The sequence below is a fragment of the Mesorhizobium sp. M0870 genome, from assembly GCF_040319775.1.
Taxonomy (GTDB): domain Bacteria; phylum Pseudomonadota; class Alphaproteobacteria; order Rhizobiales; family Rhizobiaceae; genus Mesorhizobium.
This window is the reverse complement of the sequence record NZ_JAMYOI010000011.1, coordinates 110879-166018: the sequence shown is the minus strand read 5'-3', so window position 1 is coordinate 166018 and position 55140 is coordinate 110879. Positions and strand designations below refer to the sequence as shown.

The following is a 55140-nucleotide window of genomic DNA, read 5'->3' as shown; positions in this document are numbered from 1 at the left end:
TGGATCTGGTAGAGCATTTCCGAGCGGTCGGCGCGCATGTCGGCCAGATCGCGGCTGGAAAAGCTGTCGATTTCGGCGACAAGGCGGTTGTAGTGCTTGCGCTTGGCAATGCTGTTGCGAGCGCGGGTCATGAGACTGTCGAGGATCATAGCAAGGTTCCTTTTTGGCGCCGCGTTTCGGCGGCGGTTTCTTCCTCCCTTGATCGATACGAAGCATGACATAGTAATGGTGCATTGCAAAAAGAAGATGTTGCAATGCACCATTGCGCTGAACGCATAGCCGGTTAATGCGGCGCTAAAGCGCGTCGCGTTTGAACGGATTCAGGCGACGCGCTTCAGGTCTTTGTTTTTATGCATGTCGTTCTCCCAAAACCGGGGCCACTTTTGGGCGACATGCATTAACGTCATGCGCAGAGCCGGCAAGCGATCTTTTGCATCACACTGTGCGTACCCACATTGCCTTCTGTCCCTCCGGCTGTCTTGATCCGGTGTCATTGATGCCGGGAGGAAAAGCATGGCGGCTGCGGACTATTATGAAATTCTCGATCCGCGCTTCGCGCGCCTGTTCAACGGCAACGCGCAGGTCGAGAAGCTGTTCACCGGATGCCAGTGGGCGGAGGGGCCGGCCTGGTTCGCCGCCGGCCGCTATGTCGTCTGGTCCGACATCCCCAACAACCGCATGCTGCGCTATGACGAGACCGACGGCAATGTCAGCGTCTTCCGGCAGCCGTCCGGCAATTCGAACGGCAACAGCGTCGACCGGCAGGGCCGGCTGATCACCTGCGAGCATTCGGGCCGCCGCGTCAGCCGCACCGAGTTCGACGGCTCGGTCACCACGATCGCGGCCAAATGGAAGGGCAAGCGGCTGAATTCGCCCAACGACGCGGTGGTGAAATCCGACGGTTCTATCTGGTTCACCGATCCGAGCTACGGCATCGATACGGATTATGAGGGCGACAGGGCCGAGAGCGAAATCGGCGCCTGCCATGTCTACCGGGTCGATCCCGGCACCGGCGAGGTCGAAGCCGTCATCACCGACATGGTCCGGCCCAACGGCCTGGCCTTCTCGCTAGACGAGAGCCAGCTTTATGTCGTCGACACCGGCCGCACGCATGGCGCGCAGAATCCGGCGCATATGCGGGTGTTCAATGTCGGCAAGGGCGGCAAGAAGGTTTCGGGCGAGAAAGTCTTCGCCGACTGCACGGCCGGCCTGTTCGACGGCTTCAGGCTCGACGAGGACGGCCGCATCTGGACCAGTGCCGCCGACGGCATCCATTGCTACGATCCGGACGGCACGCTGATCGGCAAGGTCAAGGTACCGGAAGTCACCGCCAACTGCGTGTTCGGCGGCAACAAGCTGAATTGCCTCTACATCGCCGGCACCACGTCGCTCTACATGGTGCGGCTCATGGTCAACGGCGCCAAGACATACTGAGACTGGAGCACTGGCGGCCGTTCGACGGTTTCATCGAAGCGGGTCGCGAGCACGAACATCCCGGGAGGAAAAAATGCCATTCGTCAACATCCGCATCGTCAAGGAAGTGATATCAGCCGATCCGGCGGGCAAGAAGGCGGACATCGCCAAAAAGGTCACGGCGGCCATCATGGACGCCACCGGGCTGAGCAACGACGATGTCTGGGTGGTTTTCGAGGAGGTCAATGCGCGTGATTGGTATGTTGGGAAGACGGATGTGGAGACGCTGCGAAAGGGTTGATTTCGAAGGCATGGCGAAGCCCCTTTCCTTCGTCATCCTAGGGCGAAGCAGTCGCGAAGCGACGTCGCGGAGACCCTAGGATCCATGCCGCGACTTTCGAGCAGGGCACAACGGTGCAATACTGTCTTTGGCGGTCCGTGTAGTATCCAACGTTAGGCTGCCCTTCTTGGACCGATGCATTCTCGGCAAAGGTCGCGGCATGGATCCTAGGGTCTGCGCCGCGTCGCTTCGCTCCTTGCTTCGCCCTAGGATGACGAATGCGTGGTGGGTCGGCACTCAACGGGCGCGGATAAAGTCCGCGAAAGCATTCAGCGCATCGCGCATCGCCAGCCGGTTCGCCGGCTCCGCCAGGATGCTCTCGACCTCCGGCTGCTTCTTCCCCAACAGCACAATCTCCAGCATATCCTCGCACAACGCGAATGACATAGTGCGCATGATCTCGGCCAGTGCGGCGCGAGCGAACAGCGAGCGCGGCGAGGCGTGCACCAGCATGGCGGGCTTGGCGACGGCGGCGTCGCGCGAGACCAGCCAGTCGAGGGCGTTCTTCAGCCCGCCCGGCACGCCATGGGCATATTCCGGACAGGAGACGATCACGCCGTCGGCTCGGGTGACGGCATCGATCAGCTTGGAGGCTTCGAGCGGCGTCCGCTCGCCCTCATCATCGGGATTGAAGATGGGCAGACGGCCAAGCCCGTCATGGACGGTGACGCGGCAGCCGGACGGCGCTTCGCGGGCCAGTGCGGCGATCAGCGCCGAATTGGTGGAAGCCGCGCGCAGGCTGCCGGAAATGGCAAGGATGTTCAGCAAGGTATGGAATCGGTCCAGACGCGAATCGCGTCCGGAAACCTACCACATCGTCTTCTTGTATTCCTCGTCGAGCCAGCGGTCGGTCGCCTCGGCGGAATCGGCAACCGCCAGCTGATCGCGCATGATCTGGCCGAGCGTCGGCAGCGTCGCACGGTCGTACCAGGTTTCCGGCTTCCACAGGTCCGAGCGCATGAAGGCTTTTGCGCAGTGCATGTAGGCGGCCTTGACGCTGACCACGACGACGCTTTGCGGCTCCCTGCCGTCGACGGCGAGGCGTTCGCGCAAATTTGCGTCGACGGTGATGCGGGCATCGCCGTTGACGCGCAGCGTCTCGTTCATGCCGGGAATGAGGAAGAGCAGCCCGACAGAGGGATTGAGGAGAATGTTTTCCAACGTGTCGAGCCGGTTGTTGCCGGGCCGATCGGGAATGGCGATGGTGGTGTCGTCGAGAACGGTGGCAAAGCCCGGCTTGTCGCCCTTCGGCGTCACGTCGGCATTGCCGGCACCGTCGGACGAGCCGATCAGCACGAACGGGCTCTTGCCGATGAAGGAGCGGCAATGGCCGTCAAGTTTTTTCAGCTCCTTGCGGATAGAACCGTCGGTCGGCCGTGGCGTCTTGTAGATCGTCCTCAACTGGTCGCGCGTGGTGATGAATTCCATGTCCCTCTCCCCAGAACGGTTCATTGTTTCACGAACGCAGAACCGCTTTTTCTACTTTCCGGTTCTCTCTTCTTTGCCGGCCTTGTCCTCGAGTGAATGACGCAGGATCAGCGGCATCTGGCTGAAGGTGAACAGAAGCGTGATCGGCATGATGCCCCAGACCTTGAAAGTAACCCAGGCGTCGGTGGAAAAATTGCGCCACACCACCTCATTGACGATGGCCAGGAACAGGAAGAACAGGCCCCAGCGGAAGGTCAGTTTCCGCCAGCCTTCGGCGTCGAGGCTGAAGGCCGAATCGAAGACATAGCCAAGCAGCGACTTGCCGAAGTAGAGCCCGCCGAGCAGCACGCCGCCGAACAGCGTGTTGACGATGGTCGGCTTCATCTTGATGAAGATGTCGTCCTGCAGATAGAGCGTCAGCGCGCCGAAGATGAAGACGACGACGCCCGACACCATCGGCATGATCGGCAAGGTGCGGGTGAGCAGCCACGAGGCGATCAGGGCGATTGCCGTGGCGGCCATGAACAGCCCGGTGGCGACGAAAATCGGCCCGCCGAACTCGGCCAGAACAGGGAATTTCTGCACCAGCCATCCGCCGCGCGCATTGGCGAAGAAGAACACCATCAACGGACCCAGCTCCAGCACTAGCTTGAGCAGCGGATTGACGCCTTCCTTCTTCTGCTTCTGCGGGTCCGACGGATCGCGTTCGAGAATGGGTGCGTTCATGGAATCTCTTTCTTGCGCATGATCTGATCCAAAAAGTCTGCAACTTTTTGGGACATGCTTGTTAAGCTACTCCAGCGATCGCCCTGGCGAATTCGCTTGCCGAGAAAGGTTCGAGGTCGTCGACCTGTTCGCCGACGCCGATGAAATAGACCGGCAATTTGTGCTTCGCCGCGATCGCCACCAGAATACCGCCGCGCGCCGTGCCGTCCAGCTTGGTCATCACCAGGCCGTTGACGCCGGCGATATTGCGGAAGATCTCGACCTGGTTGAGCGCGTTCTGGCCGGTGGTGGCGTCGACCGTCTGCAGCACGGTGTGCGGTGCTTCGGGATCGAGCTTGCCAAGCACGCGGACGATCTTTTCGAGCTCGGCCATCAGTTCGGTCTTGTTCTGCAGGCGGCCGGCGGTATCGATGATCAGCACGTCTGAGCCGGCTTCCCTGGCCTTCTCGAAGGCGTCATATGCCAGCCCCGCGGCATCGGCGCCGATCTTGGACGCGATGACCGGCGATTTCGTCCGCTCGCCCCAGATCTTCAACTGTTCGATCGCCGCGGCGCGAAAGGTGTCGCCAGCGGCGAGCATCACCGACAGGCCGCCATCGGTGAGCTTGGCGGCGAGCTTGCCGATGGTGGTGGTCTTGCCGGTGCCGTTGACGCCGACCACCAGGATGACATGCGGCTTGTGCGACAGGTCGAGCTCCAGCGGCATGGCGACATGGGTCAGCACTTTTTCCACCTCGGCCGCCATGATGGCGCGGACCTCGGTGTCGGAGACGTCCTTGCCGTAGCGGCTGGCGGCCAGCGCGTCGGTAACGCGCAAGGCCGTCTCCATGCCGAGATCGGCGCGGATCAGCACATCCTCCAGGTCCTGCAGCGTCTCCTCGTCCAGCTTGCGTTTGGTGAAGACGCCGGCAATGTTGCCGGTGAGTTCCTTGGACGAACGGGCAAGCCCGTCCTTCATGCGCTGGAACCAGGAGCGCCTCGGTGCCGGTTCCGGTGCCTTCTGCGGCTCGGCCTTCTGCTCGACCTTTTTGGTGACGGTCACCTTGCCGGGGGCGGCTTTCGGCTCCGGCGCGGGTTGTGGAAGAGACTGCGGCTCGGGCGCGATTTCCGCAATGACCGGCTGCGATTCGATAGGCGCAGGCTGGCGAATGGGACGTGCGATTTCGGCGGCGGGTGCTTCGGGCGTCGGCGCTGAAACTTCTTCCTTCTCTCCGTCGCTATACGGGGAGAAGGTGCCGGCAGGCGGATGAGGGGCGGCGCTGGCGTCTGAAGACGGCTGAAGAGGGGACGGCGCCGGTGTCGGCACCTCTATCGGGGCTGGGGTCTCTGCCGGAACCTCGGCAGGCGTAGGCACTTCGACCGGGGCCGGCTCCGGCTGTTTCTCCGGGCGTGACGGGACGATCTCCGGCTCGGCCGGCGCCGGAGCAGGGACTTCTTGCGGCTGCGGTTCGGGAGCAGGCTCCGGAACGGCGGAAGGTGTTGGTATCTCCTCGGGCGCCGGCGGCTCGGCTGGCGTCTCGGGCGCTGGTTCTTCTTGTGGCTCGGGCTCCGGCAGAGGTTCCGGCTCGGAGGGAACAGCCGGCTCCGGTGCTGGCGGGATGGTTGGCTCCGGCTCGGGCACCGGTTCCTCGACAGGCGCCGGTTGCGGCGCAGGAATTACCTCCGGCTCGACTACCGGCGCCGGCGTCGTTTCCGCCTCGGGCCGCGACTCGTCGCGCTTCAAGAACTCCGGGACGGCCTGTTCGGCCGCCGGCTTCAGCGCATCGAGCGCTTCCCATCTGATCGGCGGCAGCGGGGCGGTCTCGTCGACCCGCTCCTCGACCACCTCCTTCTTGCCGAACGAAAATATCTTCTTGAAAAAACCAGCCATGCTTTGCGTTTCTCAGGCGGCGCGGGCGGCATGCGGCGCCGCGATCAGCCGGATACCATCGTGGCCTGAGATACCGGCCTCGACGATCTCACCCGGTGCGCCCGTGCCGAGTGCGGCAAGCGTAAAACCCTCGGTGCGGCCAAGGCCGTCGCGCTCGATCAGGATCGACTGACGCGTACCGGTGAGCGACGACAGATGCCTGACATAGGCAGCTTCACCGGCGGCACGCAGCCGGGCAGCGCGCTGCTTGACCACCTCGCGGCGCAGCTGCGGCATGAGCGCGGCGGGCGTGCCTTCGCGTGGGCTGAAGGGGAAGACGTGGAGATGGGTCAGGCCACACTCCTCGACAATTTTCTCCGAGTTCTCGAACATTTCGTCGGTCTCGGTCGGGAAGCCGGCGATGATGTCGGCGCCAAAGACGATACCGGGGCGCAGCTTGCGCACATCCTCGCAGAAGCGGATCGACTGATCGCGTAGGTGCCTTCGCTTCATCCGCTTCAGGATCATGTCGTCGCCCGATTGCAGCGACAGATGCAGATGCGGCATCAACCTGGGCTCGGTGGCGATGGCATCGAGCAGATCGTCGTCGGCCTCGATCGAATCGATGGAGGACAGCCGCAGGCGCTTCACGTCCGGCACCTGTTTCAGGATTGTTTTCACCAGCCTGCCGAGCTTCGGCGCGCCCGGCAGATCGGCGCCGAATGATGTCATGTCGACGCCGGTCAGAACGATCTCGGCATAGCCGTTGCCGGCGAGCCGCTTGACCTGCTCGACCACGGCGCCCATCGGCACCGAGCGCGAATTGCCGCGGCCGTAGGGAATGATGCAGAAGGTGCAGCGGTGGTCGCAGCCATTCTGCACCTGGACGAAGGCGCGTGCCCGGCCCTCGATGGCGTCGACCATGTGGCCTGCGGTCTCACGCACCGAAAAGATATCGTTGACGCGTGCCTTTTCGGTGTCGTTGACGCCGAAATCCGGCAGTGCGCGATAGGAGTTGGCCTTCAGCTTCTCTTCATTGCCGAGCACGAGATCGACCTCGTCCATGGCGGCGAATTTTTCAGGCTCGGTCTGCGCGGCGCAGCCGGTGACGATGATGCGCGCCTGCGGGTTGTCGCGGCGCGCCTTGCGGATCGCCTGCTTGGCCTGGCGCACTGCTTCGCCTGTCACGGCGCAGGTGTTGAAGATCATGGCGCCACCTTCCAGCGCGCCCAGACCGGCACTTTCAGCCTCGCGCCGCATCACCTGCGATTCATAGGTGTTGAGCCGACAGCCGAAGGTGACGACATCGATGCCCTGGGACATCGGGCTCTTGGGCAGAGCGGACATCAGGCCGCGCTTTCGGTGTCGCGGGCCCATGTCCCGTTCGACGGGTCGAAGCTGCCGGAAAATTCCCATTCGGCGGCGCCCGTCAGGACCACGTGGTCATCGTCGCGCCATTCGACATGCAGCATGCCGCCGCCGGGGGTCAACAGACTGACGCTGCGGCCGGTCCGGTTGGTGCGGGCAGCGGCCACGACGGCGGCGCAGGCGGCCGAGCCGCAGGCCTTGGTCAGTCCGGCGCCGCGCTCCCAGGTGCGGATGATCATCGTTTCGGGCGAAGTAACCTGAGCGATGGTGATGTTGGCGCGCTCGGGGAACATCGGGTGGTTCTCGAGCAGCGGGCCGAAGCGGTCGAGCTCATAGGACCAGACGTCATTGTCGACCCAGAAGATGGCGTGCGGATTGCCCATCGAGACGACCGAGGGTGAATGCAGCACCGGCGCGTCGATCGGGCCGATCTGCAGCTCGATCATCCGGGTGTCGCGGAACTCCTCGGCCAGCGGGATATCCTGCCAGCCGAAGCGCGGCGTGCCCATATCGACCGAGATCGAACCGTCGGCGTGCTCGCGCGCGTTGAGGATACCGGCAACGGTTTCGAAGGTGAAGATCTTCTGGCCGGTCTCGGCGGCGAGCGCCTGGACGACGCAGCGCATGCCATTGCCGCAGGCCTGGGCGCTGGTTCCATCGGAATTCAAGATGTCGATGAAAAAGGCGGTGCCCGGCGTCCTGGCGTCATGGATCGCCATGATCTGGTCGAAGCTGGTCGCGGCATCGGCATTCAGCGCAATCGCCGCCGCCGCCGTCACCCGGTCGGCACGGCCACGCATATCGGCAACGATGATCTCATTGCCGATGCCGTTCATCTTGGCGAAAGGGGCAGTGCTGGCCATTGCTCCGAAAAATTCCGTGTCCGTTTGGCGCTATATGGCGGAAACGGGCAGGAATTACCAGTGCGCAGCCGCTTGGTCACGGCGAAAGCGCCGGACTTACGTGACGGCGAAAATGCCCAGCACCATCAGCAGGAAAATGATCAGAACGATGCCGATAAGGATGCGCGCACCGGTGGCGGCGGCACCTGCCAGCGCCGGCATGCCGAGCAGACTCGCCGCCGCGGCGACGATCAGGAGAATGACGATCCATTTGAGCATGGCAATGCCTCGCAAACCGGCAGATTTTTCAACCACATGAAAACGCGGTTGCCGCGTTGGGGTTCCGTCGAAACCGGATCAGGGCGCTATGTGCTCCGGCACATCCCAGACCTCGCCCGGCCGCAAGGCGCGAAAACGCTCGCGTGGGATGCCTTGATCGTCGAGCGCCTCGGTCAATTTACGCGCCGGCTCGTCGATCGGTTCGTCGGTGAGTTGGAATGTGCCCCAGTGACAGCCAGCGGCATGGGCGGCATTGCATAGCGTCATGCCTTGCACCGCTTCCCAGGGATTCTGGTGCTGCGACGCCATGAACCAGCGCGGCTCATAGGCGCCGATCGGCAGGATGGCGAAGCGGAAGCCGCCATGTTTCTCGGCCATCAGCCGGTAGTTGACGCCATTGTGAAAGCCGGTATCGCCGGCGAAATAGAGCTTGCTGTCAGGCGTTTCGACGACGAAGCCGGCCCACAGCGCCATGCGCCGGTCGCGGGCGCCACGCGCCGACCAGTGATGCACCGGCTCGACATGGACGGCGGCGCCATTGCCGATCTCGACCCTGTCGCCCCAGTCATGCGCCGACAGTCGCATGCCGGGCACGGCGGCTTCGATGATGGCGTCGTTGCCGAGCGGGGTGAGCACCAGCGGGTCGTGGCCGGCCTTCAGCCGCTTCAACGTGGCGAGGTCGAGATGGTCATAGTGGTTGTGGCTGACCAGAACGAGGTCGATCGGCGGCAGGTCGGCAAAGGCGATGCCTGGCGCATTGATGCGTTTTGGTCCGGCGAAGGAAAGCGGTGACGCGCGCAGCGACCACACCGGATCGGTAAGAATGTTCAGACCGGCCGTCTGGACCAGCAAGGTGGAATGACCAACCATGGTCACTTCCAGCGCGGCGCCCTCGACCCGAGCCGTCGGTTTCGCCTGCGGAAAGGGGCTTGCATCGCTCGCCGGCCATTTCGAGCGCTGGCCATTCAACTGCCATTTCAGCAGGTCGGCGAAACGGCCGGGTGGCTGGCCGTCGGGATTGAAGAACAATGCGCCGTCGAAATGGTCGCTGGGCGGGCCGCTGTAATAGCGATTGGCGGCAGTCTTTCTCGCGGCCAATTTGCGGCTCCAGCAGGGTTTCGTTTTCCAGACATAGGCGCTAAGGCGGTTCGCGCAAGCGTCCACCGACGAAGTGTTGACCGGAATTCCCAAGCGACGCGCGACAAGCGGTCAGCCGTCCCCATTGCGATAAAATTGCAACACTTCTGGCTGCAAACTGTATTTTAACCATATCGGGTTGAAATTTCGCCACCTTCTCCATCTTGGTGGGGGTGAGATTGTGCGGACGGCTTCCCCCCAGCCGGATCCGACGGAGGTTGGAATGACTTTTTCGAAAACCGGTCTGGTGGCCGTATCGCTGGCGGCGCTCGTTGCGGGCGGCTGTTCGACCTCACGTTTTTCCTCGATGGATGACCAGCAGCCGGCACCGCTGGAGGCCGCGCCCGCCGGCAAGGTGACGGCGAACCAATTGCCGCCGCCGGCATCGCCGGGCACCACCGACCCGTCGCAATTCCCGACCGCTCCGGCGAACACGCAGGTCGCCGCGCTGCCTTCGGACGGCTCGGCGCCGGCCGGCGCTTCGGACGTGACCGCCGCCAGCGTCGCCGGTGTCTGGAATGCCAGCGTTGCGGGCCAGAGCTGCAAGGTGGCGACACCGCAGACCAAATTCGGCGCCGGATTCCGCGCCGGTCCGCTGCATTGCCCGGCGCCGATGGACGGCATCAAGTCGTGGAACGTCGCCGGCAAACAGCTGACGCTCTATGACGAGAGCGGCGGTGCGCTGGCGCGGCTCTATTCCTCGGGCGGCTCGAAATTCGACGGCCAGACTTCCAACGGCCAGCCGATTTCACTTACGAGATAGTTTTGTTTTACGCAATTCCGGTTCCCGGAATCGCTCCAGAACGACGTGACCGATGCATCTGCGTGACGGCCTCCAGACCCATGCGACCGTCAGGCAGCGCTACGACCATCTGGTGGAAACCGGTACGATCGACCGCGATCCGGCGCAGGAACGGATCGTTGCGGCGCTCGACCGGCTGACCGATGAGATCTCGGCCAAGCGGCTGGCGCATAAGTCGAGCGCGCTGGGCTGGCTGTTCGCCCGCAAGCGCGAGACGCATGAGGCCGTCAAAGGCCTCTACATCCATGGCGGCGTCGGACGCGGCAAGACCATGCTGATGGACATGTTCTTCGACTTGCTGCCGGTGCGGCGCAAGCGCCGCGTCCACTTCAACGACTTCATGGCCGACGTGCAGGACCGTATCCAGAAGCACCGGCAGGCGCGCAAGAATGGCGACGTCAGGGAAGACGATCCGATCCCGCCGGTGGCCAAGGCCCTTGCCGAGCAAGCCTGGGTGCTGTGCTTCGACGAGTTCTCGGTTACCGACATTGCCGACGCGATGATCCTGTCCAGGTTGTTTTCGGCGCTGTTTGCCAGCGGCGTGGTGCTGGTCGCCACCTCGAATGTGGCGCCGGAAAACCTCTACCGCGACGGGCTGAACCGCCAGCTTTTCCTGCCCTTCATCGGCATACTGGAGCGGCACACACAGGTGCTGGCGCTCGATGCCGACAAGGACTACCGGCTGGACAAGCTCGCCCGGACACCGGTCTATGTCACGCCGGCCGACGCGGCGGCGGACCAGCTACTCGACGAGGTCTGGCAAGCCATGACGCGGGGCGCGCCGACCGCCGAGACATCGATTGCCCTCAAAGGGCGGCAGGTGATCGTGCCGCGTGCGGCGGGCGATGCGGCGCGGTTCTCCTTCGCCGATCTCTGCGAGAAGCCGCTTGGCGCGCGTGATTTCCTGGCGATCGCCGGGCGCTTCTCAACCATTTTCATCGACCACGTCCCGGTGCTCGGCGAAGGCAAGCGCAACGAGGCCAAGCGCTTCATCCTGCTGATCGACACGCTCTACGACCATCGTATGCGGCTGGTGGCGAGCGCCGAAGCGCCGCCGCAAGCACTTTATGCAGCCAAGCGCGGCGTCGAAGTCTTCGAGTTCGAGCGCACCGCATCGCGGCTGATCGAGATGCAAAGCCGCGACTGGCTGGAGGATTGGGCGGAGCGGCAGAAAGGAAAGCCGGCGGTGTCGGAAGCGTCGCAGGCGCAGGCCTAAAGAAAGCAATTGGCAGCTTAGGCGCCCCGCTCATTCCTGCTTCGTTGAAGATTGGCGAAATCGCGTGGCAATCGATCTCCCCCCTCGAGGGGGGAGATGGCCGGCAGGCCAGAGGGGGTTGGTTCGACCGGGCGCGGCACAGATGGCGCCAGCGCTTCACGCGCGGCGACCCCCTCTGTCGCCTTCGGTGACATCTCCCCCCTTGCGGGCAGGGCTATCGCACATGGATTCTTGCGAAGAAGAACCCCCACCCTAACCCTCCCCACAAGGGGGGGGACGCTGCCGCGTGCCTTTAATTCTTCTTGGCGCCGAAAAGACAGGCGATGCTCCTGGGCCAGCGCCAACGGAAGTCTCCCTCTCCCTTGTGGGGAGGGGTTAGGCGTGGGGGTCCGTGCCGGGCAGACATCTCAGGAATTCCATATGCGATAGCCCTGCCCTCAAGGGGGAGATTTGGCGACCACCATCACAAGGGCGTCATCGCCTGCATCCAGCCTTACGATTTCCATCTTCGTCGGCCATTTCTTCCCAAGTCGGCTTACAAACTTTGACGTTTACGTAAATCCCAAATGATCTAACCGATTGAAAATACTGACACCAAAATAATCGTTTGAATTTTTTGCGTGCCGGGGCTATTGGGTGCGGCGAAAATTCGCGGTTCCCCGCAGCATTCCGGCCTCTTCTTCGACGCCGCCATCAAATCACCAGAGATTTGAGACGTCGTCACCGACAAAGGGAAAACATCCTCACATGGCACGCAACAAGATAGCGCTTATCGGCTCTGGCATGATCGGCGGCACGCTCGCTCACATGATCGGCCTCAAGGACCTCGGCGACGTGGTGCTGTTCGATATTGCCGAAGGTATCCCGCAGGGCAAGGGGCTCGATATCGCGCAGTCGTCGCCTGTCGATGGCTTCGACTCCAGGCTCACCGGCATCAACGACTATGCCGGCATCGAAGGGGCCGACGTCTGCATCGTCACCGCCGGCGTGCCGCGCAAGCCCGGCATGAGCCGCGACGACCTTTTGGGCATCAACCTCAAGGTCATGGAACAGGTCGGCGCCGGGCTGAAGAAGTACGCGCCGAAGGCCTTCGTCATCTGCATCACAAACCCGCTCGACGCCATGGTCTGGGCGCTGCAGAAGTTCTCAGGCCTGCCCAACAGCCATGTCGTCGGCATGGCCGGCGTGCTTGACAGCGCGCGCTTCCGCTATTTCCTGGCAGAGGAATTCAAGGTCTCGGTCGAGGACGTCACCGCCTTCGTGCTCGGCGGCCACGGCGATTCCATGGTGCCGATGATCCGCTATTCGACGGTATCGGGCATTCCGCTGCCCGACCTCATCAAGATGGGCTGGACCTCGAAGGAGAAGCTCGACCAGATCGTGCAGCGCACCCGCGACGGCGGCGCCGAGATCGTCGGCCTGCTCAAGACCGGTTCGGCCTATTACGCGCCGGCCGCTTCGGCGATCTCGATGGCCGAAGCCTATCTCAAGGACAAGAAGCGCGTGCTGCCCTGCGCGGCGTATCTCTCCGGCCAGTATGGCGTCAAGAACACCTATGTCGGCGTTCCCGTGGTGATCGGCGCCGGCGGCGTCGAGCGCATCATCGAGATCGAACTCAACAAGAGCGAGCAGAAGATGTTCGACTCCTCTGTGGCGACGGTGCAGGGCCTGACCGAGGCCTGCGTCAAGATCGCGCCGCAACTCGCCTCCAAATGAATCTCCAGTAAGTGAACCCCCAGTCGATCCGGAGACCATCCAGATGAACATCCATGAGTATCAGGGCAAGGCGCTGCTGAAGAGCTTTGGCGCGCCGGTGGCCGAAGGCGTGCCGGTGTTCAAGGCGAGCGAAGCGGAAGCCGCCGCCAAGGCGCTGCCGGGCCCGCTCTATGTGGTGAAGAGCCAGATCCATGCCGGCGGACGCGGCAAGGGCAAATTCAGCGAGCTCGGCCCGGACGCCAAGGGCGGCGTGCGGCTGGCGAAATCGGTGGCCGACGTCATCGCCAACGCCAACGAGATGCTGGGCAACACGCTGGTGACCAAGCAGACCGGTCCGGCCGGCAAGCAGGTCAACCGCCTCTACATCGAAGACGGCGCCGACATCGAGCGCGAGCTCTATCTGTCGATCCTGGTCGACCGTTCGGTCGGCCGCATCGCCTTCGTCGTCTCGACCGAGGGCGGCATGGACATCGAAGCGGTCGCCCATGACACGCCCGAAAAGATCATCACCGTCGCCATCGATCCGGAAAAAGGCGTCACGGCAGCCGACCTGAAGGCGCTCAACGGCGCGCTCAAGCTCGACGGCGATGCGGCCAAGGACGGCGATACGCTGTTCCCGATCCTCTACAAGGCCTTCGTCGAGAAGGACATGAGCCTGCTCGAGGTCAACCCGCTGATCGTCATGAAGAACGGCCGGCTGCGCGTGCTCGACGCGAAAGTGTCGTTCGACAACAACGCGCTGTTCCGCCACCCCGACGTGCTCGAACTGCGCGACACAACCGAAGAGGACGAAAAGGAAATCGAGGCGTCGAAATACGACCTCGCCTATGTCGCGCTCGACGGCAATATCGGCTGCATGGTCAACGGCGCCGGCCTCGCCATGGCGACGATGGACATCATCAAGCTCTATGGCGCCGAGCCGGCCAACTTCCTCGATGTCGGCGGTGGCGCGTCCAAGGAGAAGGTGACGGCGGCGTTCAAGATCATCACCAGGGATCCGGCGGTCAAGGGTATCCTGATCAACATCTTCGGCGGCATCATGAAGTGCGACATCATTGCCGAGGGCGTCATTGCCGCGGTCAAGGAAGTCGGGCTGGAAGTGCCGCTGGTGGTGCGCCTGGAAGGCACCAATGCCGAGCTCGGCAAGAAGATCATCAACGACAGCGGCCTCAACGTGGTGTCGGCCGATGATCTCGACGACGCAGCCAAGAAGATCGTGGCGGCGGTGAAGGGCTGAGCGGATGCCTCCGCGCAAGATAAACCTCGTCGAGGCGGCGGATCGGACCATCACCAAGGTCTTCGATCCGCATATCGCCGGCGACGTCAACGACAGCCAGGCGAAGGTCGCCAAGTTCGGCGAGATGTTCGACTGGCATGCGCATGACAATGAGGACGAAGCCTTCCTCGTGCTGCGCGGGCGTATCGCCATCGATTTCCGCGACGGTCCGGTCGAGCTCGGCGAGGGCGATTTCATCGTCGTACCGCGCGGCGTCGAACACCGGCCGCGCTCGCTGACCGCGGAACCCGTGGTGCTGATGTTCGAGCCGGCAACGACGCTCAACACCGGCAATGCCAAAAGCGACCTCACCGTCGCCGACCTGAAGCGGCTGTAACGAACTTGCGGCTGCCACACAGTTACACATATACTGTGTGAAGTAGGCGCAGGAGAAAAGAGAAATGAAGAACATCACTCTGGCAGTCGAAGACGAGGTCTTGGAGCAGGTCAAGCTGACGGCCGCCGAACAGCGAACGACCGTCAACGCCATGGTGCGGGAGTTTTTCTCGGCAGTGGCCGCCAAGCGGTACGCCAAGGACGAGGCACGGCAGGCCCTTCTGCGGCTCGCCCGCGAGGCGGCAGGCGACATGGGTGGCAAGAAATGGAACCGGGAAGCTCTCTATGATCGCTGACTGCTTCCTCGACACGAACATTCTCGTCTATGCCGCCATCGGACACAAGGCCGAGCGCGCGAAGTATGAGCGCGCCGTGGAGTTGATCGCCAAGGAAGACTATTCGACCTCCGCACAGGTGCTGCAGGAGTTCTATGTCAACGTGACCAAGCGAGCTGAGGTCACACTGGCGCCGGCGAAGGCGGCCGAATGGGTCGCCGCGATCTCCATGAAGCCCTGCCAGGATCTGGATAGCGCCGTTGTAATGCGGGGCATCGCGAACGCGCAACGCTACCAGATTTCATATTGGGATGGCGCCATCATCGCCGCCGCCGAGCGCCTTGGCGTCAAGATACTCTACACCGAAGACCTCAACCACGGGCAGTCTTATGGCTCCGTGGTCGCCATGAATCCCTTCCGCAATCACTGATCAGGTCGCAAAAAATGTCCATTCTCGTCGACAAGAACACCAAGGTGCTGGTGCAGGGCCTGACCGGCAAGACCGGCACGTTCCACACCGAACAGGCGCTGGCTTATCACGGCACGAAAATGATCGGCGGCATCCACCCGAAGAAGGGTGGCGAGACGTGGACCGGCGCGAAGGGCGAGAGCCTGCCGATCTTCGCCACCGTCGCCGAGGGCCGGGAAAAGACCGGCGCCAACGCCTCCGTCGTCTATGTGCCGCCGGCGGGTGCCGCCGAGGCCATCCTGGAAGCGATTGAGGCCGAGATCCCGCTGATCATCTGCATCACCGAAGGTATCCCGGTGATGGACATGATCAAGGTCAAGGCGCGGCTCGACCGCTCGACGTCGCGGCTGATCGGGCCGAACTGCCCGGGCGTGCTGACGCCCAACGAATGCAAGATCGGCATCATGCCCGGAAACATCTTCCGCAAGGGCTCGGTCGGCGTTGTTTCGCGGTCGGGAACGCTTACCTATGAGGCAGTGTTCCAGACCACCAATGTCGGCCTCGGCCAGACCACCGCCGTTGGCATTGGCGGCGACCCCGTCAAGGGCACCGAATTCATCGACGTGCTCGAAATGTTCCTCGCCGATGACGAGACCAAGTCGATCATCATGATCGGCGAGATCGGCGGTTCCGCCGAGGAAGACGCCGCGCAGTTCCTCAAGGACGAAGCCAAGCGTGGCCGAAGCAAGCCGATGGCCGGTTTCATCGCCGGGCGCACGGCGCCGGCCGGCCGCACCATGGGCCATGCGGGCGCGGTCATCTCCGGCGGCAAGGGCGGGGCGGAAGACAAGATCGCGGCGATGGAATCGGCTGGGATAAAAGTATCGCCCTCGCCGGCGCGGCTAGGCACGACGCTGGTCGAGGCGATCAAGGGTTAAGGCAGTAAGGGAGTAGGGCAGTATGGCAGTAGGGGAATAGGAAGAACGGGACGAGCGGCGGCAACCGCCTGCTTTCCCTACTGCCTTACTCCCCTACTGCCCTACTCCCCTCCAAAAACAGGAGACGGAGCCAGGCTCCGCGGACAAAAATGGCAAGACAAGATCAGGCCAACGACCAATTTTCGCTCACCTCATTCCTCTATGGCGGCAACGCCGATTACATCGACGCGCTCTACGCCGCCTATGAGGACGATCCAGCTTCGGTCAATCCCGAATGGCAGGAGTTCTTCGCCGGGCTGAAGGACGATTCCGGCGATGTGCGCAGGAACGCCAAGGGCGCCTCATGGGCCAAGCCCTCCTGGCCGCTGCAGGCGAATGGCGAACTGGTGTCGGCGCTCGACGGCAATTGGGGCATCCTCGAGAAGACGATCGAAAAGAAGGTCAAGGACAAGGCGGTCACCAACGGCGTCGTCCTGTCCGATGCCGACGTGCACCAGGCGACGCGCGATTCGGTGCGCGCCATCATGATGATCCGCGCCTACCGCATGCGCGGCCATCTGCACGCCAATCTCGATCCGCTCGGCATCGCCAAGCCGCTCGAGGATTACAACGAGCTGTCGCCGGAGAACTATGGCTTCACCGAAGCCGACTATGACCGGCCGATCTTCCTCGACAATGTGCTCGGGCTTGAATTCGGCACCATCCGGCAGATGCTGGAAATCCTGACCCGAACCTATTGCTCGACGCTCGGCGTCGAGTTCATGCATATTTCGGACCCCGAGGAAAAGGCCTGGATCCAGGCCCGCATCGAGGGCGCCGACAAGGAGATCACCTTCACCGCCACCGGCAAGAAGGCGATCCTGCAGAAGCTGGTCGAGGCCGAAGGCTTCGAGCAGTTCATCGACGTCAAGTACAAGGGCACCAAGCGCTTCGGCCTCGATGGCAGTGAAGCGCTGATCCCGGCGCTGGAGCAGATCGTCAAGCGCGGCGGCCAGCTCGGCATGAAGGAGATCGTGCTCGGCATGGCGCATCGCGGCCGGCTGAACGTGCTCTCCCAGGTGATGGCCAAGCCGCACCGCGCCATCTTCCACGAGTTCAAGGGCGGCTCGGCCGCACCCGACGAGGTCGAGGGCTCGGGCGACGTCAAGTACCATCTCGGCGCCTCGTCGGACCGCGAGTTCGACGGCAACAAGGTGCATCTGTCCCTGACTGCCAATCCCTCGCATCTGGAAATCGTCGATCCGGTGGTGATGGGCAAGGCGCGCGCCAAGCAGGATTACCTGTTCGGCCGCAGCCGCGAGGAGATCGTGCCGCTGGAAGAGCGCGCCAAGGTGCTGCCGCTCTTGCTGCATGGCGATGCCGCCTTCGCCGGTCAGGGCGTGATCGCCGAGATCCTCGGCCTGTCCGGCCTGCGCGGCCACCGCGTCGCCGGCACGCTGCACTTCATCATCAACAACCAGATCGGTTTCACCACCAACCCGCGCTTCTCGCGCTCGTCGCCCTATCCATCAGACGTGGCCAAGATGATCGAGGCGCCGATCTTCCACGTCAATGGCGACGACCCGGAAGCCGTGGTGCACGCCACCAAGGTGGCGATCGAATTCCGCATGAAGTTCTTCAAGCCTGTTGTGGTCGATATGTTCTGCTATCGCCGCTTCGGCCACAATGAGGGCGACGAGCCGGCCTTCACCCAGCCGATCATGTATCGCAACATCCGCACCCACAAGACGACGGTCCAGATCTATGGCGACCGGCTGATCGCCGAGGGCCATATTAGCCAGGCCGAGCTCGACCAGCTCAAGGCCGACTGGCGGGCGCATCTGGAATCGGAATGGGAAGTCGGCCAGCACTACAAGCCCAACAAGGCCGATTGGCTGGACGGCGCCTGGTCGGGCCTGCGCACCGCCGACAACCAGGACGAACAGCGGCGCGGCAAGACCGCCGTGCCGGTGAAGACGCTGAAGGAAATCGGCAAGAAGCTGACCGAGGTGCCGAAGGATTTCGAGGCGCACAAGACGATCATCCGCTTCCTCGAAAACCGACGTCAGGCGATCGAGTCGGGCGAAGGCATCGACTGGTCGACGGCCGAGGCGCTGGCCTTCGGCGCCATCCTGCTCGACGGCAATCCAATCCGCCTGTCGGGGCAGGATTCCGAACGCGGCACCTTCTCGCAGCGCCATTCCGTGCTCTACGACCAGCGCGACGAGACCCGCTACATCCCGCTCAACAATCTGTCGGCGGCTCAAGCCGGCTACGAAGTCATCAACTCGATGCTGTCGGAAGAGGCGGTGCTGGGCTTCGAATATGGCTACAGCCTGGCCGAGCCGAAGGCGCTGACCTTGTGGGAAGCGCAGTTCGGCGACTTCGCCAACGGTGCCCAGGTGGTGTTCGACCAGTTCATCTCCAGCGGAGAGCGCAAGTGGCTCAGAATGTCGGGCCTCGTCTGCCTGTTGCCGCATGGCTATGAAGGCCAGGGTCCGGAACACTCTTCGGCCCGGCTCGAACGCTTCCTGCAGCTTTGCGCCGAAGACAACATGCAAGTGGCCAACTGCACGACGCCGGCCAACTACTTCCACATATTGCGCCGGCAGCTGAAGCGCGACTTCCGCAAGCCGCTGATCCTGATGACGCCGAAATCGCTGCTGCGCCACAAGCGGGCGGTGTCGACGCTGCCGGAAATTTCGGGCGAAAGCTCGTTCCACCGGCTGCTTTGGGACGACGCGCAACTGCTTTCCGGGCAGGCGATCAAGCTCACCAAGGATTCGAAGATCCGCCGCGTCGTGCTGTGCTCGGGCAAGGTCTATTACGACCTCTATGAGGAGCGCGAGAAGCGCGGCATCAACGACATCTATCTGCTGCGCGTCGAACAGCTCTATCCGTTCCCGGCCAAGGCGCTGATTACGGAACTGTCGCGTTTCCGCAATGCCGAGATGGTCTGGTGCCAGGAGGAGCCCAAGAACATGGGCGCCTGGTCGTTCATCGACCCGTATCTGGAATGGGTGCTGGCGCATATCGACGCCAAGCATCAGCGGGTGCGCTACACCGGCCGTCCTGCCGCCGCCTCGCCGGCGACCGGACTGATGTCAAAGCATCTCGCCCAGCTCGCCGCCTTGCTCGAAGACGCGCTTGGTGAATAGAGAATATCTGGGCGAACAACAGAACCGAAAGAAAACGGACAGGCACAATGGCTACCGAAATCCGCGTTCCCACTCTCGGCGAATCCGTCACTGAAGCGACCGTCGGCAAATGGTTCAAGAAGGTTGGCGATACAATCGCCGCCGATGAACCGCTGGTCGAGCTCGAGACCGACAAGGTGACGGTGGAGGTGCCTGCCGCCGCCGCCGGCACTCTGGGTGAGATCACCGTCAAGGAAGGTGAGACGGTCGGTGTCGGCGCGCTGCTGGGTTCGATTTCGGCAGGCGGCGCGGCCGCCGCGCCGGCAACCAAGCCGCAGGCGGTGTCGCAGGCCTCGTCGCCGGATGCGGCATCGACCGGCAAGCAGGCCGCGGCCGAGACCGCCAAGATCGCCGGCGACGCCGGCCCGGTCGAGCCGCGCACCATGCCACCGGCACCGGCCGCGGCGAAACTGATCGCCGAAAGCAATCTCTCGGTCGACCAGATCTCCGGTTCGGGAAAGCGTGGCCAGGTGCTGAAAGGCGACGTGCTCGACGCCATCTCCAAAGGCGCGCCGTCACAGCCGGCAGAGACGCCGAAGGCGGCACCTGCACCGGTTGCCGTGCGCGCGCCATCCTCCGGCGACGACGCCTCGCGCGAGGAGCGCGTGCGCATGACCAAGCTGCGCCAGACCATCGCGCGCCGCCTCAAGGAAGCGCAGTCGACCGCCGCCATGCTGACCACCTTCAACGAGGTCGACATGTCAGCGGTGATGGCGCTGCGCACCAAATACAAGGACGTGTTCGAGAAGAAGCACGGCGTGAAGCTCGGCTTCATGGGCTTCTTCACCAAGGCGGTGACCCACGCGCTGAAGGAAATCCCTTCGGTCAATGCCGAGATCGACGGCACCGACATCATCTTCAAGAACTATGCCCATATCGGCGTCGCCGTCGGCACCGAAAAGGGCCTCGTCGTCCCGGTCGTGCGCAATGCCGACCAGATGTCGATCGCCGAGATCGAGAAGGACATCGGCCGGCTGGGCATCGCCGCGCGCGACGGCAAGCTGTCGGTCGCCGATATGCAGGGCGGCACGTTCACGATTTCCAATGGTGGCGTTTACGGGTCGCTGATGTCGACGCCGATCCTCAACGCGCCGCAGTCGGGCATTCTTGGCATGCACAAGATCCAGGAGCGGCCTGTCGTGGTCGGCGGCCAGATCGTGATCCGGCCGATGATGTATCTGGCGCTCAGCTACGATCACCGCATCGTCGACGGCAAGGAAGCGGTGACCTTCCTCGTGCGCGTCAAGGAAAGCCTGGAAGATCCGGAACGGCTGGTACTCGATCTCTAGGGTCTGGTGCTGATCCGGCTGTTGGCATGCGTGCCGGAGGAAGGGATGCGCGGCAGAATGACGACCCGTTCCCTTAGCCTTTCCAAGGTGCTTCCGATCGCATCGATCGCGGCCGGCATGGTGCTGGCCGCCGCAAGTGCCCGCGCCGCATGTCCGATCGAGCTAGCCGTCTATGGCGACGCGCAGGGCGGCGCAGAGATCGATTTTACCCCGACCGGCACCTCGGCGACCGTCACCAACTCGTTCCGGATGATCCTCGACAACAATGTGGTGCTCAACGGCATCGTTATGTGGAACGAAGGCGTGTCGCGGCCGAACGGCGCGCTGATGTACAAATGCCCCGAAGGCGACGTCACCGGCGAGGAGCTTGCTGCCTGCACGCCCTGGCATGGCGTCATCTACACGTCGGATGACAAGGGCAACATCGGACTGCTGCCGGCCGAAGGGGTCGAAGCGCCGAAGACGCTGATCCTGCCGGACCTCGGGCCGGCGTTGCGCCAATCCTCGGCCTTTGGCGGCAGCGGGTTTTCGAAAGTGCCGTGGGATGTGTTTGTCTTGAAGGGATGCCAGGAATGAGCGAGGCGAAAAAGGCGCTGCTGGTCACCGGCGGCAGCCGCGGCATTGGCGCCGCGGTCTGCCGGCTAGGATCGAAAGCCGGCTACCGCGTGGCGGTCAACTATGCCTCGAACCAGGCTGCCGCTGACGCAGTGGTCGCCGAGATCAAGGCCGGCGGCGGCGAGGCCTTAGCCGTCAAGGGCGATGTCGGCAGCGAGGCCGATATCGTGGCCATGTTCGAGGCCGTCGACCGCGCCTATGGCCGGCTCGATGCCTTCGTCAACAATGCCGGCATCGTCGACGTCAAGGCCCGTGTCGACGAGATGGACGTCGCGCGGCTGGAGCGCATGATGCGCATCAATGTCGTCGGCTCGTTCCTGTGTGCCCGCGAAGCGGTAAAGCGCATGTCGACCCGTCATGGGGGGGCGGGCGGATCGATCGTCAACATCTCGTCGGCGGCAGCGACATTGGGCTCGCCGGGCGAATTTGTCGACTATGCCGCCTCCAAGGGTGCCATCGACACGTTCACCGTCGGGCTCGCCCGTGAGGTCGCACTGGAAGGCATTCGCGTCAATGCGGTGCGGCCCGGCCTCATCGATACCGAGATCCATGCCTCCGGCGGGCAGCCGGACAGGATAGAGCGGTTCCGCGACCTGCTGCCGATGAAAAGAGCCGGCACGGCTGATGAAGTCGCGGGCGCGGTTCTCTATCTTCTATCCGACGCCGCGTCCTATACGACGGGCGCGATCCTGAATGTAAGCGGCGGCCGCTGAGCGCCAAGCAAAGGGAAACAAACATGGCTTATGACGTCGTTATCATCGGATCGGGACCGGGCGGCTATGTCTGCGCCATCAAGGCGGCGCAGCTCGGGCTCAGCGTTGCGGTGGTCGAGAAGAACGCGACCTTCGGCGGCACCTGCCTCAACATCGGCTGTATTCCGTCGAAGGCGCTGCTCCATGCCTCCGAGATGTTCGCCGAAGCCGGCCATTCCTTCGACGCGCTCGGTATCGAGATACCAGCGCCGAAATTGAACCTGACGAAGATGATGGCGCACAAGGATGCGACGGTGTCGTCGAACGTCAACGGCGTCGCCTTCCTGTTCAAGAAGAACAAGATCGACAGCTTTCGCGGCACCGGCAAGGTGGTCGCCGCCGGCAAGGTCTCGGTCACCTCCGAGGACGGTAGAGTCGAGGAGATCGAGACCAAGAACATCGTCATCGCCACCGGATCGGATGTCGCCGGCATTCCCGGCGTCAAGGTCGACATCGACGAGAAGGTGATCGTGTCGTCGACCGGCGCGCTGTCGCTGGAGAAGGTGCCCGGCCATCTGGTGGTGGTCGGCGGCGGCGTCATCGGGCTCGAGCTCGGCTCGGTGTGGGCGCGGCTCGGCGCCAAGGTCACCGTGGTCGAATTCCTCGACACCATCCTGGGCGGCATGGACGGCGAGGTCTCCAAGCAGTTCCAGCGGCTGCTATCCAAACAGGGTTTCGAGTTCAAGCTCGGCGCCAAGGTCACCGGCGTCGCCAAGGCCAAGAAGGGTGCCACGGTCACCTTCGAGCCGGTCAAGGGCGGCGCCGCCGAGACGATCGAGGCCGATGCCGTGCTGATCGCCACCGGGCGCCGGGCCTATGCCGACAGTCTCGGGCTCGGGGAAGCCGGCGTCGAGGTCGACGAGCGCGGTCGCGTCAAGACCGATGGCCATCTCAAGACCAATGTCCCGGGCATCTATGCCATCGGCGATGTTATCGCCGGGCCGATGCTGGCGCACAAGGCCGAGGACGAGGGCGTGGCGGTAGCGGAAACCATTGCCGGCCAGGCCGGCCACGTGAACTATGACGTCATTCCGAGCGTCGTCTACACCAGCCCGGAAATCGCCTCGGTCGGCAAGACCGAGGAAGAGTTGAAGAAGGCCGGCATCGACTACAAGGTCGGAAAGTTCCCGTTCAGCGCCAATGGGCGGGCGCGCGCCATGCTGCACACCGACGGTTTTGTGAAGATCCTCGCCGACAAGCAAAGCGACCGCGTGCTCGGCGTGCATATCGTCGGCTTCGGCGCCGGCGAGATGATCCACGAGGCGGCGGTGCTGATGGAGTTCGGCGGCTCGTCGGAGGATCTCGCCCGCACCTGCCATGCGCATCCGACGATGTCGGAGGCGATCAAGGAGGCGGCGCTGGCCACGTTCTTCAAGCCCATCCACATCTAAAAGGCCAATGCTTCGTCATACTCGGGGTTAGCCCGAGGGTGACGAAGCACGGTGCCACCACTAACCAAAACGGCCCGCTTTTCAGCGGGCCGTTCGTATTTGATATCGAACCGATCAGTTGGCCGGTGCGGCAGGAGCCGGCGCTGGAGCCGGTGCTGGGGCCGGGGCCGGTTCTGCAGGTGCCGGGGCTGGGGCCGGTTCTGCAGGGGCCGGAGCAGGTGCAGGTGCAGGCGCCGGTTCGGCTGGCTTCATCGGTTCTGCCGGTGCGGGCGCGGGGGCCGGTGTGCTGGCCGCCGGCGGCTCGGCTGGTGCCGGGTGCTCACCACTTCTTCCGAAAACATAATACGCGACAACCGCCAGAATAACGACGACCAGCGCAATCAGCCAGCCACTACCGCCGCCACCGCTCTGTTTGATGGTGGTGTTGGTGGTGTTGGGATTGAACGGATCGTTTGGATTCGGTGCGTTCGCCATAAAAGTGTCCTCCGTGGATGAAAAATATCAATCAACACCATTCAACGCGCAATCATTGAACTGGTTTCACGCTAGGGTTGGAAAACGCCAAAAACAAGGACAATCCTGCCTTTCCGCAGCCTGAACGGCGTCGTTTCGCCCCGCAGCGCGCCAAGTTTGCGTCTGTTAAGCTCGAATCAGAGGATTTTGCCGTGACAAATCCGTTAGCGCAGGTTGTCCCGAATCACTGCGATGCTCTCGCCGGAGCCCAGTTCGCCGACCGCTATGTGCTGGTCACTGAAGGTCTTTCTTTAACCGCACTCGGCGCGGCGGAACGCGCCTTGGGGCGAACACCGCCCTGGATCGGCAGGCTCATGGCGCTGCGCAACCTTGCCGTCAGGCCGTTCCGGCTGAAGACGGGCCTGGAAGCTGCGGTGTTGCCGTCGGGCCGGATCGGGATATTTCCGCTCATCAGCCAGTTTCCCGGCAAGGTTGTGCTTGGCCTCGACGACCGACATCTCGATTTCCGGGTCCTGGTCGAAGTCAGGGATCTCGGCATGGGCCGGCAGGAAGTGGCCGCGACGACGATCGTCAAGACGCACAATTGGCTCGGGCGCGCCTATCTCGCGATCATCATGCCGTTCCACCGGATCGTCGTTCCGGCGATGCTGGCCCAGATCAGATAAGGTTACAGGCCTACAGGCGTGACGGTGTAACCGGCCTTGCGGAAATCCTCGACGAGGCCTTCGGGACCGGGAAGGTGGAGGGCGCCGACCGCCATGAAGACGTTGCCCCTGGCAAGGATCGGTTCGGCATGCTCGACCATCACCTTGTTGCGGCTGGTGATCATGGTTTCCTCGAACGCCGCATAGCCCGCGGGGTCGTCCGTGCCATCCGGCATGGCCACGCGAAACAGCGGCCAGAACATGCCGGTGTCGCCGCGCTGGTAGAGCACGATCATGGTTTCGTTGATGTCGTTGATCTTATCGCCGAGCTTCAGCGTGTCGACGAGACCCTTCATGTGAAACGCCAGCGGCAGCGAGGCCATGGCCCGCAGCTGGCTTTCAGCCGTCTCCAATCCTTCCACCGGCTTGCCGGAAGCCTTCGCACCTTGGGCCAGCCTGACATCGAGCACCGGGGCGCCGCCTGACTGGCGGGCCAGCTCGCAGGCCGGCAGTGCCATCATGGCCGAGAGCATCCACGGCTTCATCTTGGCAACCGTTGCCGGAGGAATGCCGCGTGCGTCGAGCGCGGCGTTCATGGCCGCCGCATCGTCGGGCGACAGCAGCGACGCCAGCGTCGTCGAATCAGTGAACATCATCAGGTCCGGCTCCTTGAGCATCGCGACCATCATCTTCTGTTTGTCGAGCACGTCGGTGGTTTCGATGACAATGGTGCCGGCGGCGTCATAGGCTTTCTGCGCGTCGGGAGGCAGCGTGGTGACGCGCGGGTCGGTCATATGCATGGTGCCGAACAGGAAGGACGGCTTCTCGCCGGGCTTTTCCAGCTTCCACAACAGGCCCTTACCGTTCGGTGTCGCTGCGGCTTCCGCTTCGATCTTGCGGTAGGTCGCCGGATCGTTCTTCTGCAAGGCCGACAGCATGTCGGCGCCGGTGCAGGTCGGGATTCCGGCATGCGCCTTGCCGGCCGCGAACAGCAGCACGGCGAGGAACGACAGGAAGAACAAAACATTGAGCGCGACGAGCAGCTTCAGCGACACGGAAGCTGCACGGTCGGCGATGGCGATGACGCGTTTCATGGTTCTGTCTTCATGTTTGACCATGATCTTTTCCGAAAACCGGGTCCCACTTTTCGGGATCATGGTCAGTTCTAGAACCGAAAAAGCGGCAAAACGGTTAATTGGTACTGCGAAATTGAAGGGTTCATGCCCGTGGATGGGCTGATTCGTAAATCTCGAGCAGCCTCGCGGTGTCGACGCCGGTGTAGATCTGCGTCGTCGACAGGCTGGCGTGGCCGAGCAGTTCCTGGATGGTGCGCAAATCGCCGCCGCTGCCGAGCAGATGCGTAGCGAAGGAATGGCGCAGCGCATGCGGCGTCGCGGTATCGGGCAGGTTGAGCGCCGAGCGCAGTTTGGCCATGTCGCGCTGGACGATGGCCGGGTTGAGCGGGCCGCCGCGGGCGCCGCGAAACAGCAGGCCCTTGGGGTCGAGATGATAGGGGCAGAGCCGGCGATATTCGGCGATCGCCCGGAGCGCCACCGGCAGCACCGGCACCAGTCGCGTCTTGCCGCCCTTGCCGGTGACGCGCAGCACCGTGTCGTCCGCCGACGCCAGATCGGCGCCCGCCAGACCGAGCGCCTCGGAAATGCGCAGGCCGGAGCCGTAGAGCAGTGTCAGCACAGCGGCGTTGCGGGCCGCGATCCAGGGTTCTTCCGCCAATTGGCCTTCGATGGAAACAATATGCTTGGCGTCGCTCGCCGTCAGCGGCTTGGGCAGCGATTTGGGCTGGCGCGGTGCGCGCAGGGCTGCCGCACCCGCCGCATTGGCAAGGCCGCGCCGCTCGAGGAAACGCAGCAGCGAGCGGATGCCGGCGAGACCCCGGCCCAGGGTGCGGGCACCGGCGCCGGCATTGCGCCGCGCAGCGAGGAAGCCGCGCAGGTCGGCCGGGCGCAGATCGGCGATGTCCGAAATGCCGGGCGAGCCGCCGCAATGGCCGGTGAGGAAATGCAGGAACTGGCGCGTGTCGCGCTCATAGGCTTCCACCGTCTTAGGCGACAGCCGACGTTCTCGCGCCAGCATCTTCAGCCAGCTTTCACGCGCCGCCTGGAGATCGGGTTTAGCCGGGATGAGGAATTCCTGCATGGCGTCTGATCCAGTTCGCCGCCATTTTCTCGCAGGCAGGTTAGAAAGCGGTGAAGAGTCCGTCATTGAAAAGATGGCCGGCTGGGGCTAGGAGATCGTCGATTGGCGGCAAGTCACAAACCTTGGTGATTGGCTGAAATCTGCGCAGTCGCTTCGCGCCTGCTCCGCCCGTGGATGACGAAGGTAAAAGCGCCATGAGCAAGCCCCAGAACCCTGTCCAGATGGCCGTGATCGGCGCCGCCCATGGCATCAAGGGCGAATTGCGGGTGAAGACCTTCACCAGTGAACCGCTGGCGCTGGCCGACTACGGCCCGCTCTACGCCCGTGACGGCCGCGCCTTCCAGATCATCGACATCAGGCCCGCCAACACCGTCGTCGTGGTCCGCTTCAAGGGCGTTGCCGACCGCAACGCGGCCGAGGCGCTGGCCGGCACGGAGCTGTTCGTCGACCGTTCGATGCTGCCGGACGACGGCGAGGAAGACGAGTTCTACCATGCCGACCTCGTCGGCCTCGAAGTCCGCGACGAGACGGGTGCCGCACTCGGCAAGATCGTCGCGGTGCACAATTTCGGCGGCGGCGACATTCTCGACGTGACGCTGGGCGGGCGCAAGGGCGTGCTGATCCCGTTCACACAGGCTGCCGTGCCACAAGTGTCGATCGCCGAGGGTTTCGTCCGCGTCGACCCGGCGGCGGCCGGACTTGTCGAGGACGAGGATGGCGACGGCCCGCGAGAGGAAGACTTCGATCCGAAGGGCAGGCCGCGCGGACCGAGCGATGCCGGGGGCAACCGGTGAGTTTTTCCGCTTCGGTGCTGACGCTTTACCCCGAGATGTTTCCCGGCGCGCTCGGCCTGTCGCTGGCCGGCCGGGCGCTCGAGGCCGGCACGTGGTCGCTGGAGGCGATCCAGATCCGTGACTTCGCCACCGACCGTCATCGCACCGTCGACGACACGCCAGCCGGCGGCGGCGCCGGCATGGTGATGCGCGCCGACGTGCTGGCGAAAGCCATCGACCACACTTCGCCGGAAGGCGACCTGCGGCCTCGGCTGCTGATGAGCCCGCGCGGCAAGCCGCTGACCCAGGTTCGCGTGCGCGAACTGGCCGCCGGGCCGGGCGCGGTCATCTTGTGCGGCCGCTTCGAAGGCATCGACCAGCGGGTGATCGACGCGCGGGGATTAGAGGAAGTCTCGATCGGCGACTACATCCTCTCGGGCGGCGAGCCGGCAGCGCTCGTTCTGCTCGATGCGGTGGTGCGGTTGTTGCCGGGCGTGATGGGTAACGCGGTGTCGGGCGAGGAAGAAAGCTTTGAGAACGACCTGCTCGAACATCCGCACTATACGCGGCCGCAGGAGTTTGAAGGGCGCGAGATTCCCGAGGTGCTGATCTCGGGCAATCACAAGAAGATCGCCGCATGGCGGCGGGCGCAGTCGGAAGCGCTGACGAAAGAGCGGCGTCCTGATTTGTTGGGCGCCGCCGCTCAGCCTTTCCAAAAGTAATAGAAAGCCAGAAACAGGCCGACGGCGACGACGAAGCCGCGCACCGCGTTTTGCGGCACGCGCTTGGCGATCCAGACGCCGGCATAGCCGCCGAGCGCGCCGCCCGGGATCATGATGATCGCCTGCGGCCAGGCGACGACGCCGCCCGAGACGAAGACGACGATCGCGACCGCGGCGATGACCATGGCCAGCATGTTCTTCAACGCATTCAGCCGGTGATAGTCGCCGGCTTGGGTGAGGCCGAGCGTCGCCAGCATCATCACGCCCATGCCGGCGCCGAAGAAGCCGCCATAGATGGCGGTGAGAAACTGCGCCAGGAAGCCGGCGAGCGAGCCCACCGCCGCTTCATGGCCGAGCTTCGGCACTGGTTTCAGCCAGGGGCCGGCGGCGAACAGCGCTGTCGCGGCCAAGAGCAGCCACGGCACCAGAGCGCGAAACGACGGATTGTCGAGCGCCAAAAGGATCAGAGCGCCGGCCAGTGCGCCCACGGCCGAGATCAGGCACAGCAGCAGTGCGCTGCGCCAGAAATGCCTGATATCGGCCGAGTAGGCGAGGGTCGAGGTGATGTAGCCTGGAAATTGCGTCACCGAGGAGGTGGCGTTGGCGACGATCGGCGGCAGGCCGACCAACGTCATGGCGCCGAAGGTGATGAAGGTGCCGCCACCGGCGACCGCATTGGCGGCGCCTGACAGAAAGCCCGCCAGAAAGAGCAGGATGGCATCGAAGACAGACATGAATTGCGGCCGCTCAAAACTGTGTTATTTCAGGCTTAGAAAGCCTGAACGACCGGCGCAACCCGGCACGGCAGGATTACGATGGTGCCATGCGAGCAGAAAATGCGCTGCCAAGGCGTGACAAAGCGGCGAAATAGCTGTATGTGCCCGCCCGTACCGGCCAGAAAGAATCTGCCGGACCCGTCAACAATGACGGTGTAGTCGCCCCTGCCTGATGTTTCAAAGACAAATCTCTTGGAGACAAAGGGCATAGCCAAGTGGTCAATGGAACTGCAAGGCGAGTGTCGGACGCTCTGACTGTCGGAAGAACAAGAAGTGGACTTTTGAGATGGATATTCTCCGTCAGCTCGAGGCCGAACAGGCCGCCAAGATCGAAGCCAAGCGCAAGCTTCCCGAATTCCAGCCCGGCGACACCGTGCGCGTCCAGGTCCGCGTGACCGAAGGCACCCGCACCCGCGTCCAGGCCTATGAGGGCGTCGTCATCGCCCGCGCAGGCGCCGGCTTCCAGGAGAACTTCACGGTTCGCAAGATTTCCTACGGCGAAGGCGTCGAGCGCGTGTTCCCGGTCTACTCGCCGATGGTTGAAGGCGTTGAAATCGTTCGCCGCGGCAAGGTGCGTCGCGCCAAGCTCTACTACCTGCGCGATCGTCGCGGCAAATCGGCCCGTATTTCGGAAAACACCGGCGTGCGCGCCCGCAAGCTGAACGACGAGGAGCGCGATGCTCTGAACGCCGAGAAGGCCCGCATCGAGGCCGAGAAGGTGGCAGCCGCCGAGGCCCTGGCCGTCGAGAAGGCCGCTCAGGACGCCGCCGAGAAGAAGGCCGCCGCCGAGGCAGCTGAAGCCGCAAAGGCAGCCGAAGCAGCCACCGCCGAATAAGTTTTTCGGCGAGCAAGTTTGAAAAGGCGGCTTCGGCCGCCTTTTTTCGTTTCCGGGGGCTGGCTGGCGGAAAAGTCGGCGGTTGACTCGATTTACATCGTGTACTAAACAATCGTGCACGATTTAAATGGAGAAATGAAATGCCTGCATTGTATTCTACCCAAGCCCGCGCCGTCGGCGGCCGCGCCGGCCATGTCCAGAGCGATGATGGCTTGCTCAGCCTCGATCTTGCCATGCCCAAGGAGCTTGGCGGCAAAGGTGGCGCCACCAATCCCGAACAGCTTTTCGCCGCCGGCTATGCCGCCTGCTTCGAAAGCGCCATGCGCTTCATCGCCGGCAAGCAGAAACTGCCGCTGCAGGATGCCTCGGTGACGGCAAATGTCAGCCTGCACAGCAATGCGCAGGGCGGATTTGTGCTCGGCGTTTCGCTGGCAGCGGAAACAAAAGGTCTTGATCAGGCGGCGGCGGAAGCGCTTGTATCGGCGGCGCACCAGGTTTGCCCCTATTCCAACGCCATCAAGGGCAACATCGAGGTGGCGCTTTCGGCTAAGGCGCTTCCGGCAAAGGCAGCATGAACACAAAACAGACGGACGATACCACGCAGGCCTCGGCGGATTTCGCCGGGGTGCCGAAACTCGACGACCAAATCTGCTTCGCCCTCTATTCGGCTAGCGGGCTGATGACACGGCTCTACCGGCCGTTGCTCGAACCGCTCGGCCTCACCTATCCGCAATATCTGGCGATGATGGCGCTGTGGGAGCGAGCGCCACGCACGGTGGGTGGGCTCGGCGAGGTGCTGGGTCTCGATTCGGCGACGCTGACACCCCTGCTCAAACGGCTGGAGGCGGGCGGCTTCATCACCCGCCGGCGCGACGCTGCCGACGAGCGCCGGGTGCTTCTGGAGCTGACAGCCAAGGGACAGTCGCTACGCGGGCCCGCCAAAGACGTTGCTGTCCAGATACTCTGCCAATTTCCCCGCCTCAGCGCGGTCGAACTGGATGGCCTGCACCGCATCCTGGCCAAGCTCATTGCTGGGCTGCGCGAGACGGACGCCAAGGCACCGGCGGCTGACTGACCGCCGGCCAAGGCACGGATCTCCCGGAATCTTCCGATCGAGAGCATTGGAATCCGATTTCGCCCCAGGCGACACGGCAGAGCGTCTTGCATGACGCTTGCGGAAAGCTAAAGTCGGCGCCGGATTTTCCTGCAAGCCCGGCCATGCCCGGGTCATCAATTCCCGGGGAGTGTGTCATGACCAAATCGAAACTGCTGCTGGCGGGCCTGCTTGCCCTCGTCCTGGCACCCGTTGCCGCCTTCGCGCAGGCGCTGCCCGACCTCGGCGGCAAGAAGGTGGTGGTTGTGACCGAAAACGCCTATCCGCCGCTGCAGTTCATCGATGCCAAGACCGGCAAACAGATCGGCTGGGAATATGACGCGATGAACGAGATCGCCAAGCGGCTCAATTTCACGGTCGAGTACCAGAACACTTCCTGGGACGCGATGATCCAGGCGGTTTCCGACAACCAGTACAACATTGGCATGACCGGCATCACCATCAAGGACGACCGCAAGGAGAAGGTCGATTTCTCCGACCCCTATATGCGCTCGGAACAGTTCATGCTGGTGCGCGGCGATGAGAGCCGCTTCACCGACGCCAAGACCTTCGGCGCCTTCAAGGACGGGCTGGTCGGCGCGCAGGCCGGCACCACGCCCTTCTACACCGCCGTCTACAGCGTGCTCGACGGCAATGAGCAGAACCCGCGCATCAAACTGTTCGAGACGTTCGGCGCGACCGTGCAGGCACTGAAATCAGGCGACGTCGATGTTGTTTTGACCGATGGCACCGCCGGCAAAGGCTATGTCGACGCCTCCGAGGGCAAATTGAAGCTGATCGGGGGGCCGCTCGGTACCGAGGATTTTGGGTTTATCTTTCCGAAGGGTTCGGACCTGGTGAAGCCGGTCAACGCGGCCATCGCGGCGCTGAAGGCCGACGGCACCCTCGATGCGCTCAACAAGAAATGGTTTCTTGATTACAAGATGGGGCAGTAGTTCGCTGAACCTCACGCAGACACGGCGCTTGAACACCCCCCTCTGCCCTGCCGGGCATCTCCCCCGCAAGGGGGGAGATCAGCTGTCCGCCCTGCCTTCGCGTACCTCCAGCATTGAAGAAAAGGCGCGGGCATTGAAGCTGCCAATCTCCCTCCTTGCGGGGGAGATGGCCGGCAGGCCAGAGGGGGGTGCCTTGGCGCAATCCTTCTGATGCAGGTCCCTTGCTCTTCCTCCAAAGCCGACTTCCCCTGGTGGCTCGTCGTTGCCGTAACCCTCGCGATCGCGGTGGCCGTCTTCGTCGCCACCAGCAACCTCTATACCCAGGTGTTCGCCACGGTCGCCAAGGGCATCGGCGTCACCATCTTCGTCACCGTGATTGCCTTCGTGCTGGCTTCGGCCATGGGTCTCGGCATCGCGCTGATGGGAATGTCCGGCTCGCGCTGGCTGCGCCAGATCGCGCGCTTTTATGTCGAGATCATCCGCGGCGTGCCGATCCTGGTGCTGTTGTTCTGGATCGCCTTTGCCGGTGCACCGGCCTTCGTCGCGGCTTGGAACGCGCTGACCGCGCCGCTGCAAAGTGCGGGCCTGTTCGGCGAGCTTTTGGTGCGCGACGTGTCGCTGCTCTGGCGCGCCATCATGGCGCTGACCATCGGCTATTCGGCTTTCATCTCGGAGGTTTTCCGGGCCGGCATCCAGTCGGTGGAGAAGGGCCAGATCGAGGCGGCGAAGGCGCTTGGGCTGACCCGCGCTCAGCGCTTCCGGCTGATCGTGTTCCCACAGGCAATCCGCACCATCCTGCCGCCGCTCGGCAATGATTTCGTCGCGCTGGTCAAGGATTCCTCGCTGGTCTCGGTGCTCGGCGTTGCCGACATCACGCAGATGGGCAAGGTCTACGCCGCCGGCTCCTTTCGCTTCTTCGAGACCTATTCGCTAACGGCCTACATCTATCTCATCCTGACCGTCGGACTGTCGCTGGCGCTCAGGGCGCTGGAGCGGCGGCTGCGCCGTCAGCACGAGGAATAGTTTTTCGGCGAAGACAGCATTACGATCCCCGAGCATTCCCGTTGAGGAGGTCCCATGATCGTCGACAAAGCCAATGCGGCGCTGGATTCCGTCTACACGGCCGACACGCCGGAAGCGCTTGAAGAGGCCTATGCCGCATGGGCCGCGACCTATGACAGCGAGACCGCCTCGCTCGGCTACCTCCTGCCTTTCCTGATCACCGCCTGGGTGGCGCGCCATGTGCCGGCGGGCGATGGCCCCTTGCTCGATGCCGGCTGCGGCACCGGCCTGTCGGGACCGTCGCTGAAGGCGCTCGGTTACCGCGACATTGCGGGGCTCGACCTCTCGCACGATATGCTGAAGATCGCCGGCAGCCGCAATGCCTACGGCGAACTGAAGCAGGCAATGCTGGGCGACACGTTGCCATGGCCTGACGGCCACTTCCGCGCCTTCTTCTCGACCGGAGTGTTCACCATCAGCCATGCGCCGGCCTCTAGTCTGCACGAGTTGGTGCGCATCACTCGCAAGGGTGGCCATGCCATCTTCACCGTGCGTGACCAGGTGTTCGAAAGTGGCGGCTTTCAAGCCGTGTTCGATGAGCTGGAGCAAGCTGGGAAATGGCGACCGGTCGAGGAAAGCCCGTGGTTCCGCTGCTATGCGATCGCCGAGCCCGAAGCGCTGGTGAAGACGTTTGTGTTTGAAGTGGTTTGAGCGGAGAGGTTTGGGTTCTGCGAAGACACGCCGCAATTGCCGAAAACCCAAAACATTGGTATGAGCCACGCCATGGAAGAGCTTTTTGGCGATCCGGCCTACAAGGGGTTCGTGCTGCAGGACAGGAAACGCCTGCCGTCGCGCTTTTTCGCGCGCGTGTCCGGGGCGCTGACTAGCCGACTATCCTAGGCCGACCTGTCCAGGTCGTTTTCACCGGGCCGGAGGTCCGGCACCTGCTCTTTCCCATTCTCATATCGACGGATTTACGCACATGAGCGCACCGCGCACCCTCTACGACAAGATTTTCGACGACCATGTCGTCGACCGCCAGGACGACGGCACCTGCCTGCTCTACATCGACCGCCACCTGGTCCATGAAGTGACCAGCCCGCAGGCCTTCGAAGGCCTGCGCATGACCGGTCGTAAAGTCCGGCATCCGGAAAAGACGCTGGCCGTGGTCGATCACAATGTCTCGACCTCACCCGAGCGCAAGTTCGGCATCAAGAACGAGGAAAGCCGTATCCAGGTCGAGGCGCTGGCCAAGAACGCCAGGGATTTCGGCGTCGAATATTATTCCGAGAACGATATTCGCCAGGGCATCGTCCACATCATCGGTCCGGAGCAGGGCTTTACTCTGCCCGGCATGACCATCGTCTGCGGCGACAGCCACACCTCGACGCATGGCGCTTTCGGCGCGCTGGCGCATGGCATCGGCACGTCCGAGGTCGAGCATGTTCTGGCGACACAGACGCTGATCCAGCGCAAGGCCAAGAACATGCTGGTGCGTGTCGACGGCCAGCTGCCGGAGGGCGTCACCGCCAAGGACATCATCCTGGCCATCATCGGCGAGATAGGCACCGCCGGCGGCACCGGCTATGTCATCGAATATGCCGGCGAAGCGATCCGTGCGCTGTCGATGGAAGGCCGCATGACGATCTGCAACATGTCGATCGAAGGCGGCGCGCGCGCCGGCCTGATCGCCGCCGACGAGACGACCTTCGCCTATGTCAAGGACAAGCCGCGCGCGCCGAAGGGCGCGTCCTGGGATGCGGCACTCGAATACTGGAAGACGCTGCAGTCCGACGAGGGCGCGCATTTCGACAAGGTGATCGTGCTCGACGCGGCCAAGCTGCCGCCGATCGTCTCCTGGGGCTCCTCGCCCGAGGATGTGGTGTCGGTGCAAGGCATCGTGCCGAACCCGGACGACATCGCCGATGAGAACAAGCGCACCTCCAAGCAGCGCGCGCTCGACTATATGGGTCTGACGCCGGGCACCAAGATCACCGACATCACGCTCGACCGCGTCTTCATCGGTTCCTGCACCAATGGCCGCATCGAGGATCTGCGCGCCGTCGCCAAGGTGGTCGAAGGCAAGACGGTCAGCCCGCATGTCGATGCGATGATCGTGCCGGGCTCCGGCCTGGTCAAGGAACAGGCGGAAGCCGAAGGCCTCGACAAGATTTTTGTCGCCGCCGGCTTCGACTGGCGCGAGCCGGGCTGTTCGATGTGCCTTGCCATGAACGACGACCGGCTGAAGCCGCATGAACGCTGCGCCTCGACCTCGAACCGCAATTTCGAGGGCCGGCAAGGGTTCAAGGGCCGCACCCATCTGGTGTCGCCGGCGATGGCGGCCGCGGCGGCGATCGCCGGCCACTTCGTCGACATCCGGGAGTGGAAGTAACCCGGATTTGAACAGAACCCGAGCCGCGCCCGGCTCGGGTCAGCTCTTTCCGTCGCGGCGAACGAGTTCGTGGAACTCCTCGCGGCGTCCCGGCTGTTCGGCGGCGACCACAAGCGCAAGCTGTTGTTCCTCGAAGAGCTTGAACCATTCGTCCCATTCGACGAGTTCATAGCCTCCCGCATTGAGCGGCCGTTCAGGCTGGTCCTGATCCTGATAGGCGTGCTGGCCGAAGACCAGCCTCAACATGGGCTGCGTCCCCGCCTCCGGCGATATGTCGACGATTGCGGGAAAGCCGGCGCGCCCGGCAGCCCATGAGCGGATCGCATCGTGGTCGGTCAGTGTGATCGTGTCGGCCATGGGTCGCTCCAGATTGTGAACGGAGGAACGCTGACTGGGGACTGCGGTTCCCTGACATTATTTTGAGGCGGCGGTCCTGCTTGCCGCATGGCTTAACCGCTTGTTTGGGCTTGCCCTCTAAGCTCTTCCCTCACGTAAGCCAGGGGAAGTCACAGTCGGTTGGACACGGGTCTGCTCATTGCGCTGCTCAACCCGACGATCGCGCTGGCGCTCGGCGCGGCGTTCCTTGTGCTATGGTCCTATCAGCGCCACCGCCCCTATCTGGCCGTTCTGGCGATCAGCTACAGTCTCTCGGCGGCTGGCTTCCTGCTCCAGTATTTCACCTTGCCCATCGGGATGCCGCTGACCAAGCTTACGTCGAACATCTGCTTCACCATCGCTGCCTGCTGCCTGTCCAGCGCCGTCATCCACCGTTATGGCCGCAAGGTGCCCTCTGTGGGGATCGCCGTGTTGGCGGGCGGCGGCCTGGCGTCGTTATGCTGGTTCCTGTTCGTCGCGCCGGATCTCACCTGGCGCATCCTGGCGATGAATTTCGCATTCGGCGGCATCAGCCTTCTGGTTGCCGCCGAACTGCGCCCGGTACGCAACAACGGCCCGACCGAAAAAATCCTGTTCGTGCTGTCGCTGCTGTCGGGCGTCAATTTCTTCGTGCGCACCCTTGCCGTCGTCATCGCGCATGGGCCCTTCGCCAGCTATGACGGGTTCTATGGCTCGTCCTACTGGACGACGGCGCTGCTGTCGCACGCGCTGCTCTCGCTGCTCATCGCGCTGTGCCTGTTTTCCGCCGCGGCACTCGACGTGTTGAAGGCATTGAAGACCGAGACCTATACCGACCCCCTGTCGGGCCTGCTCAACCGGCGTGGCTTCGAGGAGCGAGGCATGCTGCTCTTGCAGCACTGCGCCTCGGCCCGGTTCCCGGTCGCGCTAGTGCTGGCCGACCTCGATCATTTCAAGGCGCTCAACGATGTGCATGGGCATGGGGCGGGCGATCGGGTGATCGCCGACTTCGCCGCCAAGCTTCGGTCGGCGGCCGGCGCGCGCGGTGTTGCCGGGCGTATCGGCGGCGAGGAATTCGCGGTGCTGCTGCCCCTCAGCGATCTTGCGGCGGCGCGGCTGTTCGCCGAAGCGGTGCGCACCGTCTATTCGGCCGGCCATGTCGACGGGCTTCCCCAGGGAACGAAGGTGACGGCAAGCTTCGGCGTGGCGGCCCGCAGCGGTGGCGAGGCGCTGGAGCCGCTGATGCGCCGTGCCGACGATGCGCTCTACAAAGCCAAGAAGAACGGCCGCGACAGTGTACGCCTGTCCTATGAGCGGCCGGAAACGGCGTTCCTGCCGGAGCCGCTCAAGACCGGCTGAATCTGTCCGGCCGGGACGGCGTTAACGTCTTCTTCGCCCGTCGATGATTAGCTGTCGGCGCGGGTGCGGGAGAACATGAGCGGCGCCAACTTCATCCTGTTGATCAATCTGTCGGTTGCCGGCCTGCTGGCGGCATCCTTCATGGCGGTCGCCTTCCACGATGTCGGCCGGGCGCCGGCGCGCTGGCTGGCATTTGGCTATCTGCTGGGCATGGCCTATTCGGCCATCGAATTCTCCATTCCCGCTTTTGCCGACGCGCGGCTCCCGGTCGTTGCCGCCTTCGCGGTCTTCCTTGGCGCCACGCTTGCGTTCAATGGCGGGCTTGCCCGCAAATACGGCGTGGCGCCGCCCTGGAAGCCGATGCTGTTTTTCCTGTTGGCCACCACCATAGCCGTGTATTTCGTGCAGGACCTGCCTCGCCAGTCGCTCATCCGCATCATGGCTTACCAGCTTCCCTATGCGGTCATGCAGTTCGTCGGGCTGGCCATCGTCTGGTCATCGAGGCAAAAGCTTGCCCGTCTCGATCGCATATTGATGGCCGTGCTGGCGGCGAGCGGCCTCCAGTTTGCCTCCAAGCCGTTCATCGCGCATGCGCTCGGCGGCTGGGGCGCCAATCCGCAGGCCTATCTGCAAAGCAACTACGCGCTGGTGTCGCAATCGCTCGGCACTGTCTTTGCGCTGGCGCTGGCGCTGCTGATGCTGGCCATCCTGGTTCGCGACGTGCTTGCCGAAGTGACGTCGAAGTCGGAGACGGACACGCTTTCGCGCCTGCTCAACCGCGGCGGCTTCACCCGCCATGCCGAGCTGGCGGTGCTTGGCGCGATGCGGCAAGGCGTGCCGGTCGCGCTGGTCATTGCCGACCTCGATCATTTCAAGAGCGTCAACGACAGTTTCGGCCATGCGTCAGGCGACCGGGTGATCGAGATTTTTGCAGGCTTCCTGCGCGAAGCCGCCGCCGCGCATCACGTTGCCGGCCGCATCGGCGGCGAGGAGTTCGCCATCATCCTGCCGGGAACCAACCTTGCCGCGGCCCGGCTGTTCGCCGAGGGCACGCGCAGCGCCTTTGGCGGGCTGCCCATCGACGGGCTGCCGGCTGACAACCGCTGCACCGCGAGCTTCGGCGTCGCCGAACTTCATCCGAGCGAAGACTTTGCCGATCTGATGCGGCGCGCCGACCAGGCGCTCTATCAGGCGAAGAATGCCGGGCGCGATTGCGTGCGCGTCTCCGCCGGGCCTGCCGGCAATTGGTCGTCAGCCGGAATGGAAGCCAGAGCAATTTCAGGAAAAGTGTGAAACGGTTTTCCCGGGAAAGCGCATGGCGCTTTCCCTTGGAAATTGCGTCCTAACAAAGGGTCTAGCGGCAGGGGCTGAGCTCGGGCATCTCGCCGTCGGAGAGACCGTACATATAGGAGCGGCCCTTCACCAGCACCGGCGGCCGGTAGCAATCGCTGTATCCGCTGATCTCGTCGGCTTCGTTCTCGTAGATCACCTTGGGCTGGCCGGCGCTGGTGTAGTCGGATAGCTGCTTGGCCAGCCTGCCTTCGCCGACGATGATGCGCTTGTAGCCGGCGGCGCTGTCGACGACGAGGTTGCCGAAGGAATCAGCGTAGACACGATCCTGATGCCGGGCGCCGGCGAGCGCTGGCGCTGCAAGGCCAACGACCGAGGCCGCTACGATGAGCGCCGCAAGGCGCGATCTGCCCGAATTCGAACGCATGGCGTCCTCCGTGTCTTGAGGGAAAGCCTCCTCGAATCAGAAATTAACGTTTTCTTAACCTTTGTTAAGAGGCCGGGGCGTTTGGCGGCAATGTCTCGGTAAACATGGTTAATATCCGACTGGATGGAAAACCCGTTGGCCATCATTCGGCCATGCTCGGCCGCACCATCGCGGCTGGTGTCCGTCTCGGCGTCGGGATGACCTTGATCTTGGCAAAGCATCGCGGCTGGTTTGCCGCGCGGGAGGACAGCATATGACGCTACGCCGGCCGAATTGGGTGTCCGTTTTCCCGTTGCTCGGGGTCGTCGCTGGCTGTGTGCCACAGGACAGCGCGCCGAAGGCGGCCAATACCGTCGTCGTCTCACCTGCGCCGGCTCAGCAGTCCGTCGAAGCCGCGGCGCCTCCGGCAGCTGCAATCAAGATCATCACCGACCTTACCGCGCCGCGATCCGGCATAGGCGCGGCCACCTACAGATGCGGCAACAACGGTATGATTTCCATCCAAAATCTTGGCACGTCGTTGCGTGTGGTCGGGTCCGACGGCGCGACCGAGGAGTTTGCGGCGTCGCCCGCCAACCAGACCAGCCGCTACCAGACGGCCACGCATGACGCAATCGTGATCGACGGACGCGAGGCGCTGGTGATGAAGAAGGGGTCGACGCCGCAGACCTGCAAACGCTAGCGCCAATCTCAACATCGCTGGGCCCTTGGGCCAGACATGTTGCACTGCAGCGATATCGAGCCGGCTTCAGGCCTCCCGGCCTAATCGATTGAAGCTCCAGCAGGCCTTTTAGTCAGACTAAATTACGTTTTCGAAACGGTTTTCTGGCTTTGACGCGGTGCAAAAAGAGCATTAGAAACCGGCTGTCCGAAGTCGCAACCGGAAGCGGCAATGCCGCATTTCCACCTGAGGCTCCAGAGAGACGCCGAACTGGGGGAGCCATGAGCAAATCACCAGCCACCCGCGAATTTGCCAGACGTGAACGGCCGATTTCGCCGCACCTCACCGTGTACCGGCCGCCGATCACCATGACGATGTCGATCATTCACCGCATCACCGGTGGTGCGCTGTATTTCGGCACGCTGCTGGTCGCCCTGTGGCTGATGGCGGCGGCAAGCTCGCAGACGACGTTCGATTGGGCCAATTGGGCCTTCGGCACCTGGCTCGGCCGGCTCATCCTGTTCGGCTACACCTGGGCGCTGATGCACCATATGCTGGGTGGCGTGCGCCATCTGGTCTGGGACACCGGCGCGGGTCTGGAGAAGCATACCGCCTCGAAGATCGCCTGGGCGACGCTGGCCGGCTCGATCCTGCTCACGCTGCTGATCTGGATCGCCGGCATTATGGCGCGGGGAGCCTGACCATGAGCGGCAAAAACACCGACATGCGCACGCCGCTGGCGAGGGTCCGCGGCCTCGGCTCCGCCCGCGAAGGCACCGGGCATTTCTGGCGCCAACGCCTCACCGCGATCGCCAACATCCCGCTGATCCTGTTCTTCGTCGGCTTCCTGATCGCGCTCAACGGCGCCGACTACGCACATGTGCGGGCAGCTCTTGCCAACCCGTTCGTGGCGCTGGTGATGGCCCTGGTGCTCATCTCCGGGCTCATCCATATGCGGATCGGCATGCAGGTGATCATCGAGGATTACGTGCATGGCGAAGGCATGAAGCTGGCGCTGATCGCGCTCAATACATTTTTCACCATAGCGGTCGGCGTCGCCTCAATCTTCGCCCTGCTCAAGCTGGCATTCGGAGGCTGAGTTGGCCAAGGACGCGAAACAAGCCAACAGCGCTGGCTACACTTATGTCGACCACAAGTTCGACGTGGTGGTCGTTGGCGCCGGCGGCGCCGGCCTGCGCGCCACGCTCGGCATGGCCGAACAGGGCCTGCGCACCGCCTGCATCAGCAAGGTGTTCCCGACCCGCTCGCACACGGTGGCGGCGCAAGGCGGCATTGCCGCCTCGCTGTCCAACATGGGTCCCGATTCCTGGCAGTGGCACATGTACGACACCGTCAAGGGCTCGGACTGGCTGGGCGATGTCGACGCCATGGAATATCTGGTGCGCGAAGCGCCGGCCGCGGTCTACGAGCTCGAACATTACGGCGTGCCGTTTTCGCGCACCGAAGAGGGCAAGATCTACCAGCGGCCGTTCGGCGGCCACATGATGAACTATGGCGAAGGCCCGCCGGTGCAGCGCACCTGTGCCGCCGCCGACCGCACCGGCCATGCCATCCTGCACACGCTTTACGGCCAGTCGCTGAAGAACAACGCGCAGTTCTTCATCGAGTATTTCGCGCTCGACCTGATCATGGAGCCGGACGGCACCTGCACCGGCGTTCTCGCCTGGAATCTGGATGACGGCACCATCCACCGCTTCTCGGCCAAAATGGTGGTGCTGGCGACCGGCGGCTATGGCCGCACCTATTTTTCGGCCACCTCGGCGCACACCTGCACCGGCGACGGCGGCGGCATGGCAGCGCGTGCCGGCTTTCCGCTGCAGGACATGGAGTTCGTGCAATTCCACCCGACCGGCATCTATGGCGCCGGCTGCCTGATCACCGAGGGCGCGCGCGGCGAGGGCGGCTATCTCGTCAATTCCGAGGGCGAGCGCTTCATGGAGCGCTATGCGCCGTCCGCCAAGGACCTTGCCTCGCGCGACGTCGTCTCGCGCTGCATGACGCTGGAAATCCGCGAGGGTCGCGGCGTCGGCAAGAACAAGGACCACATCTTCCTGCATCTCGACCATCTCGATCCCGCCGTCCTGCATGAGCGGCTGCCGGGCATTTCGGAATCGGCCAAGATCTTTGCCGGTGTCGATCTGACCAAGGAGCCGATCCCGGTGCTTCCCACGGTCCACTACAATATGGGCGGCGTGCCGACCAATTACTGGGGCGAGGTGCTCAATCCGACGGCACTCAATCCAGACCAGGTGTCGCCCGGGTTGATGGCTGTCGGCGAAGCCGGCTGCGCCTCCGTGCATGGTGCCAATCGGCTCGGTTCGAATTCGCTGATCGATCTTGTGGTGTTCGGCCGCGCGGCCGCGATCCGCGCCGGCCAGGTCATCGACCGCAAGTCGGCGATCCCTTCGCCCAACGAAGCCTCGGTCGAAAAGATCATGGACCGCTTCGACCGGCTGCGCCACGCCAATGGCTCGACGCCGACGGCCAGCTTGCGTGAAAAGATGCAGAAGGCGATGCAGGAAGACGCGGCCGTATTCCGCACGCAGGAGTCCCTCGAAAACGGCTGCAAGCGCATTTCGCAGATCTGGGGCGAGTTGAAGGACATCAAAGTGTCCGACCGCTCGATGATCTGGAACTCCGATCTGGTCGAGACGCTGGAGCTGGAAAACCTGATGGCCAATGCCATCACCACGGTCTACAGCGCCGAGGCGCGCAAGGAGAGCCGTGGCGCGCACGCACGCGAGGACTTTTCGGCGCGCGACGACGCGGTCTGGCGCAAGCATACGCTGGCCAGGCTGAGCGAAGACGGCAAGGTGGCCCTCTCCTACCGGCCGGTGCACACCGAACCGCAGCTGGCTGAAAAGGACGGCGGCATCAGCCTCGCCAAGATCGCGCCCAAGGCCAGAGTGTATTGAGGATCGAACATGGTTGAACTCACGCTCCCGAAGAATTCGCAGATCAAGCCGGGCAAGACCTGGCCCAAGCCCGAGGGCGCCACCAATCTGCGGGAGTACCGCATCTACCGCTGGTCGCCGGACGATGACGAGAACCCGCGCATCGACACCTATTTCGTCGACATGGACGATTGCGGGCCGATGGTGCTCGACGCGCTGCTGTGGATCAAGAACAAGATCGACCCGACACTGACCTTGCGGCGTTCCTGCCGCGAAGGCATTTGCGGCTCCTGCGCCATGAACATCGACGGTTCCAACACGCTGGCCTGCACCAAGGGCTGCGACGACATTTCCGGCGCGGTAAAAGTCTACCCGCTGCCGCATATGCAGGTGGTCAAGGACCTTGTGCCGGACCTCACCAATTTCTACGCCCAGCACGCGTCGATCCAGCCCTGGCTGAAGACGGTATCGCCGGAGCCGGCCAAGGAGTGGCTGCAGAGCCATGAGGACCGCGAGAAGCTCGACGGGCTCTACGAATGCATATTGTGCGCCTGCTGCTCGACCTCGTGCCCGAGCTATTGGTGGAACGGCGACCGCTATCTCGGTCCGGCAACGCTCTTGCAGGCCTATCGCTGGCTGATCGATAGCCGCGACGAGGCCACCGGCGAGCGGCTCGACAACCTCGAAGATCCGTTCCGGCTCTATCGCTGCCACACCATCATGAACTGCGCGCAGACCTGCCCCAAGGGCCTCAACCCGGCCAAGGCGATCGCCGAGATCAAGAAGATGATGGTGGAGAGAAGGGTTTAGGCTGGCGGTCGGTTGCCGGCGAAAGCAAATCCAATGAGCGATGACCTTCCCACTCTCTCCCCCGTCGAAGCGCGCATACTCGGCTGCCTGATCGAGAAGAAGGAGCTGACGCCGGATGTCTATCCGCTGACGCTCAACGCAGCACTGGCCGCCGCCAACCAGAAGACGGCGCGCGAGCCGGTGATGGCGCTGGAGCAGACCGAGGTGCATCGGGGGCTGAAGCTGCTCGAACAAAAGGGGCTGGTGAGGCAGATGTTCGGTTCGCGTGTCGAGCGCTACGAGCATCAGATGGCGCAGCGCTTCTCGCTGACCACGCCGCAGACCGCTTTGATCGGCCTGCTGTTGCTGCGCGGGCCGCAGACGGCCCATGAATTGTCGGCGCGCACCGAGCGCATGGCACGGTTTTCGTCGATCGAAGATCTGCGCGCCGAACTCGACATGCTGATCGGCCGCCAACCGCCACTCATCCAGGAAATCCCGCGAGGACCGGGCCAGCGCGAGGACCGCTACGTGCATCTCCTCAGCGGCCCGGTGGACGTTGCAGCACTTTCAGCGCAGCGGAGTGCATCGGCCCTGCCTGCTTCCGACCTGGAGGCCCGGCTAAACGCACTGGAGCAGGAAGTCGCCGCACTTCGCGCCCGGCTGGACGCGCTGGGAGCATAGGTCCCGGCGCGCGCCTGGGCGTTCGCGCCGGGTCTTCACACTGGATGCAGCGTTTTCAGCCGAGCCTGGCATCAAGCGATACGTTTATGGCGCCGAGCGCCTTCGAGACCGGGCATCCGGCCTTGGCCTTCTCGGCCAGCTCCGTGAATTTCGCCGCATCGATGCCGGGCACCTTGCCGACCACGGTGAGTGCGCTCCCGGTGATCCCCGTGCCGGGAACCAGCGTCACCACGGCCTTGGTGTCGAGTTCGGCGGCGGGGGTGCCGTTCTCGGCCAGGAAATGCGAAAACTGCATGGCAAAGCAGCCGGCGTGCGCGGCGGCGATCAGTTCTTCCGGGTTGGTGCCGGATTTGCCGCTTTCGTCCTCGAAGCGTGCCTTGAACGAATAGGGCGTGCCTTTCAGGGTCCCGCTCTGGGTGTCGAGCGTGCCTGTGCCCCCTTTCAGATCGCCTTTCCAGATGGCGTTTGCGGTGCGGTCCATGAATTCCTCCTTGTTACAGCGGTGGCGCCGGCCAGGCGGCGTTCCTCCCAACTATAGCGCGGGCGCGAGGGAAGGCCACCGCGCTGTTTGTGCGCGCATGCAGCGCCGGCGGACCGCGCCGAATCTTTTTTGAAAGAATGTGCGTGGAAAAATGTCGACTTGCATCGGCCCCGACCGTCCTGCGGGCGACCACGGATTCTCGTGGCGGATGGAGGTTCGGATGAACAATCTGTTTTCTGCTCATTGGACAAGCACCGGCCGAAGGGCTGATCTAGGGGAACGCGACCCGCTGCATGTGCCGCCCTCCGGCTTCGGCCGGCTGCTTGCGGCAGTTGCCATTATCGGCATTGCGATCAGCCTTCTCGATCATGTTGCTGCCGGCAAGGACTCAACCGATATCGTGATCGCCTATGGTTCGTCACAGCAAGGGAGCTGGAAATGAGATATGTCTGTCTGGTCTATGGCGAGGAAAAAGACCTCCATGCCATGACGCCGGAGCGTCTGGCCAAGCTCGATGCCGATTCCATGGCTCACGACCGGTCATTGGATCGGCGTGGGATGCTGATCGTCGCACAGGCGCTCCAATCGGTGAAGACGTCGAAGACGCTGCGGCGACGCCAGGGCAAGCGGCTGATCACCGACGGCCCGTTCGCCGAAACCAAGGAGCAGTTGCTCGGCTTCGTCATGATCGAGGCGGACAATCTCGACCAGGCGCTGGAGATCGCTGGCGAGATCCCGCTGGCCGAAATAGGCACCATCGAGGTGCGGGCGATCTACGATGTGCCGGGGTCATAGCCCCCGCCATGTGCTACAGCCACGCGGAAACCAAGACATTCGACTGAACTATCGTCCTGGTTCATTTCGTGCGCAACTTTTGCGTGTTGAAGCAAGGCGAGAGTTCTCCTATCGTCGCCGGGGTTCTTGGGGATTTCGACATGCCTTTCCTGATTGCTATCCTTGGCGTGATGGGCGCGGCAGCGTTCTGGTGGTACCGGATGAAGGCCATGAACGAGGCCGCGCGTGACGTTGCCGATGTCATCGGCCGGGTTCAGGGCTCCGTGCGCCGCAAGAAGCTGCGCAAGCAGGCGGCGCTGTCGCCGCTGACGGCGATCGATGATCCGGTCGTAGCGGCAGCTACGCTGATCACATCGATCGTTTCCGAGGATGGGCCCATCCTGCCGCAGCGCGAGGCCGTCATCCGCGCCGTGATTTCCGAGATCGCCGACAAGAAGAAAACGGACGAAGCGGTGGTCTACGCCAAATGGGCGGCGTCACAGATCGACGACACCACAATCGTCATCGACAAGCTGGCGCCGTTCCTGCGCGAGCGTCTGGATGTCGCCGAGCGAAACGATCTGCTGCAGATGGTCAACCGCGCCGCCCAGGGCGGCGAGAAACGCCTCGAAATATCCGACCAGAGGATATTGCGGCTGCGGCAAAAGCTGGGTTTTGAGGTCAATTGATCGCATACCTTGGCGATTGGCGGAAACGCCCATCGCTTTCGTCATCCTGGGGCGGAGCAAGGAGCGAAGCGACGCGGCGCAGACCCCGGGATCCATGCCGCGACTCAAACGCGTCACCACGGTGCAGAATTCTGCTCCGCTGCATTCTTCAGCCAAGGTCGCGGCATGGATCCTTGGGTCTTCGCTCCGCTTCGCGTCGCTACGCCCAAGGATGACGACGTTGGGGATGCTGGCCGCGGGTCAAATCGCCTCGCCCTTCAACAGTCTTGGCGTGCCGGCGGACAGTCCCGACGCCTGGCGGATGAAGAATTCCTTCAGGCGCGGCATGCGTTCGACGAGGCCGAGGCCGATGTCGCGGACGGTGCGCAGCGGGCCGATATCGTTGGAAAACAGCCGGTTCAGCGCGTCGGTGGTGACACCCATCTGCACCGTGTCGAAGCGGCGCCACTGCTGGTAGCGCTCGAGCACGTCGAGCGCTCCGATATCCTGGCCGAGCCGGTCGGCCTCGACGATCACCTCGGCAAGGGCTGCGACATCCTTGAAGCCGAGATTGAGGCCTTGGCCGGCGATCGGGTGGATGCCGTGGGCGGCATCGCCGGCGAGCGCGATGCGGGGTGCGACGAAGGCACGCGCAATGGTCAAGCCGAGCGGCCAGGCGCGCGGCTTGTCGGCGACGCGGATTTCGCCAAGCTTCAGGCCAAAGCGCTGTTCGAGTTCGTGTTCGAAGAGGAGATCGTCACCGGCCACCAGCTTCTCGGCGTCGGGCGTACGTTCGACCCAGACGATCGACGAGCGGTTGGTGCCGTCCTCGCCGGGCTTGAGCGGCAATGTGGCGAAGGGGCCAGCCGGCAGGAAATGCTCTTCGGCGCGACCATTGTGCGGGCGTTCATGCGCCACCGTGCAGACGATGCCGGACTGGCCATATTCCCACTTCACCGTCTTGATGCCGGCCATGTCGCGCAGCTTCGAGTTGACGCCGTCGGCGGCGACCAGCAGCCGGGCCTTCAGCGTCGCGCCGTCGGCGAGATGCACGGTGATACCGGCGCCGTTGGTCTCGAACCCCTGCACGGCGACGCCTTCGATGATGTCGATGCCGAGTTTTTCGGCACGGGCCCGCAAGGCGCCGTTCAGCACCCTGTTGGCGACCATATGCGCAAAAGGCTCGCCCGGCGCCACTTCGCCGTCGAAGGTCAGGAAGGCCGGACGCACCGGATCGGCGGTGCGCGAATCGGTGATGATCATCTCGGTGATCGCCTGCGCCTGGGGCACGATCTCGGCCCACACGCCGAGCTGGTCGAGCATGCGGCAGGCGGCGGCGGCAATGGCCGAGGCGCGGCCATCCCTTTGCCAGGCGCCAGCAGGTGCGGCATCGACGAGAGCGATGGCGAGACCCGGTCGCGCCTGCTTCAGCGATACGGCGGCGGCCAGGCCGACATAGCCGGCGCCGGCGACCAGGACATCGAGCCCAGATCTTGTTTTCGCGTTTGCCCCGGTTTTCGTGTCCGCCTTGCGTTCCATCATCTTCGCTCCTGCGCGCCGCCGGGTCCTGCACCCTTGACTGCCTGTCCGTCCTGTCGGAAACCGCCATAACACTTCTGCGGTGAGGGCGCGAAATATGACGGCAGCTATGGACGAGCTTCTCGGCATTCTCGACCTCGAGAAGCTGGAACACAATCTGTATCGTGGTCGCAGCCCGCTGCTCGACTGGCAGCGCGTGTTCGGCGGCCAGACCATCGCCCAGGCGCTCGTGGCGGCGCAGCGGACAGTGGATCCCGATCGGTACGTGCATTCGCTGCACGGCTATTTCATGCGGCCCGGCGACACCAAGGTGCCGATCGTCTACGAGGTCGACCGTATTCGCGACGGCGGCTCCTTCACCACGCGGCGCGTGGTGGCGGTCCAGCACGGCCAGGCGATCTTTTCGCTCGAAGCCTCGTTCCAGCAGGACGAGGTCGGTCTCGAGCACCAGGTGCCGATGCCGCAGGACGTTCCGGGGCCGGACACATTGCTGTCGCAACGCGAATTGCTGGGCAAATTCGGCGAGGCGGTGCCCGATGGCATCAAACGCTACTGGGAGCGCGACCGGCCGATCGAGATGAAACCGGTGATGCTGAAGCATTACACCAGCCGCGAAAAGCTGGAGCCGAAGCAGAATATCTGGATCCGCACCACCGGTCCGGTGCCGGCGGACCGCGCCATCCAGGCGGCGGTGCTCGCCTATCTCTCCGACATGACGCTGCTCGACACATCGACCTTCGCGCATGGCCGCGCCATTTTCGATCGCGATATCCAGGCGGCGAGCCTCGACCACGCCATGTGGTTTCATCGCAGCCATGCGCTCGACGACTGGATGCTCTATACGCAGGACAGCCCGTCGACACAGGGGTCGCGCGGCTTTACACGCGGGTCGCTATTTGCCCGCGACGGCACGCTGATCGCCTCGGTTGCGCAGGAAGGGCTGATCCGGCTTAAGCGACCGCCTGCAGAGTAGGCATTTTCCAAAAATTGCCTAACTTTTAAGCAGATGCACCGCCGCAGCTGTGGGCAGGTTGCGTCGGTGCGCTCCCGAAACTGTTTGCTTACAATGGGTTAACACCCTGCTTCGGCACTTGGCACGGAGCTTGAATCCTTGTGGGCACTCTCCGGCTCTTTGGGATCGGTGAAGGTGTGCAAACGCGGGGGACCGCAACAGCAAAGGGTGAAACCTTATGAAAATCGTGATGGCAATCATCAAGCCGTTCAAGCTCGACGAGGTACGCGAAGCGCTTACCGCCGTCGGCATCCAGGGCCTGACCGTCACCGAAGTCAAAGGCTACGGGCGTCAGAAAGGGCATACGGAGATCTATCGCGGGGCGGAATACGCGGTCAGCTTCCTGCCGAAGATCAAGATCGAAGTCGCGGTCAGCGCCGACATGGTCGACAAGGCCGTCGAAGCCATCACCGCCGCCGCCAAGACCGGCCAGATCGGCGACGGCAAGATCTTCGTTTTCGGCATCGATCAGGCGGTGCGCATCCGCACCGGCGAAACAGACACCGACGCGCTCTGAGCGGCGATCACGTATTCCAATGGAGAGTTCAATGAATATTCCTTCCACCTTGAAGTCAGTGGCGCGCTCCGCGCTGCTGGGCTCGTTCGCACTCGGAGCATTGGGCACGGTCGCCGCATTCGCGCAGGAAGCGGCTCCCGCCGCGGCTGCAGCAGCGCCAGCTTTCACCGTCGACAAGGGCGACACCACGTGGATGATGATTTCCACCGTTCTGGTGCTGTTGATGACGGTTCCCGGCCTTGCGCTTTTCTACGGCGGCCTGGTTCGCAGCAAGAACATGCTGTCGGTGCTGATGCAGGTCTTCACCATCACCAGCGTGGTCATGATCATCTGGGTTTTCTACGGCTACAGCCTCGCCTTCACCCCGGGCAACGCCTTCGTCGGCGGCCTTTCCAAGATGTTTCTCTCCGGCGTCGATGTGACGACCCTGTCGGAAACCTTTACCAAGGGTGTCGCCATTCCTGAACTGGTGTTCGTCGTCTTCCAGATGACCTTCGCCTGCATCACGCCGGCCCTGATCGTCGGCGCCTTCGCCGAACGCGTCAAATTCTCCGCTTTGATCCTTTTCGTGATCCTGTGGGTCACTTTCATCTACTTCCCGATCGCTCATATGGTCTGGTTCTGGGGCGGCCCGAGCGCTTATAGCGATCCGACCGGCCTCATCTTCAGCTTCGGCGCCATCGACTTCGCCGGCGGCACGGTCGTTCACATCAATGCGGGCATTGCCGGCCTCGTCGGCGCGCTCATGATCGGCAAGCGCAGCGGCTACAAGAAGGATCTCATGGCGCCGCACTCGATGACGCTGACCATGGTCGGTGCTTCGCTGCTGTGGGTCGGCTGGTTTGGCTTCAACGCCGGTTCGAACCTTGAAGCGAACGCCTATGCGGTGCTGGCCATGATCAATACCTTCGTCGCCACGGCGGCGGCGGCGGTGACCTGGATCGTGCTTGAATCGCTGCTGCGCGGCAAAGCCTCCATGCTTGGTGCTGTTTCGGGTGCGGTGACCGGCCTCGTCGCCGTCACGCCTGCTGCCGGCTTTGCCGGCCCGATGGGCGCCATCGTGCTCGGCATCGTCGCCACCTTCGTCTGCTACTTCTTCGTCTCGGTGGTGAAGAACGCGTTCGACTACGACGACAGCCTTGATGTCTTCGGCGTCCACTGCATCGGCGGCATCATCGGCGCGCTCGGCACAGGCATCCTGGTCAATCCTGCCCTCGGTGGCGCCGGCATTGTCGACTATTCGACGGCCAACTTTGCTGCCGGCTATGCCGGCACGGCCACACAACTCCTGGCGCAGGCCAAGGGTGTCCTGGTGACCTTGCTGTGGTCGGGTATCGGCAGCGCCATCCTCTACAAGATCGTCGACCTGATCATCGGCCTGCGTCCGACAGCCGACGCAGAGCGCGAAGGCCTCGACCTCACCTCGCATGGCGAAGCGGCCTATCACTCGTAAGCCCTGTGCGAGGCGGCCTCGGCCGCCCCGCATTCTCCCATCCCGTCGTGACGCTCCCGAAAGGAGTTCACGCATTGAGGCCCGGATCATGTCCGGGCCTCTTTTTTTGGCAAGCCGTTCCGGCAATGCCCGGCTTCACGCAATCACGTTCGGGTGATCAGGTTTTTTGAGGAAACAACGACCGCTCTGGTTCCGAACAGTGGAGGCGATCGTCGTTCTGACGCTCGTGCCAACAACAGGGAAGGAAACCATCTCATGAACCTCAAGAACATCTGCCTCGGAGCGCTTGCTCTTTCCATGATCGGCGGCGTGGCTTTTGCCGGTGCTCTGGATGAGCCCGACAACATGGCGCCGTTCTTCACGGACTCCGGCATGAAAACTATGAAGCCGATGGCGGATTTCAAGACAGCCTTCATGGCCATGCCGATGGAAAAGCAGGAAGCGATGAAGAAGGAATGCCAGGATGCGGCGATGAGCAAGCCGCATGCGGAATTCTGCGCCAATGTGCAGGCGCTCGGCGGCGCCAACTGATTTGCCGCGATCGGGCCGAGACCCGATCTTTGTTCCAGACGACCAATGGCGGGCTGCCAGCCCGCCATTGGTCGTTCGATGGAAGCTCCATCGGCCCGTCGTCCATCATTGCCTCGAGCGGCTCAACCGGCGGTAACGAGGTTTGATCATCTCAACCTCTTATAGTTAATGCGCCCTTAACCTTCCCACCGATAGTCTGAAACCCGAATCTGCCGGAATGCGCCCACGCACCCGGCGAGTCCACGACAGACGGGGAAGAGCATGCGTTCAGGGGCTTCAGCACCGCTCGCGCTGGCCGGTACAGGGCACGGCATCCAGGCGTTCGCGCGGCGTCAGGTCGGGCGGCTGGTCGGCGTCGGCCTGTTCGCGCTAGCCGCCTTTGGCGTTGCCAGCCTTGCCACCTGGAATGTCGCCGATCCGAGTTTTTCCCACGCGACGAACAACACCGTCACCAACGCCATGGGCTATGCGGGTGCCGTGTTCTCCGACCTGGCCATGCAGTTCTTCGGCCTCGCCGCCGTCGCGGCCCTGGTTCCGACGGTCATCTGGGGCTTCCTGCTGTTTTCCGCGCGCGGTGTCGACAGGCTGCCCAAGCGCGGGCTGACCTGGTTCGGCTTCGCGCTGCTGGCCGCGGCGATGGTCGGCTGCGTTGTGCCGCCCAAGACCTGGCCGCTGCCCACCGGCCTCGGCGGTGTGTTCGGCGACATGGTGCTGAAGATCCCCGGCGTCGTCATCGGCGGCTATCCGACCGGGCTGATCGCCAGCATCATCGCCATCCTGCTGGCCGCGCCCGCACTGTGGCTCTTCGCCCATGGCTCGGCGCTGATCGGACGCAAGAACGGCTTCGCCGTGATGGAGGACGAGCCCGCCGCCGATCCGCGCGAGGACGACCTTCTGTTCGACAATGACGAGGACGAGGGCGACGAGGGCATCCTGGCACTCGGGGCAATTACTCATTGGTGGCTGTCGCTGCGCGCGTGGATGCACCGCCGCGCCGTGCGCCGCAGGCAGGAGCGGGACGAGTACGAGCCGGAGATGGAGCAGCGCTCCACCGCTTGGCGGCGCGCCGCAGAACGGGTCGAATCGGCCGAGTTTGCCGAGCAGCGGATGAGCCAGGATGGCCGCGCCCGCGTCGAGCCCGAATTCTTCGCCGCCATGGTCAATGACCGCAGCGTCTCGCTCGATCCCGACGATGCCGATATCTTCGAGGACCGCTTCGACAATGCGGGCGAGGATGCCGATTTCGACGATGAACCTGTCGTGCAACGCCGCGGCGCGTCGACCGCCAAGGTACAGCCGTTCCGCTCCGACGCAGCCACCCGCGTCGAGGCGCCGGCGGCGCGCCCCGTGCCCGGCGCCCGTGTGCAGCGCGAGGCGCAGACATCGCTGATCGGCTCGGAAAAGTTCGAAATGCCGTCGCTGCACTTCCTCTCCGAACCGAAGAACGTGGTGCGCGACGCCAGCCTGTCCAAGGACGCGCTGGAACAGAACGCCCGCCTGCTCGAAGGCGTGCTGGAGGATTTCGGCGTCAAGGGCGAGATCATCGCCGTCCGTCCGGGCCCGGTGGTCACCCTCTATGAGCTCGAACCGGCGCCCGGCATCAAATCGTCACGCGTCATCGGCCTGTCCGACGACATCGCCCGCTCGATGAGCGCCATTGCCTGCCGCGTCGCCGTGGTGCCAGGCCGCAACGCCATCGGCATCGAACTGCCGAACGCCAAGCGCGAAACCGTCTATCTCAGAGAGATTCTGGCCAGCCGCGATTTCGAGACGACGAAGGCCAAGCTGGCGCTGGCGCTGGGCAAGACCATCAATGGCGAGGCGGTCATCGTCGACATCGCCAAGATGCCGCACGTGCTTGTCGCCGGCACCACCGGCTCGGGCAAGTCGGTCGCCATCAACACCATGATCCTGTCGCTGCTCTACCGGCTGACGCCGCAGGATTGCCGGCTGATCATGATCGATCCGAAAATGCTGGAACTCTCTGTCTATGACGGCATCCCGCATCTGCTCACGCCCGTCGTCACCGATCCGAAGAAGGCGGTGGTGGCGCTGAAATGGACCGTGCGAGAGATGGAGGACCGCTACCGCAAGATGTCCAAGGTCGGCGTGCGCAACATCGACGGCTTCAACGCCCGCGTCAGCCAGGCGGACAAGAAGGGCGAGAAGATCTCACGCACCGTGCAGACCGGCTTCGACCGCCAGACCGGCGAGGCGATCTACGAGACCGAGAACCTCGATCTCGAGCCGATGCCCTATATCGTCGTCATCATCGACGAGATGGCCGACCTGATGATGGTCGCCGGCAAGGACATCGAAGGCGCCGTGCAGCGCTTGGCGCAGATGGCGCGCGCCGCCGGCATCCATGTCATCATGGCGACGCAGCGGCCGTCGGTGGACGTCATCACAGGCACCATCAAGGCCAATTTCCCGACCCGCATCTCCTTCCAGGTGACGTCCAAGATCGACAGCCGCACCATTCTGGGCGAGCAGGGCGCCGAGCAGCTGCTCGGCATGGGCGACATGCTCTACATGGCCGGCGGCGGTCGTATCCAGCGCGTGCACGGCCCGTTCGTCGCCGATGAAGAGGTCGAGAAGATCGTCGCGCACCTGAAGCTGCAGGGCGTGCCGGAATACCTCGACGCCATCACCGAGGATGACGGCGAGGACGACGACGAGCCGTCGGGCAAGGGTGGGTCCGGTGGCGGCAACAGCAATTTCGAGGATTCCGACGATCCCTACGATCAGGCGGTCTCCGTGGTGCTGCGCGATGGCAAGGCCTCGACCAGCTATATCCAGCGCCGGCTGGGCATCGGCTACAACCGCGCCGCCTCGATCATCGAGAAGATGGAGAAGGAAGGTATCGTCGGCCCGGCCAACCATGCCGGCAAGCGCGAGATCCTGGTGCCGACCGAAGAGGACAAGTTCTGACCAGAAAGCCTGACCCTTGTGACATCCCGGTCCGGCAACCTTGAACCTTTCAAGGCGTTGAAGCGACCAAGGGACGCCTGACCCGCCAAATTTCAGCCTAACTGGGGGTCCAAGCACAGAACAACTCAGGAATCAGATGAGAGTGACCGACATGAAAAACGATCTTTCAGCGCTCAGCACATTTGCTCCCTCCCGGCGTCAGTTGCTGGGCCTCGGCCTGGCGTTTGCGGGGGCGGCAGCCTTCAACGCGGTACCCGGCTTCCAGGTGCTGGCCTCGGCGCAGGCGGCCGTGCCGGCCGCGGCACAGAAGATCGCCGACCACTTTTCCTCGGTCAAATCGATGAGCGGCGAATTCGTGCAGTTCGGCCCCAAGGGCGAGCAGACCGGCGGCAAGTTCTTCCTTGAACGGCCGGGCAAGATCCGCTTCAACTATGACGGCTCTTCGAATTTCCGGGTGATTTCAGACGGCAAATCGGTGGTCATCCTGAACAAGAGGCTCAACACGTCCGATCTCTATCCGCTGTCGAAGACGCCCCTGAAGCTGCTGCTCGACACCAGGATCGACCTCTCCGGCGATCGCGTCAAAAGCGTCAAGCAGGAGGATGACCTCACCACCATCCAGCTCGCCGACAAATCGGTGTTCGGCAATTCGAGGATCACCATGATGTTCGATCCGAAAACCTTCGATTTGCGGCAGTGGACGATCACCGACGCGCAGGGCAAGGATACGACGGTGATGATCTTCAACACCAAGGAAGGTGTCAGCTTCGCGCCGGATACTTTCGCCATCGACTACACGGCGAACCGCGAGCTCAACACCAACAAGGCGCGCTAGAGCAGTTCACCGTTTCACGGGAACGACGACCCGCTCCAACTCCTTGTTCCTGGAATTGCTCTGGCTTCAAACGCTCAATAGCTGTGGAAAGCACCGGGCCGCGCCTCGTCGGGCGTGGCCCGGCTTGTCTTTGCGGCCCGCGGCTGGCAATTTCCCGGGCTGACTCCGTCAAAAGGCGTCTTCCCCGCCGGGACCCCATCGGTTCTGGCCGGCTGCACGCTGTCCTGGATTGCCAATGCCCTTCTCCATCGCCACCTGGAACATCAACTCCGTTCGCCTGCGCATGCCGATCGTCGAGCGCCTGCTCGTCGAGCATGCGCCCGACGTGCTGTGCCTGCAGGAAACCAAGGTTCCCGACGAACTGTTTCCCGAAAAGGCTTTCCGCAAGCTCGGCTACGAGCACATCGCCTTCCATGGCCAGAAGGGCTACCACGGCGTCGCGACGGTGGCGCGGCGGCCGATCGAGGTGGTCGAAAAGCGACGCTTTTGCGAAATCGAGGACAGCCGGCACCTCTCGGTCACG

General features: G+C 63.5%; 60 protein-coding genes (2 of these 60 only partly in view). 44 read left to right on the top strand and 16 right to left on the bottom strand.

Annotated features, from left to right (window positions below; genetic code table 11):
- Nucleotides 1–149 carry the 5' portion of a hypothetical protein gene (locus NKH97_RS15875; protein WP_013528833.1) on the bottom strand. The gene continues 19 nt to the left of window position 1, outside the view, so only the first 149 of its 168 coding nucleotides appear in the window; the start codon lies at nt 147–149; its stop codon lies beyond the left edge, outside the window.
- A 364-nt stretch (nt 150–513) separates the two neighbouring features.
- Here NKH97_RS15875 and NKH97_RS15870 point away from each other — a divergent pair, with 364 nt between their 5' ends.
- Complete coding sequence (locus NKH97_RS15870; RefSeq protein WP_023811298.1) at nt 514–1434, top strand: SMP-30/gluconolactonase/LRE family protein; 921 nt, start codon at nt 514–516, stop codon at nt 1432–1434.
- 73 nt (nt 1435–1507) lie between these two features.
- Nucleotides 1508–1714: a tautomerase family protein gene (locus NKH97_RS15865; protein ID WP_023811297.1), complete on the top strand. Its 207-nt coding sequence runs from the start codon at nt 1508–1510 to the stop codon at nt 1712–1714.
- 276 nt (nt 1715–1990) lie between these two features.
- Here NKH97_RS15865 and NKH97_RS15860 read toward each other — a convergent pair whose 3' ends face one another.
- From NKH97_RS15860 to NKH97_RS15825, 8 genes are all read right to left on the bottom strand, one after another.
- Nucleotides 1991–2521: an NADPH-dependent FMN reductase gene (locus tag NKH97_RS15860; RefSeq protein WP_023811296.1), complete on the bottom strand. Its 531-nt coding sequence runs from the start codon at nt 2519–2521 to the stop codon at nt 1991–1993.
- Nucleotides 2522–2560: 39 nt separating this feature from the next.
- The gene (locus NKH97_RS15855; protein ID WP_023811295.1) at nt 2561–3181 is read right to left on the bottom strand and encodes a pyridoxamine 5'-phosphate oxidase family protein; all 621 of its coding nucleotides are present in this window, start codon (nt 3179–3181) and stop codon (nt 2561–2563) included.
- A gap of 51 nt (nt 3182–3232) precedes the next feature.
- On the bottom strand, nt 3233–3907 hold the full coding sequence (locus tag NKH97_RS15850; RefSeq protein WP_352797817.1) for a septation protein A: 675 nt from the start codon (nt 3905–3907) through the stop codon (nt 3233–3235).
- A 61-nt stretch (nt 3908–3968) separates the two neighbouring features.
- Nucleotides 3969–5777 (bottom strand): signal recognition particle-docking protein FtsY, encoded by a 1809-nt coding sequence (gene ftsY / locus NKH97_RS15845; RefSeq protein WP_352797814.1) that lies wholly within the window; start codon nt 5775–5777, stop codon nt 3969–3971.
- Between the two features lie 12 nt (nt 5778–5789).
- Nucleotides 5790–7103 (bottom strand): tRNA (N(6)-L-threonylcarbamoyladenosine(37)-C(2))-methylthiotransferase MtaB, encoded by a 1314-nt coding sequence (mtaB, locus tag NKH97_RS15840; protein ID WP_352759320.1) that lies wholly within the window; start codon nt 7101–7103, stop codon nt 5790–5792.
- Nucleotides 7103–7987, bottom strand: a complete 885-nt coding sequence (gene dapF, locus NKH97_RS15835; RefSeq protein WP_023811291.1) for a diaminopimelate epimerase — start codon at nt 7985–7987, stop codon at nt 7103–7105. The genes mtaB and dapF overlap by 1 nt, the downstream gene beginning before the upstream one ends.
- Before the next feature lie 96 nt (nt 7988–8083).
- Nucleotides 8084–8245, bottom strand: a complete 162-nt coding sequence (locus NKH97_RS15830) for a DUF1328 family protein (RefSeq protein ID WP_128304269.1) — start codon at nt 8243–8245, stop codon at nt 8084–8086.
- A 78-nt stretch (nt 8246–8323) separates the two neighbouring features.
- Nucleotides 8324–9343, bottom strand: coding sequence for an MBL fold metallo-hydrolase (locus tag NKH97_RS15825; protein WP_352797812.1), 1020 nt, complete (start codon nt 9341–9343; stop codon nt 8324–8326).
- 262 nt (nt 9344–9605) lie between these two features.
- On the opposite strand from NKH97_RS15825, the gene NKH97_RS15820 reads away from it, so the two are divergent.
- The 15 genes from NKH97_RS15820 (at nt 9606) to NKH97_RS15750 (ending at nt 24712) form a co-directional block, all read left to right on the top strand.
- Nucleotides 9606–10145, top strand: coding sequence for a protease inhibitor Inh/omp19 family protein (locus tag NKH97_RS15820; protein ID WP_352797810.1), 540 nt, complete (start codon nt 9606–9608; stop codon nt 10143–10145).
- 52 nt (nt 10146–10197) lie between these two features.
- Nucleotides 10198–11400 (top strand): cell division protein ZapE, encoded by a 1203-nt coding sequence (gene zapE, locus NKH97_RS15815; RefSeq protein ID WP_352797807.1) that lies wholly within the window; start codon nt 10198–10200, stop codon nt 11398–11400.
- Nucleotides 11401–12147: 747 nt separating this feature from the next.
- The gene (gene mdh, locus NKH97_RS15810) at nt 12148–13116 is read left to right on the top strand and encodes a malate dehydrogenase (protein ID WP_013528846.1); all 969 of its coding nucleotides are present in this window, start codon (nt 12148–12150) and stop codon (nt 13114–13116) included.
- 43 nt (nt 13117–13159) lie between these two features.
- A complete protein-coding gene (gene sucC / locus NKH97_RS15805; protein WP_128304265.1) occupies nt 13160–14353 on the top strand; it encodes an ADP-forming succinate--CoA ligase subunit beta in 1194 nt (397 codons plus the stop codon).
- 4 nt (nt 14354–14357) lie between these two features.
- A complete protein-coding gene (locus tag NKH97_RS15800) occupies nt 14358–14729 on the top strand; it encodes a cupin domain-containing protein (RefSeq protein WP_023811285.1) in 372 nt (123 codons plus the stop codon).
- A 64-nt stretch (nt 14730–14793) separates the two neighbouring features.
- Nucleotides 14794–15024, top strand: coding sequence for a hypothetical protein (locus NKH97_RS15795; protein ID WP_023811284.1), 231 nt, complete (start codon nt 14794–14796; stop codon nt 15022–15024).
- Nucleotides 15014–15433: a PIN domain-containing protein gene (locus NKH97_RS15790; RefSeq protein ID WP_127296323.1), complete on the top strand. Its 420-nt coding sequence runs from the start codon at nt 15014–15016 to the stop codon at nt 15431–15433. The genes NKH97_RS15795 and NKH97_RS15790 overlap by 11 nt, the downstream gene beginning before the upstream one ends.
- Before the next feature lie 14 nt (nt 15434–15447).
- Nucleotides 15448–16350, top strand: coding sequence for a succinate--CoA ligase subunit alpha (gene sucD, locus NKH97_RS15785; RefSeq protein ID WP_352612849.1), 903 nt, complete (start codon nt 15448–15450; stop codon nt 16348–16350).
- 149 nt (nt 16351–16499) lie between these two features.
- Complete coding sequence (locus tag NKH97_RS15780; protein ID WP_352797802.1) at nt 16500–19487, top strand: 2-oxoglutarate dehydrogenase E1 component; 2988 nt, start codon at nt 16500–16502, stop codon at nt 19485–19487.
- Nucleotides 19488–19534: 47 nt separating this feature from the next.
- On the top strand, nt 19535–20815 hold the full coding sequence (gene odhB / locus NKH97_RS15775; protein WP_023811280.1) for a 2-oxoglutarate dehydrogenase complex dihydrolipoyllysine-residue succinyltransferase: 1281 nt from the start codon (nt 19535–19537) through the stop codon (nt 20813–20815).
- A 57-nt stretch (nt 20816–20872) separates the two neighbouring features.
- Nucleotides 20873–21391, top strand: a complete 519-nt coding sequence (locus NKH97_RS15770; protein ID WP_352759310.1) for a hypothetical protein — start codon at nt 20873–20875, stop codon at nt 21389–21391.
- Nucleotides 21388–22143, top strand: coding sequence for an SDR family oxidoreductase (locus tag NKH97_RS15765; protein WP_352797798.1), 756 nt, complete (start codon nt 21388–21390; stop codon nt 22141–22143). Before NKH97_RS15770 ends, NKH97_RS15765 begins: the two co-directional genes overlap by 4 nt.
- A 23-nt stretch (nt 22144–22166) precedes the next feature.
- Entirely contained in the window at nt 22167–23573 is a 1407-nt protein-coding gene (gene lpdA / locus NKH97_RS15760) for a dihydrolipoyl dehydrogenase (protein ID WP_352797796.1), read from the top strand.
- Between the two features lie 38 nt (nt 23574–23611).
- Nucleotides 23612–23938, top strand: coding sequence for a hypothetical protein (locus NKH97_RS15755; protein ID WP_352797793.1), 327 nt, complete (start codon nt 23612–23614; stop codon nt 23936–23938).
- Between the two features lie 300 nt (nt 23939–24238).
- Nucleotides 24239–24712 carry a DUF2867 domain-containing protein gene (locus tag NKH97_RS15750; RefSeq protein WP_352442067.1) on the top strand — a complete coding sequence of 158 codons (474 nt, stop codon included), beginning with the start codon at nt 24239–24241 and terminating at the stop codon, nt 24710–24712.
- 2 nt (nt 24713–24714) lie between these two features.
- On the opposite strand, the gene NKH97_RS15745 is transcribed toward NKH97_RS15750, so the two are convergent.
- Both NKH97_RS15745 and NKH97_RS15740 read right to left on the bottom strand, forming a co-directional pair.
- On the bottom strand, nt 24715–25785 hold the full coding sequence (locus NKH97_RS15745; RefSeq protein ID WP_352797876.1) for a TraB/GumN family protein: 1071 nt from the start codon (nt 25783–25785) through the stop codon (nt 24715–24717).
- 124 nt (nt 25786–25909) lie between these two features.
- Nucleotides 25910–26848 (bottom strand): tyrosine recombinase XerC, encoded by a 939-nt coding sequence (locus NKH97_RS15740; protein ID WP_352797789.1) that lies wholly within the window; start codon nt 26846–26848, stop codon nt 25910–25912.
- A gap of 194 nt (nt 26849–27042) precedes the next feature.
- On the opposite strand from NKH97_RS15740, the gene rimM reads away from it, so the two are divergent.
- Together rimM and trmD are read left to right on the top strand one after the other, a co-directional pair.
- Nucleotides 27043–27642 (top strand): ribosome maturation factor RimM, encoded by a 600-nt coding sequence (rimM, locus tag NKH97_RS15735; protein ID WP_352797784.1) that lies wholly within the window; start codon nt 27043–27045, stop codon nt 27640–27642.
- Nucleotides 27639–28343, top strand: coding sequence for a tRNA (guanosine(37)-N1)-methyltransferase TrmD (trmD, locus tag NKH97_RS15730; RefSeq protein ID WP_128304258.1), 705 nt, complete (start codon nt 27639–27641; stop codon nt 28341–28343). The genes rimM and trmD overlap by 4 nt, the downstream gene beginning before the upstream one ends.
- On the opposite strand, the gene NKH97_RS15725 is transcribed toward trmD, so the two are convergent.
- On the bottom strand, nt 28325–29077 hold the full coding sequence (locus NKH97_RS15725; RefSeq protein WP_128304257.1) for a sulfite exporter TauE/SafE family protein: 753 nt from the start codon (nt 29075–29077) through the stop codon (nt 28325–28327). The two genes, trmD and NKH97_RS15725, sit on opposite strands and share 19 nt — an antisense overlap.
- Nucleotides 29078–29405: 328 nt before the next feature.
- Here NKH97_RS15725 and rplS point away from each other — a divergent pair, with 328 nt between their 5' ends.
- The 7 genes from rplS to leuC all read left to right on the top strand — a co-directional run bounded on the left by rplS (nt 29406) and on the right by leuC (nt 35397).
- Nucleotides 29406–29954, top strand: coding sequence for a 50S ribosomal protein L19 (gene rplS, locus NKH97_RS15720; RefSeq protein ID WP_023811269.1), 549 nt, complete (start codon nt 29406–29408; stop codon nt 29952–29954).
- A gap of 140 nt (nt 29955–30094) precedes the next feature.
- On the top strand, nt 30095–30529 hold the full coding sequence (locus NKH97_RS15715) for an organic hydroperoxide resistance protein (protein WP_023811268.1): 435 nt from the start codon (nt 30095–30097) through the stop codon (nt 30527–30529).
- Complete coding sequence (locus tag NKH97_RS15710) at nt 30526–31029, top strand: MarR family winged helix-turn-helix transcriptional regulator (protein ID WP_023811267.1); 504 nt, start codon at nt 30526–30528, stop codon at nt 31027–31029. The genes NKH97_RS15715 and NKH97_RS15710 overlap by 4 nt, the downstream gene beginning before the upstream one ends.
- Before the next feature lie 176 nt (nt 31030–31205).
- Entirely contained in the window at nt 31206–32003 is a 798-nt protein-coding gene (locus tag NKH97_RS15705) for a transporter substrate-binding domain-containing protein (RefSeq protein WP_128304255.1), read from the top strand.
- A 210-nt stretch (nt 32004–32213) separates the two neighbouring features.
- Complete coding sequence (locus tag NKH97_RS15700) at nt 32214–33026, top strand: amino acid ABC transporter permease (protein ID WP_128304253.1); 813 nt, start codon at nt 32214–32216, stop codon at nt 33024–33026.
- Between the two features lie 54 nt (nt 33027–33080).
- Complete coding sequence (locus NKH97_RS15695) at nt 33081–33716, top strand: class I SAM-dependent DNA methyltransferase (RefSeq protein WP_352797777.1); 636 nt, start codon at nt 33081–33083, stop codon at nt 33714–33716.
- Between the two features lie 271 nt (nt 33717–33987).
- Nucleotides 33988–35397, top strand: a complete 1410-nt coding sequence (gene leuC, locus NKH97_RS15690) for a 3-isopropylmalate dehydratase large subunit (RefSeq protein WP_127267368.1) — start codon at nt 33988–33990, stop codon at nt 35395–35397.
- 39 nt (nt 35398–35436) lie between these two features.
- Here leuC and NKH97_RS15685 read toward each other — a convergent pair whose 3' ends face one another.
- Nucleotides 35437–35754: a hypothetical protein gene (locus tag NKH97_RS15685; protein ID WP_127267369.1), complete on the bottom strand. Its 318-nt coding sequence runs from the start codon at nt 35752–35754 to the stop codon at nt 35437–35439.
- A gap of 159 nt (nt 35755–35913) precedes the next feature.
- Here NKH97_RS15685 and NKH97_RS15680 point away from each other — a divergent pair, with 159 nt between their 5' ends.
- Together NKH97_RS15680 and NKH97_RS15675 are read left to right on the top strand one after the other, a co-directional pair.
- Nucleotides 35914–37110, top strand: a complete 1197-nt coding sequence (locus tag NKH97_RS15680) for a GGDEF domain-containing protein (RefSeq protein WP_023811260.1) — start codon at nt 35914–35916, stop codon at nt 37108–37110.
- Between the two features lie 75 nt (nt 37111–37185).
- Entirely contained in the window at nt 37186–38403 is a 1218-nt protein-coding gene (locus tag NKH97_RS15675; protein ID WP_023811259.1) for a GGDEF domain-containing protein, read from the top strand.
- 61 nt (nt 38404–38464) lie between these two features.
- On the opposite strand, the gene NKH97_RS15670 is transcribed toward NKH97_RS15675, so the two are convergent.
- Complete coding sequence (locus NKH97_RS15670; protein ID WP_352793127.1) at nt 38465–38827, bottom strand: hypothetical protein; 363 nt, start codon at nt 38825–38827, stop codon at nt 38465–38467.
- A gap of 253 nt (nt 38828–39080) precedes the next feature.
- Between NKH97_RS15670 and NKH97_RS15665 the strand changes: the two genes are divergently transcribed.
- The 6 genes from NKH97_RS15665 to NKH97_RS15640 all read left to right on the top strand — a co-directional run bounded on the left by NKH97_RS15665 (nt 39081) and on the right by NKH97_RS15640 (nt 43876).
- Nucleotides 39081–39509: a hypothetical protein gene (locus NKH97_RS15665; protein WP_352797772.1), complete on the top strand. Its 429-nt coding sequence runs from the start codon at nt 39081–39083 to the stop codon at nt 39507–39509.
- A 260-nt stretch (nt 39510–39769) separates the two neighbouring features.
- Nucleotides 39770–40189 (top strand): succinate dehydrogenase, cytochrome b556 subunit, encoded by a 420-nt coding sequence (sdhC, locus tag NKH97_RS15660; RefSeq protein ID WP_352772616.1) that lies wholly within the window; start codon nt 39770–39772, stop codon nt 40187–40189.
- A gap of 2 nt (nt 40190–40191) precedes the next feature.
- Nucleotides 40192–40587, top strand: a complete 396-nt coding sequence (sdhD, locus tag NKH97_RS15655; protein WP_352797769.1) for a succinate dehydrogenase, hydrophobic membrane anchor protein — start codon at nt 40192–40194, stop codon at nt 40585–40587.
- A 1-nt stretch (nt 40588) separates the two neighbouring features.
- Entirely contained in the window at nt 40589–42424 is a 1836-nt protein-coding gene (gene sdhA, locus NKH97_RS15650) for a succinate dehydrogenase flavoprotein subunit (RefSeq protein ID WP_352797766.1), read from the top strand.
- A 9-nt stretch (nt 42425–42433) separates the two neighbouring features.
- On the top strand, nt 42434–43213 hold the full coding sequence (locus NKH97_RS15645; protein WP_013528877.1) for a succinate dehydrogenase iron-sulfur subunit: 780 nt from the start codon (nt 42434–42436) through the stop codon (nt 43211–43213).
- A gap of 33 nt (nt 43214–43246) precedes the next feature.
- Complete coding sequence (locus tag NKH97_RS15640; protein ID WP_352772625.1) at nt 43247–43876, top strand: YceH family protein; 630 nt, start codon at nt 43247–43249, stop codon at nt 43874–43876.
- Nucleotides 43877–43931: 55 nt separating this feature from the next.
- Here the strand turns inward: NKH97_RS15640 and NKH97_RS15635 are convergent, their stop codons facing one another.
- A complete protein-coding gene (locus tag NKH97_RS15635; RefSeq protein WP_352442079.1) occupies nt 43932–44357 on the bottom strand; it encodes an OsmC family protein in 426 nt (141 codons plus the stop codon).
- Nucleotides 44358–44577: 220 nt separating this feature from the next.
- Here NKH97_RS15635 and NKH97_RS15630 point away from each other — a divergent pair, with 220 nt between their 5' ends.
- From NKH97_RS15630 to NKH97_RS15620, 3 genes are all read left to right on the top strand, one after another.
- Nucleotides 44578–44799, top strand: coding sequence for a hypothetical protein (locus tag NKH97_RS15630; protein WP_352677521.1), 222 nt, complete (start codon nt 44578–44580; stop codon nt 44797–44799).
- The gene (locus NKH97_RS15625; RefSeq protein WP_352772628.1) at nt 44796–45152 is read left to right on the top strand and encodes a YciI family protein; all 357 of its coding nucleotides are present in this window, start codon (nt 44796–44798) and stop codon (nt 45150–45152) included. Before NKH97_RS15630 ends, NKH97_RS15625 begins: the two co-directional genes overlap by 4 nt.
- Before the next feature lie 140 nt (nt 45153–45292).
- Entirely contained in the window at nt 45293–45820 is a 528-nt protein-coding gene (locus NKH97_RS15620; RefSeq protein WP_352442081.1) for a hypothetical protein, read from the top strand.
- A 240-nt stretch (nt 45821–46060) separates the two neighbouring features.
- On the opposite strand, the gene NKH97_RS15615 is transcribed toward NKH97_RS15620, so the two are convergent.
- Nucleotides 46061–47338, bottom strand: a complete 1278-nt coding sequence (locus NKH97_RS15615; RefSeq protein WP_352772755.1) for a ubiquinone biosynthesis hydroxylase — start codon at nt 47336–47338, stop codon at nt 46061–46063.
- 97 nt (nt 47339–47435) lie between these two features.
- Here NKH97_RS15615 and tesB point away from each other — a divergent pair, with 97 nt between their 5' ends.
- The 7 genes from tesB to NKH97_RS15580 form a co-directional block, all read left to right on the top strand.
- On the top strand, nt 47436–48311 hold the full coding sequence (tesB, locus tag NKH97_RS15610) for an acyl-CoA thioesterase II (protein WP_352442082.1): 876 nt from the start codon (nt 47436–47438) through the stop codon (nt 48309–48311).
- A gap of 217 nt (nt 48312–48528) precedes the next feature.
- A complete protein-coding gene (locus tag NKH97_RS15605) occupies nt 48529–48867 on the top strand; it encodes a P-II family nitrogen regulator (protein ID WP_013528889.1) in 339 nt (112 codons plus the stop codon).
- A 31-nt stretch (nt 48868–48898) separates the two neighbouring features.
- On the top strand, nt 48899–50320 hold the full coding sequence (locus NKH97_RS15600) for an ammonium transporter (RefSeq protein WP_352630943.1): 1422 nt from the start codon (nt 48899–48901) through the stop codon (nt 50318–50320).
- 255 nt (nt 50321–50575) lie between these two features.
- Nucleotides 50576–50851 (top strand): hypothetical protein, encoded by a 276-nt coding sequence (locus NKH97_RS15595; protein WP_013528891.1) that lies wholly within the window; start codon nt 50576–50578, stop codon nt 50849–50851.
- A gap of 261 nt (nt 50852–51112) precedes the next feature.
- Nucleotides 51113–53782, top strand: a complete 2670-nt coding sequence (locus tag NKH97_RS15590) for a DNA translocase FtsK (RefSeq protein WP_352772631.1) — start codon at nt 51113–51115, stop codon at nt 53780–53782.
- Between the two features lie 151 nt (nt 53783–53933).
- Nucleotides 53934–54617: an outer-membrane lipoprotein carrier protein LolA gene (locus tag NKH97_RS15585; protein ID WP_128304317.1), complete on the top strand. Its 684-nt coding sequence runs from the start codon at nt 53934–53936 to the stop codon at nt 54615–54617.
- A gap of 235 nt (nt 54618–54852) precedes the next feature.
- Nucleotides 54853–55140, top strand: partial view of an exodeoxyribonuclease III gene (locus tag NKH97_RS15580; RefSeq protein ID WP_128304241.1) — the start only. It continues 519 nt past the right edge of the window; the window shows 288 of its 807 coding nt (coding positions 1–288); it begins with the start codon at nt 54853–54855; its stop codon lies beyond the right edge, outside the window.

Coding starts and splice junctions, on each gene's coding strand:
- NKH97_RS15870 (WP_023811298.1), top strand. CDS start 514: ATGGCGGCTGCGGACTATTATGAAATTCTCGATCCGCGCTTCGCGCGC.
- NKH97_RS15865 (WP_023811297.1), top strand. CDS start 1,508: ATGCCATTCGTCAACATCCGCATCGTCAAGGAAGTGATATCAGCCGAT.
- NKH97_RS15855 (WP_023811295.1), bottom strand. CDS start 3,181: ATGGAATTCATCACCACGCGCGACCAGTTGAGGACGATCTACAAGACG.
- NKH97_RS15850 (WP_352797817.1), bottom strand. CDS start 3,907: ATGAACGCACCCATTCTCGAACGCGATCCGTCGGACCCGCAGAAGCAG.
- ftsY (WP_352797814.1), bottom strand. CDS start 5,777: ATGGCTGGTTTTTTCAAGAAGATATTTTCGTTCGGCAAGAAGGAGGTG.
- mtaB (WP_352759320.1), bottom strand. CDS start 7,103: ATGTCCGCTCTGCCCAAGAGCCCGATGTCCCAGGGCATCGATGTCGTC.
- dapF (WP_023811291.1), bottom strand. CDS start 7,987: ATGGCCAGCACTGCCCCTTTCGCCAAGATGAACGGCATCGGCAATGAG.
- NKH97_RS15830 (WP_128304269.1), bottom strand. CDS start 8,245: ATGCTCAAATGGATCGTCATTCTCCTGATCGTCGCCGCGGCGGCGAGT.
- NKH97_RS15820 (WP_352797810.1), top strand. CDS start 9,606: ATGACTTTTTCGAAAACCGGTCTGGTGGCCGTATCGCTGGCGGCGCTC.
- zapE (WP_352797807.1), top strand. CDS start 10,198: ATGCATCTGCGTGACGGCCTCCAGACCCATGCGACCGTCAGGCAGCGC.
- mdh (WP_013528846.1), top strand. CDS start 12,148: ATGGCACGCAACAAGATAGCGCTTATCGGCTCTGGCATGATCGGCGGC.
- sucC (WP_128304265.1), top strand. CDS start 13,160: ATGAACATCCATGAGTATCAGGGCAAGGCGCTGCTGAAGAGCTTTGGC.
- NKH97_RS15800 (WP_023811285.1), top strand. CDS start 14,358: ATGCCTCCGCGCAAGATAAACCTCGTCGAGGCGGCGGATCGGACCATC.
- NKH97_RS15795 (WP_023811284.1), top strand. CDS start 14,794: ATGAAGAACATCACTCTGGCAGTCGAAGACGAGGTCTTGGAGCAGGTC.
- NKH97_RS15790 (WP_127296323.1), top strand. CDS start 15,014: ATGATCGCTGACTGCTTCCTCGACACGAACATTCTCGTCTATGCCGCC.
- sucD (WP_352612849.1), top strand. CDS start 15,448: ATGTCCATTCTCGTCGACAAGAACACCAAGGTGCTGGTGCAGGGCCTG.
- NKH97_RS15780 (WP_352797802.1), top strand. CDS start 16,500: ATGGCAAGACAAGATCAGGCCAACGACCAATTTTCGCTCACCTCATTC.
- odhB (WP_023811280.1), top strand. CDS start 19,535: ATGGCTACCGAAATCCGCGTTCCCACTCTCGGCGAATCCGTCACTGAA.
- NKH97_RS15770 (WP_352759310.1), top strand. CDS start 20,873: ATGACGACCCGTTCCCTTAGCCTTTCCAAGGTGCTTCCGATCGCATCG.
- NKH97_RS15765 (WP_352797798.1), top strand. CDS start 21,388: ATGAGCGAGGCGAAAAAGGCGCTGCTGGTCACCGGCGGCAGCCGCGGC.
- lpdA (WP_352797796.1), top strand. CDS start 22,167: ATGGCTTATGACGTCGTTATCATCGGATCGGGACCGGGCGGCTATGTC.
- NKH97_RS15745 (WP_352797876.1), bottom strand. CDS start 25,785: ATGAAACGCGTCATCGCCATCGCCGACCGTGCAGCTTCCGTGTCGCTG.
- NKH97_RS15740 (WP_352797789.1), bottom strand. CDS start 26,848: ATGCAGGAATTCCTCATCCCGGCTAAACCCGATCTCCAGGCGGCGCGT.
- rimM (WP_352797784.1), top strand. CDS start 27,043: ATGAGCAAGCCCCAGAACCCTGTCCAGATGGCCGTGATCGGCGCCGCC.
- NKH97_RS15725 (WP_128304257.1), bottom strand. CDS start 29,077: ATGTCTGTCTTCGATGCCATCCTGCTCTTTCTGGCGGGCTTTCTGTCA.
- rplS (WP_023811269.1), top strand. CDS start 29,406: ATGGATATTCTCCGTCAGCTCGAGGCCGAACAGGCCGCCAAGATCGAA.
- NKH97_RS15715 (WP_023811268.1), top strand. CDS start 30,095: ATGCCTGCATTGTATTCTACCCAAGCCCGCGCCGTCGGCGGCCGCGCC.
- NKH97_RS15710 (WP_023811267.1), top strand. CDS start 30,526: ATGAACACAAAACAGACGGACGATACCACGCAGGCCTCGGCGGATTTC.
- NKH97_RS15705 (WP_128304255.1), top strand. CDS start 31,206: ATGACCAAATCGAAACTGCTGCTGGCGGGCCTGCTTGCCCTCGTCCTG.
- NKH97_RS15700 (WP_128304253.1), top strand. CDS start 32,214: ATGCAGGTCCCTTGCTCTTCCTCCAAAGCCGACTTCCCCTGGTGGCTC.
- NKH97_RS15695 (WP_352797777.1), top strand. CDS start 33,081: ATGATCGTCGACAAAGCCAATGCGGCGCTGGATTCCGTCTACACGGCC.
- leuC (WP_127267368.1), top strand. CDS start 33,988: ATGAGCGCACCGCGCACCCTCTACGACAAGATTTTCGACGACCATGTC.
- NKH97_RS15685 (WP_127267369.1), bottom strand. CDS start 35,754: ATGGCCGACACGATCACACTGACCGACCACGATGCGATCCGCTCATGG.
- NKH97_RS15675 (WP_023811259.1), top strand. CDS start 37,186: ATGAGCGGCGCCAACTTCATCCTGTTGATCAATCTGTCGGTTGCCGGC.
- NKH97_RS15670 (WP_352793127.1), bottom strand. CDS start 38,827: ATGCGTTCGAATTCGGGCAGATCGCGCCTTGCGGCGCTCATCGTAGCG.
- NKH97_RS15665 (WP_352797772.1), top strand. CDS start 39,081: ATGACGCTACGCCGGCCGAATTGGGTGTCCGTTTTCCCGTTGCTCGGG.
- sdhC (WP_352772616.1), top strand. CDS start 39,770: ATGAGCAAATCACCAGCCACCCGCGAATTTGCCAGACGTGAACGGCCG.
- sdhD (WP_352797769.1), top strand. CDS start 40,192: ATGAGCGGCAAAAACACCGACATGCGCACGCCGCTGGCGAGGGTCCGC.
- NKH97_RS15645 (WP_013528877.1), top strand. CDS start 42,434: ATGGTTGAACTCACGCTCCCGAAGAATTCGCAGATCAAGCCGGGCAAG.
- NKH97_RS15640 (WP_352772625.1), top strand. CDS start 43,247: ATGAGCGATGACCTTCCCACTCTCTCCCCCGTCGAAGCGCGCATACTC.
- NKH97_RS15635 (WP_352442079.1), bottom strand. CDS start 44,357: ATGGACCGCACCGCAAACGCCATCTGGAAAGGCGATCTGAAAGGGGGC.
- NKH97_RS15630 (WP_352677521.1), top strand. CDS start 44,578: ATGAACAATCTGTTTTCTGCTCATTGGACAAGCACCGGCCGAAGGGCT.
- NKH97_RS15625 (WP_352772628.1), top strand. CDS start 44,796: ATGAGATATGTCTGTCTGGTCTATGGCGAGGAAAAAGACCTCCATGCC.
- NKH97_RS15620 (WP_352442081.1), top strand. CDS start 45,293: ATGCCTTTCCTGATTGCTATCCTTGGCGTGATGGGCGCGGCAGCGTTC.
- NKH97_RS15615 (WP_352772755.1), bottom strand. CDS start 47,338: ATGGAACGCAAGGCGGACACGAAAACCGGGGCAAACGCGAAAACAAGA.
- tesB (WP_352442082.1), top strand. CDS start 47,436: ATGACGGCAGCTATGGACGAGCTTCTCGGCATTCTCGACCTCGAGAAG.
- NKH97_RS15605 (WP_013528889.1), top strand. CDS start 48,529: ATGAAAATCGTGATGGCAATCATCAAGCCGTTCAAGCTCGACGAGGTA.
- NKH97_RS15600 (WP_352630943.1), top strand. CDS start 48,899: ATGAATATTCCTTCCACCTTGAAGTCAGTGGCGCGCTCCGCGCTGCTG.
- NKH97_RS15595 (WP_013528891.1), top strand. CDS start 50,576: ATGAACCTCAAGAACATCTGCCTCGGAGCGCTTGCTCTTTCCATGATC.
- NKH97_RS15590 (WP_352772631.1), top strand. CDS start 51,113: ATGCGTTCAGGGGCTTCAGCACCGCTCGCGCTGGCCGGTACAGGGCAC.
- NKH97_RS15585 (WP_128304317.1), top strand. CDS start 53,934: ATGAAAAACGATCTTTCAGCGCTCAGCACATTTGCTCCCTCCCGGCGT.